The sequence below is a fragment of the Pseudomonas tremae genome (genome assembly GCF_023278125.1).
Classification (GTDB): domain Bacteria; phylum Pseudomonadota; class Gammaproteobacteria; order Pseudomonadales; family Pseudomonadaceae; genus Aquipseudomonas; species Aquipseudomonas tremae.
The window spans coordinates 4,403,535-4,461,205 of record NZ_CP066270.1; the positions used below are offsets into that span (position 1 = coordinate 4,403,535).

A 57,671-nucleotide genomic window follows, 5' to 3' on the forward strand; every position below is an offset into this window, starting at 1 on the left:
CAAGGTCTAGCCGAAGCGCGCCCGTAGCAGGATCTCTGATCCTGAACCCAAGCATTACGACAACTGCCCGATTTCAATCACCAGCACCCCGGTCTGCTCGTCCCAATAGCGATCGTAGTTGGCAGTCTCTTCACGGCGCATGCCGTTTCCTCCGCTGTTGCGTTCCATCAAACCCGTCTGGAAGTCAATTTTCAGGACCGGTTTTCCGTTCGGCGCCAGCGCTTTGGACGTAATGGTCATGCCCAGCACCAGCTCCTGGATAAAGGCTTTGTTGATCACCGCATCGTTGATGAAGACCTGATTGCCTTGGGTCACCAGCAGCGGCTTCACCGCCCCGCTAACGTTCGGGTCGAAAATGGCCACCCGACTTGCGGCCAGCAGGATCTGCGACGTAACAACGCCTTTGTCGTTCTCCACTCCTACGCCCAGCGAAGCCAGGTAGGTGTAGCCGTCGACCGAGACCTGGGTCTTGATCGAGCTCATCGCCGACAGACCACCATCAATTTTGGCTTGCGCGCGGCTGATCGTAGACACTGCGGCACTCGTCTCGCCCAACTGCACCTGCGTGCTATCCACCCGCTGACCCAATGCGCTGTCCGCAGTGGCGCGAGCTGTCTGCTCGGACACCAGAGCGGCGTTCGTCTGGCCGACCTGCGCAAGCGTCGTATCTATGCGTTGGGACAAGGCCGAGTCCGCTGTAGCGCGTGCGATCTGCTCGGTCAGCAGCGAAGCATTGGTATTGCCAATACTGGCAACGACCAGATCCGTGCGCTGCGCCTGTGCGAGATTCGCCTCGGCCGACACCGACTGGATCGTCACGGTGCCGGCATAGACCGTTTCCTCGCCGATGTTCCAGGCGTCGTCACCTGTGAGGTCAGGATTGATCTGCACCGTGACGCCGTCCACTTTCTGAGCGGTTGCCGAAAGGTCAGTGCCGATCTGCTGGACCGCACTCTTCAGCGAGCTAAGGCCTTTCGCGTTTGCAGTCAGGCCCGTGTCAGGGTCGGTGATCTTGGTGTTGACGGCATTGATCCGTTCGGCCTGAGCGGTAATGTCCTTGCCGGTCTGAACGATGTCGGTGCGGTTCCTCTCGACCTGCGATGCCAGTGCATTGGCCGTCTGCAGCAGGGTGCCAATATCTTGCCAGTAGGTAGCGTTGGGGGGTGCGCTCGCGCCGGACGCATCCGTAGGCACATCCTTGCGCGCCTGATACAGGCTCTGGCCTTGCCGAACGATCTGACCCGTTTTGTAGCCACCTACCTTGTCCTTGTCGTACACCAGCGCGTCGGTTACGTCGGCGATCAGGCTTTCCATTTCCGTCTTCACGTCATTGATCCGGTCGTTCACCGAGCCCTTACCATTGCTGGTGATCAGCTCGATCTTGTCACGCACAAGATCGCTCAACTCGGTTTCACCGATCTGGCCACCGATGACATCCATGATCTCGCCCACATTGCTGGACGTTGACGCCACGACGAACAGGAAGTCGCTTTTGCCATAAGCATTCGAAGCGCGCACGTAGTAGAAATAGTTGGTCGCGAATGCCAGCCCCGTGTGAGTGAACGACAGCCCTTGGCCCAAATACGTGGCGTTGGCTGCCGACGTGTCGCGCTTGGTGCTGTAGAAATACTCATAGGTGCCACCGTTGAGGTGGTACAGCACGTTGCCGGGTACCAATGTGATGCTGTTGAACGACGAATAGATCACGCATGTTTCCGGTACCGGCGGACCGTCGACATTGATGTTGATGGATGCCTCGCCAGACCTGGCCAATGGGCCGCGCGCCGACACGCTCAAACTGTACATGCCCGACGGCAAGCCATTGATGCTTTGCTGCACGCCAGGTGCTGGAACGGTGTGTGCCTGAATGACACGGTTGCCTTGGCGCACCACCACGCTGCATTCGGTGACGATACCCGCTGGCATGGTCCAGGACAGCGTGCCTTGCACCACCTCGGCGCTGCTATCGGACATCCACATCAGGCCTGTCGGCGTGCCCAGCCCGCCAGTGGGTAAGCTGATAAAGCCCAGCGGGTTGTAAGGCTCGCCCACGGCGTCGTCGAATATTTGCTGGTCGTATTGGGAGACAGAAACCGAGCACGCTTCTTTGGCCCCCATGGCCCAATCCGTGACGATGAACTCTCCCAGTATGTTCAACGTAGGGAGGTTGACCCGCACTACGCGGCCTGGGCGGCAGTTGTAGCCAGCGAAGTTCATGGGAATCGTCAGCGAACCGCCCGCCCGGCGCCTACGTAGCTCGATGTTGGCCAGACGCTGTGGCTGGTAAGGATCATTGACGTATGAGAAAGACAGCGTTTCTGCGGCTTCGCCGCCATCTTCGGCCACCCACTCCTCTACACTAACTTCGGGATAATCGGTTTCAGTCCACGATTGGCTTGGATCAATGAACGTACCGCGCACGGTGTTGATTGCTGCGTCGTTGCCCGGTTCAGTCGTGCCGCTGATAGTACCGACCACCATGTCTTCAGTGATCTCGAAGTCATAGGGGCCGTAGTAGGCGCCTACCTGCAGCATCCACCGACCGCCTACACGAATCAGTTTTCCTCCGCAGGCAGCCTCTAATTTCTGTTGCACCTGAGTACGTGGCTCATCGGCGCCGATCACGCACCCGGTGCGGTACCGAATACCGCCTGTGCCATCGGCGTTGATCACGGCCTCGTCGCAGACGTTTGCACCGCTGGCAAATGACTGCATGATGATCTCGTCATCGGGCACACCGCAGCGGTTGCGCAGGTACCACAACAAATGAAGCGCCGTGTTCTCCGTAAATGCATTCTTGCCGGTGCGCGGGTCGTACACGTCCACATCGCCCCGTACTTGAAAGCGCACGTCAGGGATGCCGGAGGGAAACTTCTCGGCGCTGTAGCGCAGCGAGAGGCGAACATAGGAAAGCCCTCTGCCAATTTGGCTGTCCTTCCAATCCGGGCAGTTGGCCTTCAGGAAGGTGTTCACCTGAGTAGGGTCGACCACCAGTTCATAGCTGACAGAGTCGCCAAAGTCTGTGATCGGTTGCTCGCCCAGGAATACGGCGTCAATGCCCGCGATCCGGCCTTCCGCCAGCACATACACCATGTGAATCCATTCGCCCTCACCCTGGGCACCGGCCTGTTCTTGAGCCCAAACCAACACACCACCGGTGCTCGCTTTGCCGAGAATGAACCGCACAGGTGCCTTGGATGAGCGCACAGTCTGCGCGGCGGGCTCGCTGTTGCGCACCGAGGAACCGGTGCTGAGCTTTTCTTGCTGCTGCGAGGCATAGAACGCCAACGCTGCGCCAGCGACAGCGCCCCACGGACCGCCCTGCGCAAAGCCAACGGCGGCCCCAACTACCACCTGGGCGACTTTCTTGACCGCTCCTGCCATTACTCAATTCTCCAGGCCACCAGCGGCGCGCACTCAATGCGGCAAACGCCATCCTCTGCCACCGACCAGTAGTCGTTGGCCCAGTAAACCGCCACGCTGCGCCCCAGCGGTGAGTCGTACAGCACCACGTCGCCACGCTGGACGAACATCAGCTCGATACGTTTGAAGCAGGCATCCCATGCGCCCTCGAGGCTGCCGCTCACGCGCTTGAGTTGCCGCTTGGCGCCCGCTTCGGTTTTGTACTTGCCGCGATACGGCTTGGCCGGGTCGAGTCCGCACACCGCCACCGCGCAGTCGGCGGCAAACAAGCAGCAGTCGAATTCTCCCCACGAAAAAGGCCGCCCTTGGGCAGCCTTGATTGCATCGTTCAAACGTGTGGTCCAGTCGCGGTACCGCATCGCTAATCCCCGTATGTGAAGGCCGGTGCGTCCTTGGTGGCGCCCCAGTAGATGGGCCACTCGGACATCTGTGCAATGGCGTAGAAAAACCGGTCGCCTTCATGACGCGCACGATGGTTCTCGTCGGTCCAGCGCTCGGTACCCGTTCGGCTCCACTCGGCCATGCGATCGATGATCGGCACGGTGATGCTGTTGCCCTCCTGGCCGTTACCTGCAAAAGCAAACCGGGCCGCATCCATACGACCGGAAAATAGAATGTCAGCGGCGTAGTTGCCGGCCTGATCAAATACCACGAACAGCAATCGCGCCCGGCGCCCCCGGCTGCCACGCACGTTGGTTTCTGCCAGAATCGATGAGTCCAGACCGTTCAATTTCACTTCCACCGACATGGGCGAGCCTGAGTTATTCGTTTCCTGAGACTGCCCCACCTCGCCGAACTGCCCGACGCCGTCATAGGTGATGCCATCGATCACCAGTTGCCCGGTGCCGGTGTGGGCAAACACGCTGCCGCTGGCAAAGTCCAGCTGGCATGCGTACACCACCATGAAGTTGCCTTGCGCGATGATGTCGATGACTCGTTGGCTGAATGGAAATACCGTCGCCATCAGAAGGCCTCCCGGAACTGCAGGGTGCTGTTTGAAACTACCGGTTGGATGACCACCTGATGGGTGTCTACGACGCGACGCATTTCCGAGTAGGGGTTGCGATACTCCACTGGAGTGCCCGCTGTGAGCGCGCGCCGGATGCGCTTGTTGAGCGACACCTGCACCCTGCCCTGCGCAGTTGAACTTGCATCCTGCACCACCTCGAACATCTCTCCGCCGACGGTGATGTAGTCACCTGTCGAAAAGACCTTGGTGCTGGGTGTCACGCCACCAATGATCATCAGCGTGGCTTGCGCGGCGCTGGACACCACCACCGCAGCACCAATATCGTCCTGTCGAGTGCGGGTAAAGGCTGGAATCCTCACCGTCCCGAACATGCCCTGAAGCCGGCCGATCAATGAGGTGAGCTGTCGCTCATCCTCGTCAAACAGCACTCCAAAGGTCATCGTGCACATCCAGTAAGCGCCAGGGTAGCCAACGACCTGCTGGGCGTTGGACAGTGTCGAGGTGAAAGCCTGGTTGTTGTACGTGACGCCCCATGCCGTTTCCGTAGGCTCAAGTGATTCAGGCCAGTCGAGCGCCATGGTGACTCCTTACGATAGTTGTCAGCGGTTGATCAGTTGACGGGCTGCCCCGTTATTTTTGAAGTCATTCAGCACCATCTGGTACGCCGCTTGTGCACCTTCCTGCGCTGCACGCCTGACCTCGGCCCTTGATACAGCGTCAGCGTTGCCCTGAAAGGTGAAATGCTGGACGACGCTGCCAACTGCCGTAGTAGCGGTCGACGCAGGTGTGATCCCCGCGTCGCTGCCCACCATGCGAACGCCCAATGAGCCGTCGGCCGCACGCGTTAGGGGCATGATCGCCTCAGGCCCTGCCTCACCCGCCATGCCTGTTTTGCCGCCAGCCATACCGAACAACGTCGGTGTGTTGACGATAGAATTGGTGAAGGCGGCGCCCTTGGCGAACTTCTGCACACCTCGATCCCAAACGCCGCCGTCAGCCTGAAATACCGAGGCGATACTCGATCCCCAGCCACTGCTGGCAACAGCCGACACGCCGCCGACCAGCGCCTTGCGCACCTGGATTCGGATCAAGTCATCAACGATGGAGTCAGCCAGGCTTTTGAACGACAGCTTTCCGGTTTTGACGAACCCGGTCAGAACGTCCTCGGCGCCGTCGAACGCGTCAGAAATCAGCGACTGGGTCTGTCCGGCGATATTGGCAACGTCGTCTCGATAGTTCTGCCACGCAGCACTCGCACCCTTTGACCAGTCGCTTTGCGCCTGATCCACCTTTTGCCAGCCGTCCTGCATGACCTGCACTTGCCTGGCACCATATTTCTCCGTGAGCGCAATCTGCGTTTCCAGTGTCTGGCGTTGCGTGTCCGTGGTGGCGGTAGCCAGCTCGGTGCGCAAGGCCAGCACCTTGTTGTTGGTGTCCTGCTCCAGCGACAGGCGAGCCTGCGCCCGCTCGGCCTCTTTGCTGCCCATACCGACCGCCGAGGCCGCCTGTCCATATGATGCGCTGGCGAGCGAGAGCTGACGCTGCAGGTCGGCCTCGTACTTCATGGCTTCAGCCATCCCGTTGGCGGACGCTACGGTCTGGTCATATTGCTGTTTCAGCCACTGCAGGCCTTGGCCGTACTCTTCAGTTGAAATCTTCCCGGACTTGTAAAGCAGCCGCAGTTCGTCTGTTTTTTTCGTCTGCTCGTCCGCCGCAGCGCTGACCGGATCGAAGCTTTCCTTGAGCTTGGCGTAAGCGTCAGCCGCAGTTTTGAGCTGCTGCTCAAGCTTGTTCTGGGCCTCTTTATGTTTTTGCGCTGACTCTGTCGCAGACTTGTCCGCGTCCTTCTGGGCGTCGTAGGCCTTGGCGGTATCGCGAATCTGCTTTGCGAGCGCGCCCTGCGGATCAATCTTGTTCTCGGTAATGAAGCGGTCGGCTTCCTCGAGCTTGGTCTTGTCCTTGAGCGCATGAATCTGCTTGTCGAGGGTCTGTTGATAATTCTTGCCGGCGTTCTCGGCGGCAATATCGACGTCGGTCTTGTCCTTCGTGCTCTTGGTACTGCCATCGAGCTGCTTGGTGTACAACGCCTGACGAGCCGCCAGGAGGTTGGTATTGACGTCCAAGGTGCTGACGGCTTCGGACTGTTTGACCCAACCGTCCAGCTGTTTCTGCGGAATGCCAAGCTGTTGGCCAATCTTGAGAATCGTGTCGGACAGCGGCTGCCCGGCCTTTCTGGCCTCGTCCATGCTGCTCGCCAATGTCGCGAACTGTTTGCCGCCGGCTTCGCTGGAGCGCGGGCCGATGAGCGCCCGCTGCATCGATGTGCGCAGCCCCTCGAACGCATCCGCCGCTTCCTTGGCCGAGTCGCGTTGCTGCTCGGAGATCCGCACCAGTGCGCCCTGCTGCTGGTCGCGGGTCAGCTGAGCAAACTCCTTGCGCACTTCCTCTACCGACCGCTTCAGGTCGTTCACGTCGGTGCGCGCGGTCTGGGCGTTGGACCCCATGGCCAGGAAGGCCACGCCGACACCAATCGCCAGCGCCGCAATACCAGCCGGACCGCCCAGCAGTGCCAACAGAGAAGAACTCGCCCGCGCCAGCACGTTCTTGGCAGCAGCGGCCTGAGCCTGCGCTGCAGCGTTCGCTGTTGTTGCCGCCGTGTCGCGCGCCATAGCGGTCGAAGATGCAGCGGTTGCAATTGTCAGCCGCTGGGTAGCGGCCGCCGCAGCTGTTTTGGCAGCGGCCAGCTCAACGTCAACGGCTGCCAGCGCAGAGGTATACCGCACCTCTTCAGCAGTGCCGACGGCCAGACGCGCCTGATAAGCAAGCGCTTGACGAGAGGCCTGCAGCTGAGCAAGCCGGGCGATTGTTTCCGCTTCTACCGCCTGAGCAGCGGAGTACGCCGCAACTGATTCGCGCAGCTTGGCCGCAGCGGACGCTGCCGATGCCGCCGTTTCCTCGGCTTTGGCAATAGCCGAAGTCTTGGTGGCGGCGATATTGGTCAGCGTCGCCTTGGTAGCCGCTGCAGATGACGTCACCGCATCAATGGCGAACTTGGCGAAGGCCGCCGCCATCTTGCCGCCCAGCGCCGCGACCAGCACATCCACATTCTCGGCCAGAAAGCTGATGATCTCCCCGAGTCGTTGGGCGCCACCGTTGTCGCGCAGCTCTTGCAGACCCTTGGTGACGCTTTCGATACCTGGCAGCAGTCCAATGGTGATCTGGTTGGCCGCTCCGGCAAAGGAAGCCTTCAGCCCGGAAATGGCCTGCCCCGCAGAAACCAAGCGGTCGATGTTGAATCCGGAAATGACATTGCCAGTACGGTCGGCCTGATCACCCCACTCCTTGAACCCTTTGCCATTGTTACGCAGCAGTGGAATCAAGGCCGTGGTTTCGTCAGCCATCGCCTCCATGTAGGTCGTCATCTGCTGCTGATTCAGCCCGGCCTTTTCCAGCGAGGTGTAGTAAAGCTGTAAGGCTTGTGGCCCGGACAGGTTGGCGAACTGGCCAGCGGTGACCCCGATCTTCGGGGCGATCTCCTTGAAGAAATCAGACATCTCGCCGCCGCCGCGCTGCAGAAACTCGCCGACGCGGTCGTTGGTGTCTTTCAGGATGTCGCCCAGTTTGTCCTGCTCAACGCCGACAGTTTTTGCGCCATAAGCCATGCGCTGGAAGTCTTCGACCGTGGTGTTCGATAGCGCGGAAAGGTTCTTGACCTCTTTGGCGTAATCGATCGTGCTGGTCGTCAGCGCCACCAAACCAGCGATCGAGCCCGCTGCGGCCAGGTTACCGGCGCCAATCTGATCGAACACCGAGGTCACTGCACGCCCCACAGTCTGGGCACTCGCGTTCACTCGGTCGAAAGCGTTGTCGATCCTTCCCAGGCTTTGATCGATGTTATGAGCAGTGCTCGACACCGAACCTTCCGAGCGAGTCAGTTCCTGCCGCAGCTGCGCCGTGGTGGCTTCGATGCGGACAAGCATGCCTTGGACGTCGGTATCGGCCACGTGTAGGACTCCGGAAAAAAGTTATGCGCCGCCCTTGCCGGTGAGCGCCATGCGCAGCTTCTGTGCGACGCTCGTCGGTTTGGGTTTGGATTGGGGGCTGAATTGCGTGCTGCTGGGGAAAGGGCTGGTCATTCGCGCCCACTCGATCTTCGCGTCCATGGCGAGGAACAGTTCGGGCAGCGAGGTATGCCACGCCACTTGCGGTGACCAGCCGAGCCAGCCGGTGGCCACCGCATAAAGCCGATCGACGTAGCTCCCCGCTTCTACGGCGCTGACCCCGTCGGCTGCTGCTTTCCCGGTTCGCCACCGCGCGGGTTGTACAGGGCTGCCAGGTAATCGTTCAGCTGCGGAGTCATGGCAGCTACGCCCTCCTGCCATACCGCTTCGGCCAAACCTTCAGTCTGTTTTTCCGTCAGGTTGGCGCCAGCAGCGATGATCAGCGCCGCGCCGTCCACGCTGACCTGATGCAGCGCGCTGGCTGCACCTCGGAGTCCGCCGAAACGGGCCTCGATAGCACGGACGGCAGCCAGGGTCGGCCGCAGTTGGTAGGTGGCCCCGCCAATGACAAGATCGATGTTGCCGTGCAAAGTCTTACTCATGGTTCACCCGATCAGGCGGCAGGGCCGGCAGCGATTTCGATGACATCGGAGTTGATGCCCATGGTGATGTTACGGCGCACAACGTTGTCAGCTGCGCCAGGCGCAACGGTGTTGTTCATCACCTTCACGCGGAAGTAGAACGTCGTTGGCAGCACGACCGGAGTGGCCGTGGCGTCACCGTCGTTTAGCGTGACCTTGATGTTGTAGTCGCCCTTGGAGCGGTCCTTGTGGGCAACCTTGACGGCTTTTTGTCCCGCGTCGCCATTGTCCAGGCCGACGGTCAGCGTCATGTCGCCGGCGTCAGCAGTGCCCTTGTACTTGCGCACGCGGCCATCCTTCAGAGACGTGAAGGTCACCGAACTGAAGGTGTCGCCGAACTCGCCGAGGTCTTCGATTTCGCCCACGTCGACATATACGTCCTTTTTATAATCGGCTTCGGTATCGGCGCCGGTTTTGGTGCCGAGGCCAAGTCGGCAGCCCGCAGCGGTGTTCAGATTGTCGGCCATGGAAAATCCTCCAAAAGGCACATTGGATAAAGCCGCGAGGCGGCAGATGGTGTATCAGTGAGTGGTGATGACGCGGACCGTGATAGCGCCCATGTACGTAACGCCGTCGGCATCACGCTGTGAATCCGCCCGTTCGACGCGGACAGACACTGCCCTGCCAACTTCCAGCGGCAAGGGGCGCTCATCAAGCGCGGCGGTCACCTCAGCATTGATGCGCTTGACCTCGGCCTGGCCGTGAGCGTCTGACCAGACCGTTAGGTAGAGCAGTCGTTGCTGACGCTTTCGCCCAGCGATCGGACTGGTGTTGGTCGATATTTCACGGTCGATTGAGACATACGGCATGGGCGTGTCCAGCGGCGCACCATCGTAGATCGGGCATGAGACCTCGGCCTGTAGCCGCTCGAAAATCGCGACCTGCAAGGCAACGGACGGATCAGCCATCGTTAGCCCCTTGACCGGCCTTCTTCAGCGTTCGATTCACAGCGGCACGAATGTCTGCCAGCACCACCTCCCGGTTCACGTCCAGCGAGGGACGTAACCACGGATGAGCCGGCAGCGCAGGTATGCTCGGGTACTTGCCAAAGAAATTGGCACCGTCTGATTTATTCTCGACCGAGCGGCTACGGTTGCCTGAGCGCTTTGTCCCGTCGTAACCCTTGGTGCCATATTCCAGAAACCGCAGATAAAAGAACCGGCGGTTGTCCTTTTTGCCACGGATGCCGATCTGCGCATCCAGGCCACTTTTGGAGACAAAGGCCTTCAAGGCGCCAGCCGCTTCGCCAGTGTCGCGAGGAATGGTCGCCTTCATGGTGGCTAAGACCTTGTTGGCAGCCTCCTGCATGGCCGGGCGCAGCTCGTTATCCATGTTCAGATGAATGTTGCGCAGCGTCCGGCGTAGCTTGAAGTCACCGGACATACGGGACCGGCGTGCCATGGTTCACTCCTTGGCTTTATCGGCCTTGTCGCCCTTCGGCGCCGGAGCATCCTTGACCTCTTCGGCCAGGCCTCGATCAAATAGGGACTTGGCCGTAGCAGCGTCGACGCTGAATTCATCGCCTTCAGTCTGGTCGCCTACGGCGCCGGACAAGCTGGCAAGTGCTCGAATTTTCATAGGTACATCCTCATGGATTGGGAACGTTGGTGCAGAGCAGCCGGAGCATTGAAAGCTCGTTGTCTGGCAGTGCAGCCACGATCAGATAGGTGACGCCTTTGTTTACCAGTCGGCAGCCTGCGACCAAATCCGCGCGAGGCCTGACCCGGACTTCTACGGTAACCACCGCAGCAAGCTTTTCAGCAATGGCTTCGATGCGTCCAGTTGGCAAGGTGAACTCCGCCCAGAGCTTGCCGGACTCGATCCAGGTGTCGTCAAAACCACCGGTTCGATTCTTGACCCGCTCAGGCTTGTAGAGCGTAGGACGGTGCCGCATTGGGCCTGCTCTCATTAGAATCGCTTCCTGTACCAAAGCAGGCGGTCGACGGCCAATGGAACCTCAGCGGTGATGGTGCCGATCACGACAGCTTCACGGTTTGCGTACCAATGGCCCACCAGCAGTAACACCGCCTGCTGAACATCCTTGGTCAGCGTCATTTGCTCAGGCAGCACCGGGCTGTCTTCGACAAGTACCCGATCACAGTGCTGCTCGACGTGGGACAACGCTGCTGCAATGTATCCTTCGATCAGAGCATCTTCTTCAGCGCCATCCACGCGCAAATGCGTTTTGACCAAGTCCAGGGCAATCATCACGATGCCTCTTTGGCAGCCTTTTCAGCGGCTTCCTTTTCGGCGGCTGCTTTTTCCGCAGCTGCCTTTTTTTCCGCCGCGCTTACTTGCTTGTTTTCCTTTGGAGCACTTCCGCCCACTTCGACGGCTAAGCCCTTGCCGATCAGGACGTGGGCATATTCGTCGTCGGCCTCAGCGAACACTACGCCTGCGCGTACACGATCGCTCTCTGCGCCCAACTTGGCCGCATTGCCTTCAAACCCCCACAGGGTGCGAATTTTCATAACGTACCTCGAAAAAAAAGGGGCCTTATGGCCCCGAGCGGATGGGTTCGATCACTTGACTGCAAAGCGGCCCTTCACGAACGCGTAAGGGCGGCGAACGGCCAAGCCAAGACGCTCTTCTACCAGCACGACACGCTGGTTCTTAACGAAGTCGTCATTGATCCAACCTACCTTCACGGTGTACGCCATGCGGTCGTACAGGCGCGCGCCTTGGGCAAAGGAGCCGACGAGGAATTCACCACCGGAAGCGGCAGTACCGTCGGCAGCCGGGGTGCCCTCGTCCATGCTGTCAGACACCACTACTGGGCGGCCCCACAGGATTGGAGTGACAAGGCCCTGCAGGTTGGCGAACAGGTAGCGGTTGTCGGCATCCTTCAACAGCTCGATATTCATCCAGTCAAGGTCAGTCATGACCACGGCATCAGCCGCACGCTGAGACTGCTTGCGCACCTGATAGATAGAACGGCGCACGGTGTCGATCGCAGTGTCACCGGTTTGGCTGAGCTGCGCATTGAAGGCGCTGGCCTGGGTCATGATGCCGTTCAGGTTATTGCCAGCGCCGTCACCCTTGAGAATCTGCCCCTCTTCCTTGAGCTTCAAGTCGTAGCGCAGCAGCTCCTGGATGTAGCTGTACAGCTGCGGAATATCATCCAGGGCTTCGTCGGTCACCGGCATCCACACAGCAATCTTGCGGACGTTGTCGGTCTTCTGTTCGAAAGTGACATCGCTGGAAGGCTTGGCCGCGCCTTCCGCCACCATGCCAGCGCCACGGGTGTGCAGCTTCTCAAGGAAATAGCTGTAGCTCTGACCTGTCACGGGCGTGGTCGGGATCAGGTCGCGAATCACCAGTTCCTGGCGCGGGCGATCTTGAATAACCGGGTCCCACTGGGTCGGCACCAGGCCCGCGCTGGTCAGCTTGGTCTCGGACATGGAAGCCATGTCGGATTTGGTGACCTCGATTTCAGCCTGATTCTGGTTCTTCTGCTGCAGCGATTTGTAGGCGTCGTTGCCCTTGACGAGGTCGATGAAGCTTTTCTTCTCACCGCCCTGGGTGCGCAGGTGAATTCCCTTTTCCTCGAGCTTCTGCACTTGCTCGATGACGCGCTCCAGTTCGCCTTTCTGGTTTTCGATCTTGGACTTCATTTCCAGCGTGACGGTGTTGCCTTTCTGCAACTCTTCAGTGACGTGGTCGTACTTTTGCTGCAGGCCCTGGAAGCCGTCTTTAAGTTGCTTGTCCAGGGAATCGCGCAGCTCTTTCACTTCGCTCATTGCGAATCTCCAAAATGATGGGTGAACAGTGTTGAAAGTTGTTTCAGCTCATCCACGATCACCGTGGCCGCTGTGTCACCATCACGGTGCACGGCGGAGTAGCCGAGCGAAGCGACGGCTGCCGCTTCCTTTTGCGAAAGGCCCATGCGATCGCGCAGGCCCTTCTCAAAAAGTCTGATGTCCGATTTGACGTCGGTAACTTTTGCTTCTGGGTTCATGCCGAATGGCACCAGCGAGGCTTCCCAGAGTTCTGCCTGCTTGATAATGCGGATGCTCCGACCCTCACGCTCTTCATAAGCGGCCAGGATCGTGTTGAAGCCGATGGACATGCTGTCGAGCGTGCCCTCTTTCATCAGCTCGTAAGCGTCACGCGCGTAGCTCACAGCCAGGTTGATCTTTCCTTTGATGTAGAGACCATTGCTGTCCTGGGTGAAATCTGCAGACCCGACAAGGCGCGTCAGATCGTGGAACAGGGCCAACTTCAGTCGACCGCCCCGAGTGGTTTTCACCTTGATGAATGCGCCCGGGAGAATGACGTCGTCGCCCAGGTCGACGTTGTTGAACACGGCGGCATATCCCTCGAAGTTTCCCGCTTCATCCGCTGCCTTGAGTTCGAAAGGGACTTCAAGTTTTGACATTGGTCTGCATCTCCCACCGGGTGATCCGGTTGTATTCGTCTCCCGCCAGTGGCGGCAGGTTTTCCTTTTCACGGACTTCGTTAATGGTCATCCAGCCCGAGCCTCCGGATCCGCCCAGGGCGCCTCCGAAGTACGTCGCACGGGCTGCGCTATCCGCGCGCAGCAGCCCCTCGACGACAAACTCGACGAATCGATCTGTATCGCCGTAAAGCTTGTCGTTGAACTCGTCTTCGATGGCATCCAAGTAGGGCTTCAAGCCAAACGTCACGAACCCACTGGTTTGCTGTTCCAGGTTGGAGCCCATGATCGAGGTCTTGCTAGCACGGTTGGCCAGGTAAAGCGGAACGCCCCAGATGCCCGCCAAGGCTTCTTCCTGGAACTGCTGGGATTCGATGAACTGGCTGTCTTTCTGAGTCAGGCCAGCAGGCACGATTTTCGGGCCGCCCTGCAGGATGGCCATCTTGCCCAGATCCTCGGTGTCGGCCTTGCGAACGTCGGGAAACTTATTCATCACCTGAGCCTGCTGCTCAGCAGTCAGGAACCCGTCGTAGATGACGTAACCACCCGTGAATCCACCCTTGCGCATAAAGCGGGCGGACCAGTCGTGCGCGGCCTTTGCCAGGCCAATGGTTTCGGCCTGATGCTCGACCGGCGACATTCCGTTGATCCCGTCACTGCTGAACAACTTAAAGTGCAGCATGTTCTCGGGTGAAACCGGGGCGCGCTTGCCATCGAGCGACACGTAATAAATTAAGCGAGAGTCGAGCGTGTCGACCGTCACATTATCCGGAGATACCAGCGTGAAACCGATAGGATCGCCACCGCTGGATCGCTCGATGATGGCAAAAGCGTTGCCGCGCAAAGCCATGTTCACCACAACCGCCTTCAAGAAGTTGAGGCGAGTCATGAAAGGGTTCGGCTTACGCATGATGCGACTGGCTCGGTCCTTGTGCGCCACCAGTTGCCGCTTGCCATCCTTGTCGTCGTAGAGCTTGAGCGGCAGCCCTGAAACGGTTTCACTCAGGATTTTCACGCAAGCCCAAACGATGCTGATGTTCATGGCTTTGGTAGGCGTGATCTTGACCCCGGCTTTCGTTGCCTTTCCACCGACCGTCATGTCCATTTCGACATAGTCGCCGGTTTTCGGATCCTCATAGCCGAACATCCGCCAGGACAGCGGGTTGTACCAATGAGACGCCATAGTCAGCCTACAAGTCCGAAGAAACCGTTGTTTAAGTAGTCATCCATCCCGCCTTTGCTTTCGGGGTTGAGTGACATAAGGGATACCGCGTTGAAGGTGGCCATCAGCGGGTCGATCTTGGCCGAGCCTGAAGCCTGCTTGGTGATGAGGATCGAGTTACCACGCGGCTCGACTCTGGCATTGCCGCAGCACCAGGCCATCATGGGTTGGCCGCCGTGGATCAAGCCGCCTTCGGCCAGCTTGCGCTCGGTGGTCTTGATCGCGCCGCCCAGCTTCCAGCCCTGCGAGATACCAATGATCTTGTCCTGCGGCACGCCAGCCGCAACCAGCGCATCGAGCACACCACCAATACCGGCCGGGTCGACGCCGACTTGATCCAGCAGGCCGGCCTTCTCGACGCGGGCTGCGAGGTCCGCGACTTCCTCAAGGTCATCGCCGATGACTTGAACCATGGTTAGATGGCACTCTTTGGCGAAGTCATGAAGCCGTGGCGCCTCGCCCTTGCGGCGCTCGAGCACCGACGGGTGAGCCCAGGCGTGCGTCCACAACAGCCACTGGCGCGTGTGCTTGTCACGCCCAATTGCCGCAAACCCAAGCAGGTCGTCCAGGCCTCCGCCGTCGATGCCGATATCGATCACTTCGCAGCGCTCGATCAGATCGTCCAGCGTCAGGCCGGGCAGCTTGGCCTGCACCTCCCAAAACTCGGCACCGGCCCACCGATCAGAGCGCAGCGCCAGGCCAATCTCGACATTCAAATGCTTGGCCAGAAAACCACGGAACGACTCTTCGCCGTCGATCTGCGCTTGCATGAAGCCGCGCTCAATGAACGGCTCGTCTACCGACAGCCCCAGGTTCGGGTTGGTGATGTACGCGTGCTTAACATCGCGGTGTTTGCCCGCGTCGATCATGTGTTTCGGAAATTCGTAGAGCACCGGCAAGAAAGACTTGTCGACAATCCCGCCGTCGCGAACCTGACGGGCATAGAGCAGCTTCTGCCGGAAGACGCCTGCAGGCGGCTCATCGGACTGGGTCGTTGCCCAGATAATGAAACCCTCTGGCCTCGATGCCAGACCGCCGGTGGCCTCGCGCAGCATTGCCTCGGCATTGGCTCGCTTGCCGAATACCCACAGCTCGTCGATAAACACGCCGATGGCTTTCTTGCCCGAGACAGTTTCGCTATCGGCCGCCACCACCTTCAGCGTGGCACCTGTCTCGTAATGAGTGACCGTGCGCAGGTGATCCTGCACCTTGAACAAGGCCTTGAGCTCATCGTCGGCTTTGATCATGTCTCGGATCGGGATGTAGGAGTTGTCGGCAATTTCCTTTGTCGGCGCTAAGATGATGAACTCGCCCGAGGTGCGCCAGTTCACTATCACTGCCGTGAGCATGATGCCGGCGGCAATGGTGGACTTACCGTTCTTCTTGCTGATCAGCAGCATGAACTCGCTGATCATCCGGCGGCCGCTGTATGGGTCATAGGCGCCGAAGATGGCGGCGACGAATTCATTAACCCAGGACCGCACGGTCTCGCTCATCAGCGGGCTACCGGTGGCATCCACCATGCGCAGGCCGCCGAAGACCTCTAAAGCTTCAGCCGCTTGATCAGGAAATAAGGGTTCGAACGGGATCAGGCTCTGGCGGGCGACAATGCGTTGCTCCCAGTCTGTACAGGCGGTTGACCACTCCATTATTTCACCACCGCCAGCGGGCCTTTACGCACGCCGAACCTGCCTTGGGCGGCACCTGCAGCCTTGTCCTTGGCCGCCTCTTTCTTGCCACTTTCCCCCTTTCGCGGGTGAACAAACGGCATCAGCGCCTTCGCGGCATCGACACGCAGTTTCGGTTCGGTTTCAAAGTCGTTCATGACCGCCAACAGAAAGTCTTTGGGGTCCGAGTGACGCATGGCCTTCGCCAGATCAAAGCCAGCTTCTTGCGGCTCATCCGACGCCCCGTCAGAAATTGGAGCCGGGGCTGGGCCTTTAACTTTTTTGTTAACGCGCATCGTGCCTAGTGCGGCCATCACGTTCGGATGTTTCGCAAGCCTTGAACCAGCTGCCGATGCGCTGGCAGCCGCGTAGCCTGCGGCTATCGCTGCATCTTTGTTGGACGCACCTCCCCTAACAGCATCGACAAATGCGCGCTGTTTGGGTGTTAAAGCCATTAACAAAAAATCCTGAAGGGAAAAAAATCTGTACGTGCGGTCGAGGGCGGTCTAGTGATCAGAAAACCCCATATTTTTGCCCCCCCCTCCAAACCGTCGGATTTCGCACCAAAACGATGCAAATTCGGTCGAAATCGGTCAGAAGGCACCACTTGCCGTCTCCTTAAACCACGCTGGCTGACCGAGCACTACTCGGCGGTCCCGATCTGCCCTTCCTTGGGGAGAACACATCGTCAAGCTTCCAGCCAGCGCCTAACCGATACTCCAAAGCGTTACGGGACAGGTTCAAGTGGCGTGCCCACTCAATGAGGCACATCGTCTTGCCGTGAGCCGTGTACCGCCGGTTGGACTTCAGCCGATGAGTCAGCGCCATCTTGCCGACACCGCGCTTCTGATTGCAGGTAGCGCAGCTTGCTACGAGATTGCTCGGAGCATTGTCATCTTTCACATCGTTGAGGTGGTCGACGTGCAAGTCATCCCAACCCACAATGGTTGAGCACCAATGGCAGTTGAATGGACCATCGCCATGCTGAGCGTGATAAACCCTGCGATGCTCATACACTCGACAGCTGGAATCCCGGCGCAACGGATGCTCCGGCGCATAGGTCAGGGTGTAGCCGTGCGAATGGCTGAGCAGTCCAGGCTTGACTACCACGGCCTTGTCAGTAGATCCATGCCGCCGATGCCTGGTGTAATGCTTCTCACAAAGCACAGCGCCTTTCCTGTTGGCCACAGCAATGCATCCAGCTACATGGCAATGAGCCGGCTGGGGTTTATCGGCTTGCATAGGATCACCTGAATTGGTGTGAGCTTTCTTCGCGTTGCTTCACAGAAGAATGGCAGTGGGTGCACAGAGAAACCCAAAGGCTTCTGTCCCAGAAAATATCCTGATCACCGCGATGAGGTACTGAGTGGTCGACCACTGAGGCCGCGACGACCAAGCCAGCCCGATCGCAGTACACGCATAGAGGTTGCGCAGCCAGATGGACCAACCGTGCTTGCTGCCATGCGTAGTTGTAACCTCGCTGGTTTGCCGTGGTCTTGCCCGCTCGCCATGTAGCTGGCGGCGCGGTGCTTACACGGTCGTCTTGAGTTGCGACTCGGTTGCCGAGCGTCTTGAGCCGCGCCATATCTTTCCTCTGCTTAACGAATTTATGAGTCTTTGTAAGAGCAATCACTAGCGACCGGATTCAGCGTACGATCAGGTGGTGGCTGATCAGGTTTTCTTGAGAGCTAGGAATGATCGTGGCCACACTCAAAAATCAGCTCTTTCTCATCGGCAGCTCTACACGCTCAGGTCGTCCGCAATATCTCGACGAAGCATCGCTGCTGCCGACATTCTTGTACGGAATTGGGTTTTTCCAGAAGACAACGTGGCGGGAATAACATGAGTGATTTAGAAACGATTTTAAAAAACTACAAGTTGCTGGCTGAAACAATTTTGAAGATTGAGGGCACCAGCTTGGCTGATGACCCTTTCATAATAGAGCAGCTTGAAGCGCTTAGAGCAGCCCTAGTTGCCCACGGCAAACAATTGGATATAGTCAGCGCAATGACGTCACCGCCAATCACAGCCGCCAAAAAGACCTTCCCTGGCCTAAGGCTGGTCAAGCGCTAACGTAAAATGCCGAGAGGTTTTATAATGCTGAGGTCAGTTGAAGCTGCATCGCTGAGGACAACGGCAGCTATGGCGTCTGCCGCTCTACCGCCTCATTGACCTTGTCGGCGGCCTTGCTGGCTGCTTCTGCCGCTTCCGTGGCCTTCCCCGCCGCATCCTCAACCTTTCCAGCTGCTTCGGTAGCGGACCTGGCCAGCTTGTTCAGGCGCATATCACGTTGAATGGTGGCCTCGTCATAACCCCGGCGCACTTCAGCGACTTGGCCGCTGTACCAACTGGCGAGATACCACTGCGATGCACCGAAGCCCAGTGCGAACGATCCAATTACCAAGAGTGAGGCGATGACCCAAACTTCCACGCTGCGCCACCAGCGGCGAGCAATGAAATCAATTGCGCATCTTTCCATCAGTTGATACCTCCGAGGCGCGAACGCAGCCGAGCGATCTCGTCACTCTGCGTGGTCACCTTGTCCGTGAGCTGAGCTACCTGGCTGGTAAGGGCTTCGATCTTCCCTTCCATCCGACCAACAGCTGCAGCCAGCTCGTTGCGCTCTTTGGCGAACTGGTCGGCTCTGGCCTCGGCGTCCTTGCGGGCCTGACGCTCAGAGTCGAGCAATTCGTTGAGTCGGCGGACTGTGCCGATATCGGCGTTGTCCATGGCGCGGTCGGTCGCATCCCGGGAGAGGAATTTCCTCAACCACAGGAAGCCACCCAGCAGGATTGTGCCCGTACCGCCCAGCCAGGTGGCGGTGCCTGGGCCGAGGTCGGTCGGGTCCATCGTTACTCCAGAAATGCAAAAGGCCCGCCGATATGGCGAGCCTTGAAATGGGTGTGATGTCTTTCCATCTGTCCGCCAGCACTGCCCCGTGTGATGGAGTGAGGACGTACTGGCTGCCGGTGTTCTTTCGTAACGCATGACAACCGGCTATACCGCGTTCAGGCTCCGCCCGAAGGTCCAACCTGACTACGGCGATACAAAAATGGCGGGATGCAGCGGAGTCTGGCCACAGCACTGTGGAACCGGGAGGGCAATTCGGACACTCAGATGTCGCTTTTAGGACAGCTGGACAGATTTTAAGCCAAAAACCGTAACGGGGAAAATTCGAGGTATGCATGAAGATAAGTATGGCAACACCAGCGCTAGCAACTGTGCATCATCAAGACAACCATGCGCCACAAACATCAAGCGCGCCTCAAGCTGAGCATTCGGAAGCGAGCCGAGAAATGCCTTTAGACTTAGCTCTAAAGCCAAGAAGCCGAGGGATACATCCGTTTTTAGCCGTAATATTGGGTGACAAAGGGTGCGCATCTTCTTCAAGCGTAAGTCAGGGAAGTGACTCAACTAGGGATGTAGACTTAGATGATTTTGCGGTGGCGTCAAGAGATGTCAATAGGAACAATATCTGCGCTGGTCTTTCCACTGAGTGGCTTCTGATGAGCAACTCCGGCAACGCACAATCACGAATGGACCACCTAGACCATCATGGAGCGGGGCAAAGTAACGGAGCACACAGGCATCAGGTCTATAGAAATGCATTGGCCTCGGCCCTATCAGATGGTGACGGAGCCCCGCTCATCACTGCCAGCACCGCCGTTCTCGAAAATGCTGGTCTTTCATTACGCAGAGAACCTAAAGCTGCCATGGCATCAGGTGGTAGTGCGCGATTGGCCCAGACAGTAGCAAGCGATGTGGCTCAGGCAGGCAGAAAGCACTTGCTGAGCTTACGCTTTGCAAGCGTTCAAGGTCATGCAATCGCTTGTTCTTGTGAAGGGGGTCAGTTCAAGTTGTTCGACCCCAATCTTGGAGAGTTCCATTCATCCCGCAGTGCAGCACCTCAGATGCTTAAGGCTTTGATAGATCACTACAATGACTTGAATTACAACTTGTACGGAATAAACGAGTTTAGAGTTTCGTAACGTTGAAACGAAAGACCCCAGCGCTTGGCTGGGGTCTAATTGTCATCGTGTCGCGCTGGTACAGCTGAACACCGTGCTATAAAAACAGGTGTTTATCAGGCCTGAAAGAACTTTTTACGCTGCCTCGGAGAAATCTCCCAAAGCACCGTCGATCCAGGCCACTCCCTGTCGGATGATTTCGCGCGCGGATCGCTCCGACATCTTGTGAGTCTCAGCAATCCGGACCATCGTCCACTTCGAACCGAAATGTAGTGGTCTAATGAAACCGGACACCCATTTAGGCGAGAATATCGCCAGAACGAGGTGTCAGATGACCAAACAACGCCGTACCTTTTCCCCTGAATTCAAACGCGAGGCTGCCGACCTCGTTCTTAAGCAGGATTACAGCTTCATTGAGGCCAGCCGCTCGCTTGGTGTCGGCGAGTCGGCTTTGCGCCGATGGGTCGACCAGGTGCAGCAAGAACGCACGGGCGTCACCCCGCAGAGCAAAGCGCTGACCCCGGAGCAGCAGAAAATCCAAGAGCTGGAAGCCCGAATTGCTCGCCTTGAGCGGGAAAAATCAATCTTAAAAAAGGCTACCGCGCTCTTGATGTCGGAAGATCTCGAGCGTTCGCGCTGATTGACCAGTTGAGCATCCACGAGCCGGTTGATTGGCTGTGCAAGGTGTTTGAAGTGACCCGCTCGTGCTACTACGCTCGGCGTCTCAGGCGCCGCACACCGGATGTAGAGCGCCTTCGATTGCGCAGTCGGGTGAACGAGTTGTTCACCCAAGGCCGCAGTGCTCCCGGTAGCCGTAGCATCATGGCCATGATGCAGGACGACGGTGAGCAGATCGGGCGATTCAAGGTACGCAGCCTGATGCGCGAGCTGGAGTTGGTCAGCAAACAACCGGGATCGCATGCTTACAAAAAGGCGACGGTCGAGCGGCCCGACATCCCTAATGTTTTGAACCGGGAGTTTGATGTGTCCGCTCCTGACCACGTCTGGTGTGGCGATATCACTTACATCTGGGCTCAAGGGAAATGGCAGTATCTGGCAGTTGTGCTAGATCTTTTTGCCCGCCGTGTTGTGGGCTGGGCGTTGTCGGGAAAGCCGGATGCCGACTTGGTCATCAAGGCCTTGGACATGGCTTACGAGCAGCGAGGGAAGCCTCAAGGTCTGCTGTTCCACTCCGACCAGGGCTCGCAATATGGAAGCCGGAGTTTTCGCCAGCGCCTTTGGCGATATCGCATGCGTCAGAGCATGAGCCGGCGAGGAAATTGTTGGGATAATGCGCCGATGGAGCGGGTGTTCAGGAGCCTGAAAACCGAGTGGATACCGACCATGGGCTACACGACGGTCCAACAAGCTCAGCGGGATATCAGCCATTTTTTGATGCACAGGTACAACTGGATTCGACCGCACCAATTTAATGGTGGGCTGCCACCGGCTCAGGCCGAGAAAAAACTTAACGTCGTGTCCGGGATCAGTTGACCACTACAGAATGTCCTCCGGGTCTAGACCAAAGGCCGGCCGCAGCATGAACTGTTCAAGTCGACTATTTTCGGTACGTGCGCGGCACTACTGAGCCTATCACCCTTGCTATCGAACAAGTTGAAAAAGCGAAACGTATGGGATGTGGTGACAAGCTAGCCGAAATATTATCGTTTTTTATCCCAGAGAGAGCCCCCCTTCAAACATCCCCCTCCCGCCGCACCATCGAATACCGATCAATATCTTCCCGCAACACCCAACCCTGCCCCGACCAGTACCGCCCAGCAGCCTCATTCGTCTTCATCACATCCAGATGGCACTTATAAATCCCGATGTTCTCCAGGCAACCAAGACACCGCTCAACCAACTCTTGGGCGATTCCCTGCCGCCGGTAATCAGGCAGCACAATCAAATGCTGCAGATACCCTCGGCGACCGTCGTGGCCACACATGACGCAGCCGCACAGAACGCCATCGGCTTCAGCGACGAAGCTCATGCCAGGGTTGCGCTCCAGATAGCGTGCGGTCGATTCGCGAGAGTCGGCGTCGCGGATCGAGATGCCGGGTGTGGTGCGCATGAGCTCGATGACTGCGTCGTAGTCGTTCATCGTCATGGGGCGGATTGTGATCATTGGTGAATCCATTCTGCTGTCCGAACGGCCTCACAGGCTAGCAGATGGACTGGGCATTTCGATGACACCGCGCTATAGATCCGCCAGCACGACCCGTCTCTAAATCTCCCTATCACCCCCCAACGTTCTTTCTATTAGAAATATCCGCCAAGGAGGCTAATCTACAAGGCGTCGGTGGAGGCCGCACGGTTTTACCCTGATGAGGAGATAAGAATGAGCTCAGGTTTACTGCGCACGTTGTGGGCTCGCCTCGCGGCAATCTGATTATCGCCACGCGACGTATTTACAGAGTTGGCCTGATCGTTGATCGAACGGCCGATATGAACCCTGTGCTATGAGTTCTTTCAGTGTTGTTCAGGTCCCGAAGGACTGGATGACCGAATGAAAATGACCAAAGGTGTATCAAGCATGTCAACTGAATCGAAGTGCCCTTTCAACCATGCTGCCGGCGGCGGTACAACGAACCGTGACTGGTGGCCGAAGCAGCTGAATCTTAAGATTCTGCACCAGCACTCCCCGCTCTCTGACCCGATGGGTGAGAGCTTTGACTATGCGAAAGAATTCAAGAGTCTGGACTTTGAAGCGGTCAAACAGGACCTGCGCGATGTCATGACTCAGTCCCAGGACTGGTGGCCAGCTGACTTCGGCCACTACGGTCCGTTGTTCATTCGTATGGCCTGGCACAGCGCTGGTACTTACCGTACCGGTGACGGCCGTGGCGGTGCAGGTGCCGGTCAGCAGCGGTTTGCGCCGCTTAACAGCTGGCCTGACAACGTCAGCCTGGATAAAGCCCGTCGTCTGATCTGGCCGGTCAAACAGAAGTACGGCCGCAAGATTTCTTGGGCCGACCTGATCGTGCTCACCGGTAACGTGGCGCTGGAGTCGATGGGCTTCAAGACCTTCGGTTTCTCTGGTGGTCGCCCGGATGTCTGGGAGCCGGAAGAAGACGTTTACTGGGGTTCCGAAACCACTTGGCTGGGCGGCGAAGAGCGTTACGGCGCGCAGAAGAAAATGCAGCAGCCGGGCGACGGCACGCTGGTGGCCGAGCCGGAGAATCACCCTAACGAAGAAAGCCGTAACGCCAGCGGCGAACGGAATCTGGAAAACCCGCTGGCCGCAGTGCAGATGGGCTTGATCTACGTGAACCCGGAAGGCCCTGAAGGCGTTCCTGATCCGGTTGCTTCAGCGCGGGATATTCGTGAAACCTTCGGCCGCATGGCCATGAATGATGAAGAGACCGTGGCGCTGATTGCCGGTGGTCACGCGTTCGGCAAGACTCACGGTGCCGGCCCTGCCGACAACGTCGGTCCGGAGCCGGAAGCCGCAGGTCTTGAACAGCAAGGCTTTGGCTGGAGCAACAAGTTCGGTACGGGTAAAGGTGGTGACACCATCACCAGCGGCCTGGAAGTGACCTGGACCTCGACGCCCACCAAGTGGAGCAACGAGTACCTCGAAAACCTCTTCGGCTTCGAGTGGGAGCTAACCAAGAGCCCGGCGGGCGCTCATCAGTGGACGCCGAAGAACGGCGCTGGCGCTGGCAAGATTCCGGATGCCCATGATCCGAGCAAACGTCATGCACCCAGCATGCTGACTTCTGACCTGGCGCTGCGTTTCGATCCGGCTTACGAGCAGATCTCCCGCCGCTTCCTGGCCAACCCGGAGCAACTGGCCGATGCATTTGCACGCGCCTGGTTCAAGCTGACTCACCGCGACATGGGCCCACTCGCCCGCTACCTCGGTCCGGAAACACCGGCCGAAGAGCTGTTGTGGCAGGATCCGATTCCGGACGTTGATCATCCGTTGGTGGACGATCAGGATGTTGCCGCGCTCAAGAGCAAGATTCTTGCTTCGGGGCTGTCGGTGTCGCAGCTGGTTTCAACCGCATGGGCGGCAGCTTCCACCTTCCGCGGCTCTGACAAGCGCGGTGGTGCCAACGGCGGGCGTCTGCGTCTGGCGCCGCAGAAGGACTGGGCTGTGAATCAGCCTGCGCATTTGGCGAACGTGCTGAAGACCCTCGAAGGTATTCAGAGCGAGTTCAACGGCGCTCAGTCGGGCGGCAAGAAGATTTCCATCGCTGACCTGATCGTTCTGGCCGGTAGTGCAGGCGTCGAACAGGCCGCTAAAAACGCTGGTCAGCACGTTTCGGTTCCGTTCACACCGGGCCGTGCCGATGCTTCTCAGGAGCAGACCGACGTCGAGTCGTTCAGCTTCCTGGAACCTGTTGCCGACGGTTTCCGCAACTATCAGAAGGGTCATTACAAGGTGTCGGCTGAGTCGCTGCTGGTCGACAAGGCACAACTGCTGACCCTGACTGCACCGGAAATGTCCGTGCTGTTGGGTGGCCTGCGGGTCTTGAATGCCAATGTCGGGCAAAGCAAACATGGCGTGTTCACTCACACTCCAGAAAGCCTGACCAACGACTTCTTCAAGAACCTGCTGGACATGGGCGTCGAGTGGAAAGCGACTTCGGGTGCCAACGACACCTTTGAAGCACGTGACCGCAAGACTGGCGAAGTGAAGTGGACCGGCACACGTGTCGATCTGGTCTTCGGCTCTCATGCTCAACTGCGTGCGATCTCCGAGGTGTATGGCAGCTCGGACGCGAACGAGAAGTTCGTCAAAGACTTCGTGGCCGCCTGGACCAAGGTGATGAACCTTGACCGTTTCGACCTCGCTTAATGCTTGGGTGATATACCGAGTGTAAAAAGCGCCTCCCTTGTGGAGGCGTTTTTCTAGGCTTGCGCTTGCAACAGGGCCCTTATTGCTAATGCACCTTGGACCGTAAATGCCGAGAAAGAGGATTAATTTCCGAGTTTCTTTTGTGCATCCTGCTCTTGGTCAATACAGCCTGAAAGTATCTGATAGCTGCCACCGATTGACTGGGCAACCTGATCGCAATATTTCAGTATTTTTGGCGTTGCGTTTTTGCCCGGTATAGCAGCTTTCGCATCGTTTTCCTGCTCACGACATCCGAGTTCGATTTGAGCGCTCCCACCTACAGAGTCGGCTACTTTTTTGCAGTACGTCTTTACGTTGTATTCCGCTGCGTACGTGAAAAAAGGCAAAGCACACAACAGTAAAGCCATCGGAATCTTTGAAGTCATAGCTGAATCCCTTCTTTAATAAAGACGTAAAATTGCCATCCTTAGATGGGTTATTGCAACAGGACGAGGTTTGTGATCACTCTGCGGTTCCGTTTTTTCAGTAGCGCGCAGATCGGGCGTGATAGCCAGCGTGTGTGATTCAAGGCCTTTCACACCGGATAATTGACCGCTTTGACCAGCAAGGCCTGTTTGCCCCAGCTGTATCGACGCTCAACCCATAAACATTAATAAACAGGATCCTGTGACGGTCCCATTTTCCGGGTAACTCAGGGGTTGTGTGTAACGCGTGTGAACGAGAGTCTGCATAGTTTCAGACCCGCTTTCCAAGCTCATCGAGACTTTTGCGTAAAGATGAGTGCTTGTTGCGTAACGCAGCGATTCACCCCCGCGCCCCAAACCTGCGCAACACCATCACCCCCAGCAATGCCGACAACACCGACCCGATCAGCACGCCCACCTTGACCTCATCCACCAGATCCGGAGCGCCAGGGAAGGCCAGTGCGCCGATGAACAGGCTCATGGTGAAACCGATACCGCACAGTGCCGAGACGCCGTATAGCTGGCCCCAGTTGCTACCGTCTGGCAGCCGGGCCAAACCGGCGAGGATGGCGAGAGCCGCCATTGCAAAGATGCCGACCTGTTTGCCGACCAGCAGCCCCAGTGCGACGCCAAGCGGCACCGGGTCTACCAGTTTGTCGGCGGTGATGCCTGACAGTGACACGCCAGCGTTGGCAAAGCCGAAGATCGGTACAACGGCGAACGCGACCCAGGGGTGCAGTTTTTCTTCAAGGTGCAGCAGCGGCGAAGTAGCTTCTTCATCGGGTTTGCCGAGCGGAATGCACAGTGCCAGCGCGACACCTGCGAGGGTGGCGTGAATACCGGACTGGAGCATGAAGAACCACAGCAGCGCGCCGATGATCAGGTAAGGCAGCAGCTTTTTCACACCCAGTCGATTAAGTGCAACCAGCGCGGCAATGCTGGCAAAAGCTGCCAGGAGCATGGGGATCGACAGGTCACTGGTATAGAACAGCGCGATGATCAGGACAGCACCAAGGTCATCGAGAATCGCCAGTGCCGACAGGAATATCTTGAGCGACAGGGGCACGCGCTTGCCAAGTAAGGACAACACGCCCAGCGCAAACGCGATGTCGGTCGCTGCCGGAATAGCCCAACCGCCGATGGTGTCTGGATGGCCCCAGTTGAATGCCACGTAGATCAATGCCGGAACCACCATGCCGCCCAGCGCGGCGAAACCTGGCAATGCTCGCTGGCCCCACGATGCGAGCTGGCCCGCAAGCACTTCACGTTTGATTTCCAGCCCGACCAGCATGAAGAAAATCGCCATCAACCCGTCGTTGATCCAGTGCGCAACCGACAGCCCGGCGAATACCGCGTGCAGCGCCGCAAAGTAGCTGTCGGCCAGTGGCGAGTTGGCAACGATCAGGGCAGCCAGAGCAGCTCCCATCAGGACCAGCCCGCCAGCGGACTCAGCGGCGAAAAACCGCGTGATGAACGCAAGCGCGTTAGGGGATTCGTTATGAGGCGTGGGGGTGTGCATGAAGGCTCCGCGGGGTGTAGCGTAAAAAGGCAGCGACTTTACCACCCGCCGCCCTCGCCAATGCCCAGGTAAACCTGAGGATACAAATTAGCCGCTGGATGCACAGTGCTCCTGCCGCCAGCCAGGTGCGACAGCCGACAGGGCTCTCGGCCAAAACCTATCACTTCCTATAGTTACAAGATTTTCCCGCCCGCGCTATGGTGCCAGTAATTATCCAGCAGGGACCGGTGATATGGCATATATGCCGATAGAGGAAGGCTACGCGTCCTTTGGAGAATACAGGACCTGGTATCGCGTCACTGGTAATCGCCATACCGGTAGCACGCCGCTGGTCATCCTCCACGGCGGCCCTGGCTGTACACATGATTACGTCGATTCGTTCAAAGACATTGCCAGTACGGGCCGGACTGTCATCCATTACGATCAGTTGGGCAACGGACTCTCGACCCACCTACCCCACAAAGGCACAGCGTTCTGGACAGTCGATCTGTTTCTGAAAGAACTCGATAACCTGCTGGCGCACTTGAAGATCACTGACAATTACGTGCTGCTCGGCCAGTCCTGGGGCGGCATGCTGGCTTCGGAGCACGCTGTGCTCCAACCGCCAGGCCTGAAAGCACTGATCATCGCCAACTCACCGGCGGATATGCATACCTGGGCCAGCGAATCCAACCGGCTGCGCAAGGAATTGCCTGAGGCCGTGCAGACGGCGTTATCGCTTCATGAACAGGCTGGCACGCTGGACCACCCGGACTATCTGGCAGCCTCCGGGCTTTTCCACAAGCGCCATGTGTGTCGCGTGAAGCGCTGGCCGGATGAGGTGAAACGCACTTTCGAGCAGATCGACAAAGACCCGACCGTATATCACTCGATGAACGGGCCTACGGAGTTCCATGTCACCGGCACGTTGAAAGACTGGTCCATTGTCGACCGCCTGCCGCTCGTCAATGTCCCTGCCCTGTTGATTTCCGGTCGCCATGACGAAGCCACCTCGACGGTGGTCAGGCCTTACGTCAAAAAAATCCGCGGTATCGTCTGCAAAGTATTCGAGGATTCAAGCCACATGCCGCATGTGGAAGAACGTATCGCCTGCATGGGCTGTGTAGCGAACTTTCTGGATAACGTCGCCGACGCCAACCGGCGATCTGTCGCTCACGTGCAGACGGAAGAAGGGTTCATCGACAATAAAAAGCTGCCCCATAAAGAGCAAGGCAGTAAAAATAGAGTTAATACTTAAATCGAGAAGTGCAATCATCAGCATCTGAAACTATCAGCGCTGCTGACCTCACAGTTACTCGTTACATCCAGCAACTTAACGCGAGCATGAAATAACTTTCATGGCGTTTTGATTAAAGCTCTATCAACTTCGGCAGAAAAACAGGCATAGGAAGGGGCTTTTCACCCCTCCGTCTGTTTTTAGCCGCTGGAGGCTGATATGAATCTCAGGTCGTTGAATATCTCGCGCAGAGCATCCTTATGCTTTGGCATCATCACCATGATCCTGATAGGCCTGGGCGTGTTTTCGTACATTCAGATCGGACACCTGCGTGCGGCAGAGCAGAACATCGAGGAGAACTCACTGCCCAGCGTTCAGGTCGTCGACGACATCCAGATCGCCCTGCTTCATGCTCGCCTGGAAAGCATCCGCATGCTGGCCAGCACCGACCCTACCGTACGAAGCACGGCGGCGAGCAGCGCCCGGGAAGCCATTGACACGCTGCAGGGGCGCAGTGAGTTCTACCGAAAGAATTTGATCTCCGACGAGCAGGACCGGGTGCAGTTCGAGGAGGCCCACAACAAGATGGACAATTACGTGGCCGGCGTGAAGCAGATAATCACGACCGACGCGACAGACCACGAAAAAGCCCTGTCTTTCGCCAACAACGAACAGGTTCAGCGAGCCAATGCCTATCAGGCCGACCTCAACACGCTGCGCGGTCGTAACGCAAAAGACGCCCAACGCTCAGGCGAGGACGCAACAGCGGTCTATAACCACAGCGTCAATGTGTTGGTGGCTGTCGTCATTGTTGCGTCGATCCTCACCGTATTCCTCGCCATTGCACTGACGCGCAGCATTGTTCGCCCGATCAGCGCCTCTCTGGAACTCGCAGAAGACATTGCTGCGGGAGATCTGACCCGGCAACTGGAAGTCTCCGGCAAGGATGAGGCGGCCCGGCTGATGACCTCGCTGAACACCATGTCGAGCAACCTGCGCGATACCATCCGGCAAATTTCCGGCGCGTCCGCTCAACTGAGCACTGCCGCCGTCGAGATGACCTCGATTACCGAAAGCGCCGACCGCACATTGCAGCAACAGAACAGCGAAATTGAACAGGCCGCAACTGCGGTAAATGAAATGAGCGCCGCCGTAGAAGAGGTCGCTCGCAACGCCACGTCAACGTCTGCGGCTGCTCAGCAGTCCAGTGTTTCCGCCGATCTGGGCAACCAGCGTGTCGCCGAAACCCTGACCGCCATGCAGAACCTGACAGGGCTGGTAGAGGGCTCTTCCGCACAGGTCTCGGCCCTCGCAGGCCAGGCGCAGGACATCAGCAAAGTGCTGGGCGTGATTCGCGGGATTGCCGAGCAGACCAACCTGCTGGCACTCAACGCCGCCATTGAAGCCGCGCGTGCAGGCGAACAGGGCCGCGGGTTTGCCGTGGTGGCGGATGAAGTGCGCGCACTGGCGCATCGCACACAGACTTCCACTCAGGAAGTGGAACAGATGATTTCGGCGATACAGGCTGGCTCGTCCGCCACGGTCGAATCCATGCAAAAGAGCACTCTTGAGGTACACAACACGCGCAAAACGGCTGAAGACGCCGGGCAGTCGTTGCGGCAGATCACCGATTCGGTATTGGAGATCAACAACCGCAACCTGCAAATCGCCACGGCGTCCGAACAACAGGCGCAGGTGGCAAGAGATGTGGACAGAAGCCTGATCAGTATCCGTAACCTGGCCGTGCAAAGCAGCGAGGGCACACGCCAGACACTGGAAGCCAGTAACGAGCTTTCGGAACTGGCGGTAAATCTGAACGATTTAGTATTGCGATTCAAAACCTGATGCGCTTGTTTTGACAGTGGCGACAACGGCACCCGACAAGTAAGGCCTTGTTTGGGTGGTCGCGCTGAGAACGTACTGAAAGTTGATAACCGATCGTGACGTACGTGGACCAAGATAGTTATGTAAGCCTTGATCAGATATGGCACGATCACACCCTGCACAAGATCGGCATGCGCCAGGCGTACTGCCAAGGTTGCGTGAGTGCTTTTATGACCAGGGTGACGCATTTTGAACAACAACCTGACTTCGGCAGAGCTGGCAGTCATCAGTGAAATCGAAGCCACTTCCAGCCTTCTGCGGCTGGTAACCCGGCTGACCGGGCTGAGATTCGCGGCTATTGCAAAAGTGACCGACAGCAGCTGGACCGCGTGTGCGGTGTATGACGAGATCCAGTTTGGACTGGAACCCGGCCATCAGCTCAAACTGGAAACAACGCTCTGCAACGAGTTGCGTCAGCACAGAAAGCCTATCGTGATCAACGAACTGGCCACTGATGCGGTTTACTCCGAGCACCCGGTGCCGAAACTCTACGGGTTTCAGAGCTACTTTTCGTTGCCGATCATTTTTCCCAACGGAGACTTCTTCGGCACGCTGTGCGGCCTGGACACGCTGCCCGCGCAGCTCGACGATCACGATACGCTCGACACCCTGAAAGTGTTCTGCACGTTGATCGGCAGCACGCTGTATGCCCACTACCAGCTACAGGAAATCCAGGAACTGACCACCTGACCCTTCGTTGCCTCAGCTGTGCAGGTGCCGCTCCATGATCAAGGTGCGTTCTTCGTCCTCAATGTGCTCGCGCACAACCTTGAAGCCCAGAGCGGCGTAGAACCCCTGCGCGGTCACTGACGACGGCACCACCAGCCGCTCTTCGCCCGCGCCACGGGCCACGCGCTCAATCTGCTCCATCAACAACCGGCCCACCCCGCGCCGATGCCAGTCGGGGTCCACGAATACCGAGCGAACGGCATGGCCGTCCAGGCTCGCCGTTCCGACAATCATGGCTCCAGCCACTGCCACAAACATCTGGCGTTGCCTCATCAGTGCACAAAGCGCAGAAGCACTGAAGCTCTGCGCGACACGCTCGATTACGTCGGCCGAGTAATCCCTGGCATTGCTGGTGTGCAAGGCTGCCAATACCACTCGACTGATGGCCTCGGCATCTGCCTCGCAGGCGGGCCGGATCCGGACATTCATCTGAAGCGCTCCATGACTGACGATCACTGAGCTTATTTCGGACTGCAAAAGCCTGCAAATCCCAAAGACAGCGCCCGGTGCAATACACGAGATTCGAAGGTTCTCCTGACAAGCCGACGAATGGCATCACGCGCAAAACCCCGAGAAATATGAAGCTGCATCCTTTATCTATCTGCCCCATAGAGCGATTACGCTAAAAAATAAGTGGCCGCTGCCGATTAACTGGCATCTCGCGCCCGTGGTCGAAATCTTTTCTCCTGCTAAAGTGCGTTTCGTGATGTCAAATAGACATCACCGCACACCCTTGAGAATCTTATGAACGCCAGCGCCCCTATCCCGTTTAATGAATCGCAACGTCTGTTGCGCATACGGGAGCTGTGCGTGCTCGACGATACGTCAGACGACGTACTCGATGAGATCGTGGCGATGACTGCCGAGTTTTTTCAGGCACCTATCTCGCTGGTCTCCATCGTCGACGAGAATCGCCAGTGGTTTCGCGCCAGGGTTGGCCTGAAACCACGGGAAACGCCGCGTAATGTGTCGTTCTGCGCCTATACGATCCTTTCCGACGTACCGTTTGAAGTTCCTGACGCAACCATTGACGAGCGTTTCGTGAACAATGGCCTGGTCACCGGCCACCCGGATATCCGCTACTACGCTGGCGCGCCGCTGATCACCGACGACGGCCTTGCGCTGGGCAGTCTGTGCGTGATCGACACCAAACCGCGCGAGCCGATGAGCGAGCATCAAATGCTGATGCTCAAGCGCTTCGCCTCGCTGGTCATGAAACGCATCGTCAGCCTGCGACTCAGCTGCTTCATCGATCAGCCTACCGGCCTGTACAACCGCTCGCGCCTGCAGGAAGACATCCATCAGGCGCTAGCCTCGACTCTCGATTATCAGCTGATTGCGGTGGACATGATCACCTCCGCGTTCCTGAATGACATCGTCAAGGCATTGGGCTACAGCTTCTCCCAAGACTTGGTGACAGCGATCAAGGGCCGCCTGGAGGCTTTGCTGCCGCCGACCTGTCCGCTGTACAAAGTCAGCCCTACCCGCTTCGGTTTTCTGCTGCCTGGCGATCAGGTGCCTGATTACCTGCTGCGCATCATTATTGAAGATTTCCAGACCCCCGTTGAATGCCGAGGCATTCCCGTGCAGATGCAGGTGGGCCTGGGCGTCGTGACGCTGAGTCGCGACGCGGCCGAAGAGCAGGACTGGATGCGCATGGTCATCAGCGCCGCCGATGATGCGCGTGATCGCAACCTCGGCTGGGCAATGTACGAGCCGCATTTTGATGCCGCGCAACAACGCGCCTTCAAATTGCTTAGCTCATTGACCACTGCTGTGCATGCCGACAATCAATTACGTCTGGTCTACCAGCCGCGCATTGATCTGGCGTCCGGTCTCTGCACATCGGTAGAAGCCTTGCTGCGCTGGAATCATCCGACACTCGGCCCCATCGGCCCGGCCGAGTTCGTGCCGCTGGCCGAAAAGACCGCCCTGATGCGCCCGCTGAGCCTGTGGGTGCTCAAGACCGCAATCGAGCAGGCCGCACAATGGCAGCAGAAGGGGTTCGACTTCCGCATTGCGATCAACGTCAGCCCGGCAGACCTCTCCGGCCCTGCGTTTACCGACCGGATGATTCGCCTGCTGAGCCAGCACAAGATCGACCCCACGCGCTTTGAGCTGGAGTTTACCGAAGGGGCGCTGATGCAGAACCCGGCGGAAGTGCGCCACCAATTGGAACGCATGCGTCAGATGGGCATGGACGTGGCAATCGATGACTTCGGCACTGGCTATAGTAACTGGAGCTACCTGCGCCAGTTGCCCGCGACCACGGTCAAGCTCGACCAGTCGCTGATTCGTAACCTGGCGTCCGACAAGACCGATCAACGCTTGGTCAAAGCCTTGATCGGTCTCGCCAAGAAGCTGGGTTATTGCGTAGTCGCCGAAGGCATCGAGACAGATGATATCCGGCGCCTGGTCAAACAGTGGGGTTGCGACGAAGGCCAGGGCTACCTGATTGCCAAACCGATGGAAGCCGACGCACTGCTGAAATGGATTGGCCCTACTCGGCGTCTGCAAAGCGTTGCCGAAGCCGCTGAGGCCGCTGTCATCCGTGACAATCGGTTATAACCTTAGACCACATCTTCATAACCGTTTCAGGCATAAGCCGTTATGCTGCCCGCCACTTTTTACCTGATGCGTTTGCTTGACAGGGTTGGATATGGAAGCGGGTGGTCTGGGGTTTGTAGTTGCAGGGCTGGTAGTCGGTTTTATCGTGGGCATGACCGGAGTCGGCGGCGGCTCGCTGATGACGCCGATTCTGTTGTGGTTTGGCATCAACCCGGCCACAGCGGTAGGCACGGATCTGCTGTACGCGGCGATTACCAAATCCGGCGGGGTGCTGGTCCATCGCAAAAATGACAACATCGACTGGAAGGTCACAGGTCTGCTGACAATGGGCAGTGTGCCTGCGGTGCTGTTGACGCTGTGGTTCCTGAGCACCTTGCATGCTGCACCCGAAGCCCTGAATGCAATCATCAAGCAGGCGTTGGGCTATGTGCTGCTCCTCACTGCCCTTGCCGTCCTCTTCAAGAAAAAACTGTTGGCGTTCGCTCATGGTCGCGGCGACGGCCACTCGTTTTTCAGCGGCACCAGCCTGACGGTCCTGACTGTCATCACCGGCCTGATCCTCGGCACCATGGTGGCACTGACCTCCATCGGTGCGGGCGCGCTGGGCACTGTCGCCTTGTTCATCCTCTATCCGCTGCTGCCTACCCGGCGTCTGGTGGGCACTGAAATCGCCCACGCGGTTCCGCTCACGCTGGTTGCAGGCCTGGGCCACGCCAGCATGGGCAACATGAACTGGGAATTGCTGGGCTGGCTGCTGATGGGCTCGTTACCCGGCATTTATCTGGGCAGCCATATGGCAGGCCGGATTTCCGACGATATCTTGCGGCCCTTCCTGGCAATCATGCTGGGCATGATCGGCTTCAAACTGGCGTTCTGACCCTCCCCCATCAGCCTGTCACATTTTTGCGTCAGGCTGCGCGCATGCAAACAACGTCAGGGTCTGTTGCGCGTGGCTTACATTCATCGGGAAGTGTAATTTTTTGTAGCCCCGCACAGGTTTTCGGCGCAGGATTTTGTCGGTCTGCTTTCACGCCGATGACCCGGCACAGATTTACCCTCGCTAACAGGAGATGCCAGCAATGCTTATCCGAATTGAAGAAGGTGTATACGGGGCTGATTGGGTTGTAAAACTTGATGATTACCCGGTCAAGTGCAGGAGTTGGCAGGAAGCCAGAGAATTTGCAGATCGCATGAAATCCAGAATCGATGCGCCTCACTCGTTGCCCCACATGGCACATCAGGTGATGCCTGCTGAAAGAACCGCAAGAGCGATGGCCCGCTAAGTCCCCGCGTCTCGTCCAGGCGACAGCCAGGACCCGCCACCAAACAGCGTTATCACACAGCTGACAACGCTGTTTTATCCAGATGGCATCTTTTTTTCAAACTGAAAGACTTCTCATTTCCATGACATCCGTTTCACATCCCCTTCACGTCTGGATGGGTAAATTGACCCCACTCCTTTGATGAATCCCATTTGGCCCCCCCTGTTGTGGGCCATTTTTTTGCCTGCAGAAAAGTAAGGCCATCTAGCGGCTTGTGCGTGATTTATTCGCCCTGCACAGTCGCGGAGCGGGTGGCGCTCACCGTCGTGCTGCTGAGTACACCAACGCTCAACTCGGCCAGACGATCGCTGCCGGTGCCACTGGCAACACCGCTGTTCCAGCTTGCCGTCACTGTCGCCATCCAGCCCAGCACAATCAGTGCAACCGCCTGCAACGCCCACTTGGTAATGATAGACATGCGCTCTCTCCTTTTCGGGTCTGAATGGCGAGCATATGAACACCTCACCATGTCAGAAGAATTGCAGAGATTTGAATTTTTGCCAGCTGGCGACTCATCTTTATGATGACAGCTGCCCGGCGGGAGAGAATCAGGGGCGTATAAACAACAATGCCCCGCAGCAAGGCGGGGCATTTCTGGAAGACGGGGTTAATACTTTGTACTTTGCTGCTCAGGTCGCGCAGGGGTGTCGACAAGGCGCGGTCCCGCAATGACGAGTGCCAGCACGCCCAGGACAGGCACAGCGATGACAACGATGATCCACATCAGCTTGTTGCTGGATTCAGTCTTGCTTTTGCGAATGCGCATGACCGCCCAAATGTCTGAAATCACGACCAACGCAGTCAGCGCCGCAAACAGCCATAAATGATTTTCCGATATCCAACCCATTTGAAATCTCCTGCACCTTCAACGAAGGCAGCCAGACCGGCCGCCCTTACTGTAGAAGAGGCCTGAAAGTGCCTTAAAGTTCAGAGAATCTTTTGGATCGGACCTTTACGCAGGATTGGACGGACGCCGCCCCGCTAGAGTGAGAGCGACGTCCGTAGCGTTCTGCGCAACAGACTGTCAGGTAATAGGCGCAGGGTTGAACAGGGTGATGTCGTTGTGCAGCCGGTAGTGCTCGGTCCAGGTCTTCTTCTTGCCGCTGGCCACGTCCAGGTAGAAGTGAAACAGCTCCCAGCCCAAGTCCTCGATGCTTGCGCGCCCGGTGGCGATACGGCCAGCGTCGATATCGATCAGGTCAGGCCAGCGCTGAGCCAGTTCGGTGCGGGTCGAGACCTTCACCACGGGCGCCATCGCCAGGCCGTAAGGCGTGCCGCGCCCTGTCGTGAACACATGCAGGTTCATCCCGGCAGCCAGTTGCAGCGTGCCGCAAACGAAGTCGCTGGCGGGTGTGGCACAGAAGATCAAGCCTTTGCCACTGACCCGTTCGCCCGGCCCCAGCACGCCGTTGATGGCGCTGCTGCCGGATTTGACGATGGACCCGAGAGACTTCTCGACAATGTTCGACAATCCGCCCTTCTTGTTGCCCGGCGTGGTGTTGGCGCTGCGATCGGCTTCGCCCTTGGCCAGGTAACGGTCGTACCAATCCATTTCGCGAACCAGTGCTTGCGCGACTTCTTGATCCTGCGCGCGGGATGTCAGCAGATAGATAGCATCGCGCACCTCGGTCACTTCGGAAAACATCACCGTCGCCCCTGCGCGCAGCAGCAGGTCCGAGGCATAACCCAGAGCCGGGTTGGCAGTGATGCCGGAAAACGCATCGCTGCCGCCGCACTGCATGCCCAGGATCAGCTCCGAAGCCGGAACAGTCTCGCGCCGGCGCAGGTCCAGTTTCTTCAAGCGTGTCTCGGCCAGTTCCATGATCTGCTCGATCATCTCGTTGAAGCCGTGGCTGGAGTCCTGAAGCCGGTACAGCCAGGGTTCGCTCAGGTCCACCGAGCTGTCGCCTTCATGCATGACCTGCCCGGCCTGCAGCTTCTCGCAGCCCAGGCTGATCACCAGCGCCTCGCCACCCAGGTTCGGGTTGCGTGCCAGATTGCGCACGGTCCGGATCGGGATGTAAGCATCAGTGGCTGTGATAGCAACGCCGCAACCGTAGCTGTGGGTCAGGGCCACCACGTCATCGACATTCGGATACTTGGGCAACAGTTCGTCACGGATGCGCTTGACCGCATGATCCAGCACGCCGGTCACACATTGCACCGTGGTGGTGATCCCTAGAATGTTGCGGGTGCCCACCGTGCCGTCGGCATTTCGGTAGCCCTCGAAGGTGTAACCCTCCAGCGGCGCCTGTTTTTCCGGCACTGCATCAGACATTGGCAGGCTGTCGAGCGCGGGCGCGGATGGCATGCGTAACTGGTCTTCCCTGACCCAGCTGCCACGCGGTATCGGTTGCAGCGCGTAACCGATGGTATGGCCGTAACGAATGATCGCCTCGCCTGTTGCCAGGTCAACGGTGCTGACCTTGTGGCTCTGCGGCACGTTGTCGACCGTCACCAGCCCGTTATCGAACTCGGTGCCGGCTGGCACGCCCTGATCGTTGACCACGACCACGACGTTATCCAGCGGATGTAGCCGGATGTAACGCGGAGAATCGGCATGTTGAATCAGGTTCATCACGGTTTCCTCAGGATTTTGCTTCGGAAAGGTCGCTGACCGAGTCGTTCAGCGATGGCCCCTTGGCAGGCGGCTCTTTCAATTCCACACGCTTTATTTCGCCCACGATGAAAATGTAACTGATCACCGCAACCAGCGCGTTGGCGCCCACGAACACCAGTGCCCATTTGAACGAGCCGGTGCTGCTGATGATGTAACCAATCACGATCGGGGTGGTGATCGATGCAACGTTACCAAAGGTGTTGAACAGGCCACCGCTCAAACCGGCAATCTGCTTGGGAGAAACATCGGACATGACCGCCCAGCCCAGCGCACCGACACCTTTACCGAAGAAGGCCAGCGCCATGAAGCCCACGACCACCCATTCGACATCGACATAGTTGCAGGTCACGATCGAGGTGGACAGCAACAGGCCGCCGATGATCGGCGCTTTGCGGGCGAAGGTCAGCGAGTGGCCCTTGCGCAGCAGGTAGTCGGAAATGATCCCGCCCAATACCCCGCCAATGAAGCCGCAAATGGCCGGCAAGGAGGCAATCATGCCAGCCTTGAGAATGGTCATGCCGCGCTCCTGAACCAGGTACACCGGGAACCAAGTCAGGAAGAAGTAGGTGATGCCGTTGATGCAGTACTGGCTCAGGTAGATGCCGAGCATCATACGGTTGGTCAGCAACTGGCGAATGTAGTCCCATTTGGGGCCACTGCTGGCTGTTTTCTGTGTGCTCTTGCCTTTGTCCTGATCAAGATCGACCAGCGCACCGTTGTTCGATATGTGCTCGAACTCGGCCTCGTTGATCATCGGGTGGTTACGCGGGCCGTAGATGACCTTCATCCAGACCATCGAGAACACGATACCGAATGCGCCCATGACCACAAATACGTGCTGCCAGCCGTAGGTGTAAACGATCCAGCCCATCAGCGGTGCGAATAGCACAGTCGCGAAGTACTGCGCCGAGTTGAAGATCGCCGAGGCCGTGCCGCGTTCGGCGGTCGGGAACCAGGCTGCCACAATGCGTGCGTTGCCCGGAAAGGAAGGTGCTTCAGCCAGACCGACGAGAAAGCGCAACATGAACAGCGCGACGATTGCCGTGGAGACGCCGAACTCGCCCACGTAGCCTTGCAGCAGGGTGAACAGCGACCACGTGAAAATGCTCATGGCGTAGACTTTTTTCGACCCGAACCGGTCGAGCAGCCAGCCACCGGGGATCTGACCGGCCACGTAGGCCCAGCCAAATGCGGAGAAGATATAGCCCAGAGTGACAGCACTGATGCCGAGGTCTTTCTGGATGCTGGAACCAGCGATAGCGATGGTGGCGCGGTCGGCGTAGTTGATCGTGGTGACCAGAAACAGCATCAACAGGATCAAATAGCGGACGTGCGTCGGCTTGGACTTTTGCATCGTAGAGCTCCCACTGATTATTTTTTTACGCGGGTAAAGCTGTTTTGGGGTGTAGCGTTACAGGCCCCTTGGCAGTGTCACGGCGACGACATCTACCACCTGTAAGGGTCATGCGCGGCAACGAAAAAACCGCTGATCGCTCAGCGGCTCTGTCGTCACAGGTGTTATTGCTTGCCTTGCTTGTCCATCAGGGCAGCGAGCATGTCGCACTCGTCTGGCGTCAGGTCGGTCAATGGCGCACGAACCGGACCTGCGTCGTAACCGGCGATTTTGGCACCGGCCTTGACGATGCTGACTGCGTAGCCCGCTTTGCGATTGCGGATTTCCAGATAAGGCAGGAAGAAGTCGTCGATGTACTTGCCGACTGCTTCATGATCGTCTCGGGCAATGGCGTGGTAGAAGTCCATCGCCAGTTTCGGCACGAAGTTGAACACCGCCGACGAGTAGACCGGTACGCCCAGCGCCTTGTAGGCAGCGGCGTACACTTCGGCGGTAGGCAAACCGCCCAGATACGAGAAGCGATCACCCAGACGGCGACGGATCGAAACCATCAGTTCGATATCGCCCAGGCCATCCTTGTAACCGATCAGGTTCGGGCAACGTTCGGCCAGTTGCTCCAGCAGCGTCGGTGTCAGACGGCAGACGTTGCGGTTGTAGACAACCACACCGATCTTGACCGATTTGCAGACAGCCTCAACGTGCGCGGCAACACCGTCCTGGCTGGCTTCGGTCAGATAATGCGGCAGCAGCAGCAAACCTTTGGCGCCCAGACGCTCGGCTTCCTGAGCATATTCGATGGCCTGACGAGTTGCCCCGCCTACACCGGCCAGGATTGGCACACTGGTAGCGCAGGTGTCGACTGCAGTCTTGATGATTTCGGAGTATTCGCTGGCTGCCAGGGAAAAGAACTCGCCTGTACCGCCTGCAGCAAACAAGGCACTGGCACCGTACGGGGCCAGCCACTCGAGGCGCTTGATGTAGCCAGCGCGATGGAAATCACCTTGGGCGTTGAAATCGGTAACCGGGAAAGACAGCAGACCGGAAGAGAGGATGGACTTCAGTTCTTGTGGATTCATTATTCGAACACCCTGGGGGACATAATTGTTAGAAGATCACCGGGTCGTTGCCGATGTCGTAAGTCATCGTACAACTGATAATAAAATCACTCAACAGGGATTTCGGGTTTTTTCAGCGGGAGAGGATGGAGTCCGATTTTGACGCTGCGGTGCGAAACGGCACCAAAACAAGCCACCTCGGCTGTATCTGTATGCGAGTGACCGGGCGGCGATCCGCATTGCTCACGACGAGGCCATTACAACCTCTGGAGATAACTGACCTGTCAGACCGCCTTCGGACAAGTCCGCGGGTGGTCTTCGCCATACGTTGTGGGAGCGAGCTTGCTCGCGAATGGGCCAGTACATCCGATGCATTTTCTGTGTCTGAACCATCGCCTTCGCGGACAATTCCGCTCCTACATCCCCCCGCACAAGGAGCCTAATCTGATGCGAGGCCATTGCAGCCTCTCAAGATCGCCGACCTGCCAATTCGTCTTCGCGGCCCGCTACATCCGATCCTCAAGCCCGCTGCGACTCTGCTTCTTCATGCGCGTGGCGCAGGCGTTCGCGGCTGTTGGTCAGATGCAGGCGCATGGCAGCGCGAGCGGCATCGGAGTCCTGACGGGCGATGGCGTCGAAGATCTCTTCGTGCTCACGGCTTAGCCGGTCCATGTAGTGCTGCTGATCATCATGGGCCAGACGCGCCGAGTTCAGGCGCGTGCGCGGAATGATGCTGGTCCCCAGGTGAGTCATGATGTCAGTGAAATAGCGGTTGCCGGTCGACAGGGCAATCTGCAGGTGAAACTGGAAATCCGACGCTACTGCATCGGTGGCATGTGCGGCACTTTCATTGAGTGCGTCCAGTGCCGAACGCATGGCCGCCAGTTGCTCATCGCTTCTGCGCTGAGCTGCCAGCCCTGCCGACTCGACTTCGAGGCTGATGCGCAATTCGAGAATCGCCAGTACATCACGCAGGGTCACGATGGTCGCCGGATCAATCCGGAAGCCGCTGGGGCTGGGAGTGTCGAGAACGAAGGTGCCGATCCCGTGACGGGTTTCGACCAGCCCGGACGCCTGCAGGCGCGAAATGGCCTCGCGCACCACCGTGCGGCTGACGCCCTGCTCTTCCATGATCGCGGATTCAGTAGGCAGTTTATCGCCACGCTTGAGCTGTCCGCTGCGAATACGCTCGGACAGCTCGGTGACCAGCTCCTGCGCGAGGCTGCGGTGTTTTCTACGGGCGCGGGGCGGAGCGCTTTGATTTTCCATCCAACATCGATCTCTGGACTGCTAAACAAGGGCTAATGATAGCTCAGCGGTTATATGATCACACCCTCAAAAAATACCGCCTGTAGGACACAAGCCTTGTCAGACAGACCCCGTTGCCCGCTGTTCGACCAATTGACCGCCCTCGACACGCACATGCCGATCGTGAAAACGTTGCAGGCTGCTGCGATGGCCGACGCTGACCAGCGTCAGGCCGGGCAAGCCGTCGATGATCGCGCGATGCATGGCGGTTTCGTCATCCTCGTCCATGGCTGAAGTGGCCTCGTCTACCAACAACCAGCGCGGTGCAATCAGCAAGGCGCGCGCAAACGCTACCCGCTGCTGCTCGCCCGGCGACAGAAAACGCTGCCAGTGATTGCTTTCATCCAGTCGTGGAATCAGGTGTTCCAGACGGCATTGATTCAACACGTCGGCAAAGCGCTCTGCAGCATAGTGATCTGCAGGCTGTGGATAACTCATTGCCTCGCGCAGCGTCCCGATCGGTAGATAAGGCCGTTGCGGCAGAAACAGCGCTGGCCCTGCGGGAAGACGGATCTGCCCTGAACCGTTTGGCCATAGCCCGCCCAGCGCCCTCAGCAGCGAGCTTTTCCCGCTGCCGGAACGACCGCTCAACATGACCCGCTCGCCTGCACCAATACGCAGGTTGGCATCGGTGAGCAATTGACGACCACCGGCAATTTCCAGCCCCAGATTACGCAGTTCCAACGCGTCTTCGGAGCGTGTCCTTTCGATGGCAGGTTGCTGCGCCTCGTGATCGCTCATGGCCTGTCGGAAGCTCAGCAGACGGTCAGACGTGGCACGCCAGGAAGCCAGCGTCCCATACGCACTGATAAACCAGCTGAAGTTCTCCTGCACGTTACCGAACGCCGAGTTGATCTGCATCAGATCACCCAGTTCGATCTTGCCCGCGAAATACCGTGGAGCTGCCACGATGAAGGGGAAGATCAAGGCGATCTGCGAATAGCCCGAGGTGAAGAAGGTCAGTCGCTTCTGCACTTTCATCGACGTTCGAAAGTTATTCCAGATCATCTGGAAGCGTCCGCTGAGGCGCTGGTTTTCATTACGCTCGCCCTCGGACAAGGCGATGCTCTCGGCGTTTTCGCGCACCCTGACCAGCGCGAAACGCAGGTCTGCCTCAAAGCGCTCCTGCCGGTTGTTCAACGGGATCAGCCGTTTACCGATCCAGTGCGTCAACAGGCTGCCCACCAGCGCATAGAGCATGGCCGCCCAGAACATGTAACCTGGAATGGTGATGCCGAACAGCTCGATGCTGCCTGAAACGCCCCAGAGAATCACCGAAAACGAAACAAGGCTGACAACCGAACTCATCAGACCGAGCCCCAGACTGAGGGTGCTGGTGGTGAATTCGTTCAGGTCTTCTGAAAGCCGTTGGTCAGGGTTATCGGTGTAACCGCCCTGCTCCAGGTGATAGTAATTTTTATCCGCCAGCCAGCGGGCGAAGTGCTGCTCTGTCAGCCAGCGGCGCCAGCGGATGGTCAGCAGCTGGGTCAGGTACAGGCGATAGACTGCAGCCAGAATGGCGATGGCTGCGATGCCGCTGAAGTACAGGATGAGGTGGGTGAACGCCGCCAGATCCTTGTTCTGCAGGGCGTTGTAAAAATCCCGGTACCAGCTGTTGAAGAAGACCGACACCTGCACGCTGAACAGCGACAGGGCGATCACTGAAATCAGCAACAGCCAGGCTGTGGCCTTTTCTTCGCTGCGCCAGTACGGCGTTATCAGCTTCCAGACGCGGCGTAGAAACGCCCCTTTGACAGTATCGTTGACGGCAGAATATTCAGCATTGCGATTCATGTAGTTCAGGCTCGCTCTCTTTGAAAGTACGGCCTGAGCACAATGAAGCAAAAGAACGCTTACACGATCACTATGAAAAAACCTTCATCAACGCCGCACCGGGCGCTTCTGCAACTTGCGCTGCAAGGTCCGGCGATGCATGCCCAATGCACGGGCAGTTGCTGAAATATTGCCCTCGTGTTCAGTCAGCACACGCTGGATATGCTCCCACTGCAGACGATCCACCGACATAGGGTTCTCGGGGACCAGCGTGTCGAGATTGGCGTGTTCGGACAGCAGCGCCGCCAATACGTCGTCCGCATCAGCCGGCTTGCACAGGTAGTTGCATGCACCACGCTTGATGGCTTCGACTGCGGTGGCAATGCTCGAATAACCGGTGAGGATCACCACGCGCATGTCCGGGTCCAGTTCCAGCAGCTTGGGCAGCAGAACCAGACCGGAATCGCCGTCCATTTTAAGATCCAGCGCGGCATATTCGGGAATGTCCTGCTGCGCCAGCGCCAGGCCCTCTTCTGCCGAGCCTGCCGTGCTCACACGAAAGCCACGGCGGCTCATGGCCCTGGCCATCACACGGGTGAACGTCGCGTCGTCATCGACCAGCAACAGGTGCGGCAGCTCTTCGCCTTCGACCTGAATGTCATCCTCACTCATGCTTCTTCTCCTCGCGTGTTTCGGGGCAGGCGCAACTCGGTGAGCGTACCGCCTTCTTCATGACTGTAGAGCTTTACCGAGCCACCCGCACGGGTGACGCTGGCCTTGCTCAGGAACAGACCCAGGCCGAAACCTTTGCCCTTGGTAGTAAAGAACGGTTTGCCGATCTGCTCGGCAATGGCCAGAGGCACACCGGCGCCGTGGTCACGAATACTGATGCAGATTTCCGCGTTGTCCCAATCCAGGTTCACTTCCAGCCCGTCGGGACAGGCATCGGCAGCGTTATTAAGCAGATTGAGCAACGCCTGAGTCAGGTCGGGCGGCGGCGCCAGTGTAGGCACTTCGCCCTTGCCCAACTGATAGAAGCGGTAACTCACTTCAGGGCGCATCAAGTGCCAGCGATTGAGCGATTCGTCCAGCCAGCGCGTGGCAGTCTGATGCTCGACGGCCATGCGCCGGTTGGCCTCGGCAGCCCGCACCAGTTGCTGGAGGGTCTGCTTGCACTGCTTGACCTGCTCCTGCAACACCGACAGGTCTTCTTGCAGCGCCGGGTCGCTGTGGTCCTGACGCATTTCCTTGAGCAGCACGCTCATGGTCGCCAGCGGTGTACCCAGCTCATGGGCGGCGCCTGCTGCCTGGGTGGCGACGGCGAGCAACTGCTGGTCGCGCAGGCCCTCCTCACGACGCTCGGCACGCAGTTGCTCCTGACTACGTAATTCTTCCGCCATCTTTGCCGCGAAGAACGTGATGACTGCCGCTGCCAGCGCAAAGCTCAGCCACATGCCGTAGACCTGCATGCTCTCACGGGCAATCGAGTCCGTTTCCAGCGGGTAGGAACGCACCATCAACAGGGTGTACATGGTCAGCGCGAAACCGGACAGAATCAGCGAGTAACGCCACGGCAAGGTTGCGGCGGCGATGGTCAGCGGCACCAGATAGTAGGAAACGAACGGGTTGGCCGAGCCGCCCGAGTAGTACAGCAAGGCGCTGTGGATAAGCAGGTCCAGCGCCAGTTGCAGCGCATACTCGAACTCGGTCAGCGGCAGGGACGTGCGCAAGCGCATCACAGTCAGCCCGCACAGCACCAGCGAGCAACCCAGTGTTATAGACAGTTGCAGCCACGGCAGCGGCAGAAAGTCGAACAGCCACGCCATTCCCACCGAGCCCGCTTGCGCGGCCAGCACCAGAATACGGATGAATGTCAGGCGCCACAGGTTTTGCCGTGTGGCTGAAAGCATTTGAACGGGGGCGAGCATGAGCTCTCCTGATGAGTGCTCCAGGTGGATCGTTGCGAGTATAACCAAGCGGGAGCCAAAACTGGAAAAGTGCGTCAACGCACCGCACACCGAAGCAGCCTGTCATCGCAGGAACCGGGCCAAACCGCTACAGTCAGAGAACTTTTCGCCATTCGACAATTGTCGGCGGCCGTTTGATAACAAGGAGCTTTCATGTTCAATCTCCGTCCTGCTGCCGCGCTCGTCGCGCTGGCCGCTGCCCTGTCCAGCCTGCCAGCGCTGGCTGAAGAAGCCCGCTATAACCAGATATCCTTGCGCGCCGAGGTCAATCAGGAGGTTCAGCGCGACCTGATGCTCGTCACGCTGTACACAGAAGCCCAGGACAGTGACCCGGCCAAACTGGCGGCACAGATCACTGAGACACTGAACAAGGCGCTGGGTCAGGCACGGCAGGTCAAGGATGTGAAGATTCGCCAGGGCAGCCGCAACAGCTACCCGGTCTACGACGACAAAGGCCAGAAGATCACCGGCTGGCGTGAACGCGCCGAACTGCGCCTCGAAAGCGCAGACTTCGCGGTGCTGTCGAAGCTGACCGGCGAGCTGCTGACGGACCTGAAAATGGGCGGCATGGACTTCTCGATATCGCCTGCGACCCGCAAGACCAGCGAAGACGCGTTGCTCAAGGACGCCGTGAACGCATTCAAGGCCCGCGCGCAACTGGTCACCGAGGCGCTGGGCGGCACAGGCTACAAGCTGGTCAACCTGAACCTCAATACGTCAGGCTACCCGCAACCCTACCTGCGTGCGCCCGTCATGATGATGGCCAAATCGTTACGTGAAGATTCTGCACCGACCCCGGATGTCGAAGCCGGCACCAGCCAGGTCAGCGTTGCAGCTGATGGCATCATCGAAGTCGCTATTCCCTGAATCATGGGGCGGTAGTTTCGGCTACCGCCTTTTCCCACACTCGCCCTTCTCTTGCCCCCCTCCTCCTCGGCAATCGCCTACGCCTGCTGATACGTCGCCTGATTGTCGGCAAACCCGGTGCGCGCGAAAATTGCCACCTCCCGTTCAAACACGGTCACGCCGGCCGAATGACCCGGCTCGCCGTCTTATCATCAAGGAATCAAGGATGAGTCCCCAGCACCCGGCTGTTGCCATCGATCAGATCATGGATAGCAACGGCGAAGAGCTTCCAGTGCCACTGCGATTTGAAGCAGGCAAAGGCGACGAAGACAAACACACGCATGCTGCGATCGAGACTGTTCTCGAATCTGCCGGTTTCACGCCGGAACAAATCCGCGCGATCTATTTCGGCAACTGGCTGCGCGACTATTCGCAACTGCTCGACCCGAAGATCGTCAGGGCGACGAGCATGCCGAAAAGCTTCCCTGACCTGCTTTCCCGCGATGCACTGACCCGCATCGTGGATGTTCTGGCAGTGAAGGAGTTCACCGACCTGATGCACGTGGACCGTTCACGCTTTGTAGTAACTGCGCAATGGCTCGGCGTCTATCGCCCTGGCGAGCACATCGACAACCCCAAGGCTACGAACCCCAACCCGGCCAACCCAAAAGAGCGCGACGGCGACTTTGACGAATGGGTACTACCTGACGATCAGGCCTTGCAGGTCGACCATGACACCTCGATGAAGCGCTACCTTCAGCGCTCGGCAGACATCATGACCGCAGGCCTGAAGTCGGCCGTAGAGGCCGGTGCCCACTCCACGGACGGGCTGCGGGACATGGGTGCTGCACTGCATGTTCTCGAAGACTTCTTTGCCCATTCCAATTTCGCTGAACTGAGCCTGATCAAGCAGGGCTATACCGACGTGTTGCCGTGGACGTCGAATGCAGACTGCAGGCACTCACTGCCCCTCGTCACAGGTACGTTCGGCGGCAGCGACATCATCGCCAGCCTTGCAGAACCCCTTGGCAAGATTCTGTTCTCGCCAGACGACAAACCGTTCGAAGCGTTCAAGGCCGGAGAACGCTACGAGCGCGACCAGATCATCCAGATCATCCTTGGCGAGCACCCTGACCAGCGCCTGCTTGCAGGCTACGAGGCTTTCCTCGAAGCGCGTGACCAATGGGCCAGCCAGCCGTTCTCCGAACAGGTCGAACAGTTCTATGCCTTCATCGTTACACCAGGACGATTGCTGGGAAATGCTTTCGGGATCGTCCTGCAAAGCCTGACCGTCTGGCTGGGCAACAGCGTTGACGACGTGCAGACCATGCTCGACGAGGACCCGAACACCAGCGGCTCGACCGACCCGTCGCATTCGCAACTGGCCAAGGATCATGCGCAACATCCGCTGCATGTCCTCGCCGCAGAGCTTGCCAGAACAGCGGTGCTTGAAACGGGCCGGGCCGTTCTGAACCATTGGCACGCAAAGGAAGGTGTCGAACATCCGGCCCACGTTGCAGCAAGTTTTTTCACCCACCCGATGGACTGTGACTGGCAGGACCGCATCGTCAGTGAATGGGCCGAGGCAAACCCCGAACAGCTCAGGCGTGCTGCACTCAAGAGCGAGCTGGACCAGACCCGTGTTCAATTGCAGAGCAACGCGAAGAAAGACCTGCAGCGTTTCAGCCAGGACGGCAGCCATTTTCTGAACGTATTCTTCGAAAGTGCCTCGCTGTCGGACTTGTGGGCGAGGATTACCGGCAAGTAAGCGTATTGTCCCACCCGGACCAAGTACGGCACTATCCGTGTCTATCTTATTGCCGACTTAAAGCACGGTGACTGCCGTACCACGCGAGGGATCCATGGGACACACACTTTTCAAACCGCTGCTCCTGAGCACCACACTGCTGGCCTGCGCCCCGCTAGCCCACGCAGCCAGCACCCTGGTGTACTGCTCTGAAGCCAGCCCGGCAGGCTTTGACCCCAGCCAGTACACCAGCGGCACCGACTTCGATGCGTCGGCCGAAACCGTCTTCAATCGCCTGACCCAGTTCAAGCGTGGCGGGACCGAAGTAGAGCCCGGGCTGGCGTCCAGCTGGGACGTATCACCCGACGGGCTGACCTACACGTTTCATCTGCGCGAAGGCGTGAAATTCCACACCACGGACTATTTCAAGCCAACCCGCGCGTTCAACGCCGACGACGTTTTGTTCACGTTCAACCGCCTGCTCGACGCCAATCATCCTTTTCGCAAAGCCTACCCGTCGGAGTCGCCCTACTTCACTGACATGGGCCTGAACACGACAATCAAGAGCGTCGAAAAAATCGACCCGCAAACCGTCCGTTTCACCCTGACCACTATCGATGCAGCGTTCGTGCAGAATCTGGCCATGAGCTTTGCCTCTATTCAGTCCGCCGAATACGCTGATCAGTTGCTCAAGGAAGGCAAGGCCGAAGAACTCAACCAGAAACCCATCGGCACCGGGCCGTTCGTATTCAAGCGCTACCAGAAAGACTCGCAGATCCGTTACGTCGGCAACACCGAGTACTGGAAGCCCGAGGACGTGAAGATCGACAACCTGATCTTCTCGATCAGCAGCGATGCCGCGGTGCGCATGCAGAAGCTCAAGGCCGGCGAGTGCCAGGTCAGCGGCTATCCGCGTCCGCAGGACATTGAAGAAATGAAAAAGGACCCTGACCTCAAGGTCCTCAGCCAGCCTGGCTTCAACCTGGGTTTCCTGGCCTACAACGTTACCCACAAGCCACTTGACCAGCTCAAGGTCCGTCAGGCGCTGGACATGGCCATCGACAAGCCGGCCATTATCAAGGCGGTCTACCAGAGCGCAGGTCAACTGGCCGAGAATGCCCTGCCGCCAGACCAGTGGAGCTTCGACCCGACGATCAAGGATGCGCCACACGACCTGACCAAGGCCAGACAACTGCTCAAGGAAGCTGGCGTCGCGCCGGGGACCAAAATCGACCTGTGGGCCATGACGGTCCAGCGCGCTTCCAACCCCAATGCGCGCATGTCGGCGCAGATGATTCAGTCGGACTGGGAAAAGATAGGCATCAAGGCCAACATCGTCAGCTATGAATGGGGCGAATACATCAAGCGCGCCAAGGCAGGCGAGCACGACGCGATGATCTACGGCTGGACCGGCGACAATGGCGACCCTGACAACTGGCTGGGTGTGCTTTATAGCTGCGCAGCTGTCAAAGGCAGCAACTACGCCAAATGGTGCGACCCGGCTTACGACAAACTGGTGCAACAGGCCAAGATCACGACCAACCGGGACGAACGCATCAAGCTCTACCAGCAGGCTCAGCACATCCTCAAGCAACAAGTGCCGATCACGCCCATCGCCAACTCCAAAGTGTTTCAGCCAATGCGCAAGGAAGTGCAGGACTTCAAGATCAGTCCGTTCGGCCTCACCCCCTTCTATGGTGTCGGCCTGACTACAGCGAAGTAACAATATGGCCCTAACCGGGTGCATTTTTCACACCCGGTTGCGCCTTAACGGTGCGCGAACCCCTGCGAAATACCCCGCGCAAACGTTCAACTCTCCAAAAAATTACACTTTCGCGACATTCCTGTACGATCGTGCCACTCTTTGTAGCTTCTTTGACGTCATTGTCTTGCTTTGGGTATGGCCCCTGCATAAGTATCGGATGGATCGGCTCATGAGGTCGTTCCCTCTAATCAAAAAATGACAACAACTGAGGCAACCATGCTCAAAAACGCGGTCATTCCGTTTCTGCTCGGCGCCAGCTTGCTAGCCAGCGCACCTTTCGCCCACGCAGCCTCGAACCTGGTGTTCTGCTCCGAGGGCAGTCCTGCCGGATTCGATCCGGGTCAATACACCACAGGCACTGACTTCGACGCCTCGGCAGAGACCATTTTCAACCGCTTGAGCCAGTTTGAACGTGGCGGCACCGCCGTTGTGCCAGGCCTGGCCACAAAATGGGACATATCTGAAGACGGCCTGACGTACACCTTCCACCTGCGCGAAGGCGTCAAGTTCCACACCACGCCGTACTTCAAGCCGACGCGTGAATTCAATGCCGATGACGTGTTGTTCACGTTCAATCGCATGATCGACAAGGACATGCCTTACCGCAAAGCGTATCCGACCGAATTCCCTTACTTCACCGACATGGCGATGGACACCAACATCACCAAGATCGAGAAAGTCGACGATCACACCGTCAAATTCGTTCTTGGCAAGGTCGACGCTGCGTTCATCCAGAACATGGCCATGAGCTTTGCGTCGATCCAGTCCGCAGAATATGCCGCCAAGCTGCTCAAGGAAGGCAAGCCCGAGCTGATCAACCAGCAGCCGATCGGCACTGGCCCGTTCGTGTTCAAGAGCTACCAGAAAGACTCCAACATCCGTTACACCGGTAACAAGGACTACTGGAAGCCTGAGGACGTCAAGGTCGACAACCTGATCTTCGCCATCACCACCGACGCCTCGGTGCGCATGCAGAAGCTCAAGAAAAACGAATGCCAGATCACCGCTTACCCACGCCCTGCCGACCTCGAACCACTCAAGGCCGACAAGAACCTGAAGATGCCTGATCAGGCTGGCTTCAACCTGGGTTACATCGCCTACAACGTGATGGACCAGATCAAGGGTGAAGACCATCCGAACCCGCTGGCCCAGTTGAAAGTGCGTCAGGCACTGGACATGGCGGTCAACAAACAGCAGATCATTGACTCGGTGTATCAGGGCGCAGGTCAATTGGCAGTCAATGCCATGCCACCGACACAGTGGTCTTATGACACCACCATCAAAGATGCCAAGTACGACCCCGAGAAAGCTCGCGCGCTGCTCAAGGAAGCAGGCATAAAGGAAGGCACCGAAATTACCCTTTGGGCAATGCCGGTTCAGCGTCCTTACAACCCCAACGCCAAACTGATGGCCGAAATGCTTCAGTCTGACTGGAAGAAGATCGGTATCAACGCCAAGATCGTCAGCTATGAATGGGGCGAATACATCAAGCGCGCCAAGAATGGTGAAAACGGCGCGATGCTGATTGGCTGGAGCGGCGACAATGGTGACCCGGACAACTGGCTTGGCACCCTGTTCGGCTGCGACGCACTCAATGGCAACAACTTTGCCAAATGGTGCGACAAGCCGTTCGACACGCTGATCCATCAGGCGAAACAAACGCCTGATCAAGCCAAGCGCACCGAACTTTACAAACAGGCGCAACACCTCTTGAAAGACGCAGTGCCGATGACGCCTATCGCGCACTCGACGGTCTATCAACCCATGCGCACCAGCGTACAGGACTTCAAGATCAGCCCGTTTGGCTTGAACTCCTTCTACGGTGTGAGCGTGACCGGCAAGTAATGGCGCCGGTCTGCTGCGCTGCTCACGCGGCGCAGCACAGCTGCTACACCTGAACATGAGCCTATGCGACCAGTGAAAGAGTGTCGTCACCGACACTCTTTCACTGTCATCGCGATTTTCCCTACGAGCTTTACAGCATTCGAGCCTATTTACCGCGTGCCTTTACCGACTTACCGTCCAAAGGTCGCGACAACAGGCAGGAAGCTGTCGCGTGGGGGCTATGGCAAATCGTGAAGCATGGGGCGTGCTCTTTCGGTTATCGCCTGTGGGCCTGTTAGACATTCGAGCCGCGGCTCGTCCTTTGAGGGATAGGGATTATCATGCGTAAAACTCTTGCGATGACGTCGTGCCTGGGGCTGTTTGCCCTGGCTCCGCTGGCCCATGCAAATAATCTGGTGTTCTGTTCGGAAGCAAGTCCTGCAGGCTTTGACGGGGCGCAATACACCTCATCAACCGATAACGACGCTTCAGAGCCGATCTATAACCGCCTGACCGAATTCAAGCAGGGCGATACCACGGTGGTGCCGGCTTTGGCGACCTCGTGGGATGTTTCAGAAGATGGGCTGGTCTACACGTTTCATCTGCGCGAAGGCGTGAAGTTCCACAGTAACAAGAACTTCAAACCCAGCCGTGATTTCAATGCCGACGATGTAGTCTTCACGTTCAATCGCATGCTTAACCCCGAACATCCATTTCGTAAAGCCTACCCGACCGAGTTCCCTTACTTCACCGGTATGGGCCTGAACAAGAAGATCAAGTCCATCGAGAAGACCGGCCCGCTGACGGTGGTATTCACCCTCAATACGGTCGACGCTGCGTTCATTCAGAACATCGCGATGAACTTCGCCAGCATCCTGTCTGCCGAGTACGCCGAACAACTGATGGCCAAGGGGGACGTGCGCGACATTAACCAGCAGCCGATCGGCACTGGCCCGTTCGTGTTCCAGCGTTATCAGAAAGACTCGCAAATTCGCTACAAGGGCAACAAGGAGTTCTGGGACCCGAGCCGGGTGAAGATCGACCAGTTGATCTTCGCCATAGTCACCGACGCTTCGGCGCGCATGCAAAAGCTCACGGCCAACGAGTGCCAGGTTTCGGTCAACCCGCGCCCTGCAGACCTCGCCAAGCTCAAGGAAGACAAAAGCCTACAGATCATCGAGAAACCGGGCTTCAACCTCGGTTACATCTCCTACAACGTGCGTCATGAGCCATTAGGCAAGCTGGAAGTGCGTCAGGCGCTGGACATGGCCGTCAACAAGAAAGCCATCATCAACGCGGTTTACCAGGGCGCCGGGCAACTGGCAGTCAACGCCATGCCGCCAACCCAGTGGTCCTACGACGACAGCATCAAGGACGCACCCTACAACCCGGAAAAAGCCAAAGAGCTTTTGCGTGCAGCCGGGGTCAAGGAAGGCACCGAACTGACCCTTTGGGCCATGCCGGTACAGCGCCCTTACAACCCCAATGCGAAGTTGATGGCCGAGATGCTTCAGGCCGACTGGAGCAAGGTGGGCATCAAGGTCAAGATCGTCAGTTACGAATGGGGCGAATACCTCAAGCGCACCAAGAATGGCGAGCACGATATCTCGCTGATCGGCTGGACAGGCGACAACGGTGACCCGGACAACTGGCTCGGCACCCTGTACAGCTGCGCGGCAATTGGCGGTAACAACTACTCGATGTGGTGCGATGAGAAATACGACCAGCTGGTCAAGGCCGCCGTCGCCGTCACTGACCGCGAGCAACGCACCGACCTGTACAAACAGGCACAGCGTTACCTCAAGGAACAAGTGCCAATCACCCCGATTGCCCACTCGACGGTCAATCAGCCGTTGCGCGCCGAGGTCAGGGACTTCCACGTCAGCCCATTTGGCCGCAACAACTTTTCCGGCGTAAGCATCGCCGACTGATCGGAAATCAAGCTTGCCTGCGCTGCCTTGAAGGGTGGCCGGCGCCAGCACTTGCGCATTGATAACAACGCAGGGCCACCAACCCTGCACCACCAAAAGCCAGACCTTAAAGAACTGGCATTTATAAAAGTGATAAAGGGAGCAGTACATAGTGAAAACCACAAGCACCGCATTATTGGCCTTGTCTCTGTCCTCGTTTGGCGCGTTGGTTCAGGCAGAGCCAGCCAGCCAGACATTCGTGCCGACCCAGCTGAGCTCCAAGAATGCCCAGGCCGACGCCAACGGCTTTTTCGAAGATCAACACCTGACCGGCACGACCCGTAACTGGTATGCCAATGAACTCAAGCGTCGCGACGAGGTGTTCCGCTACAACGACAACGGCGTCGCTGAGCAGACCTCGCGCCGTATCAACTGGCAGCAGGGCACCATCGTCAACTACACCTCGGGTTACACCCAGGGTGTTGTTGGTTTCTCCACAGAACTGGCCCTGTACAACGCCATCGCACTGGACCGCGACACTGATGACTTCGCAGGCAATTCCAACCGTACCCTGGCCCACAGTGACGGCGATGCAGTTGGCCAGTGGAGCAAAATGGGTCTGGGCAACGTCAAGGCCCGTGTCTCCAATACAGTTCTGACCATGGGCCGCCAGTCGGTGAACACGCCGGTCATCGCCTTCATCGGCAACCGTGCCCTGCCGTCCAGCTTCCAGGGTTTTGCCGTACAGAGCGACGAATTCAACAACCTGTCCCTGCAGGCCGGCAGCTTCGACCGCGTGTCGCCACGTATGGAGCAAAGCCTGGACAAGTTCCGCTCCGAATACGGTGATCGCAGCAAGACTGCTGATCGTCTGGACATGTTCGGCGGCGACTACAAGCCTACCGACAGCCTGACCGCCAGCTTCTACGCCTCAAACCTGGAAGACTTCTGGCATCAGTACTACTTCGGTTTCACCCACGAACTGGGTGACAGCAAGGCCTTGGCCCTCAGCACCAACCTGAACTACTACAAGACCAAGGATGCTGGCCAGAGCAAGCTGGGCGCGATCGACAACGACACCTACAGCCTGTCCTTCACCGGTACACACAACGCCCACAGCGTGAGCGTTGCGTATCAGGAAGTGAACGGTAACGAGTACTTCGACTACGCCCACGACACCAACGCGATCTTCCTCGCCAACTCCCTGCTCTCGGACTTCAACGGCCCGAATGAGAAATCCCTGCAGATCGCTTATGTGCTGAACATGGCCGAATACGGCGTGCCAGGCCTGAAGTTCAACATCTACCAGGCTCGCGGCTGGGACATCGACGGTACGCATTACAAAGGCACCGGCTACACCGACGTGCTGGCAATGGACGGCGAAACCCACTACGAGTACGGCATCGGTTCGTCTTACTCCGTGCAGTCCGGTCCGCTCAAGGCTACTGCTATACGCGCGACCTACACCACCCACCGCGCCAGCGAGAATCAGGCTGATGGCAACATCAACGAATTCCGTCTGGTGACCACTGTCCCGTTCAACATTCTCTGATTCGCTGAAAAACGCCCTGACGCAATGCAACAGCCTTGCGTCAGGGCATCACCATCGGCGTCAACTCTATGGAGGGTTCACAAATGAAACTGTTATCGCTACGCAACTCGATCGCCCTGGCCCTGCTCAGCGTCGCCGTCAGTGTTTCGGCTAAACCCCTGGTGGTCTGCACCGAAGCCAGCCCTGAAGGCTTTGACATGGTGCAGTACACCACTGCCGTCACGGCCGATGCCGTGGCTGAAACCGTGTTCAACCGTCTGGCAGATTTCAAGCCCGGTTCGACTGAAGTCATCCCCGCACTGGCTGAATCCTGGGAGATCAGCGAAGACGGTCTGACCTACACCTTCCACCTGCGCAAAGGCGTCAAGTTTCACACCACCGATTATTTCAAACCGACCCGCGACATGAACGCCGACGATGTGCTTTGGAGTTTTCAGCGCCAGCTGGACCCGAAACACCCGTGGCATGACAAGTCGAGCGTGGGTTTCCCCTACTTTGAAAGCATGGGCTTCAAAGAGCTGCTGAAAAGCGTCGAAAAAACCGACGACTACACCGTCAAGTTCACCCTGACACGCCGAGAAGCGCCATTTCTGGCTGACATCGCCATGGCTTTCGCTTCGATCTACCCGGCCGAGTACGCCGACCAGTTGCTGAAAGCCAACAAGACCGGTGACCTGAACAGCAAGCCGATCGGCACCGGCCCGTTCATCTTCCAGCGTTACGCAAAAGATGCACAGGTGCGTTTCAAGGCCAACCCGGATTACTTCCGTGGCAAGCCACCTGCCGAAGCACTGATTCTGGCCATCGCCACCGACAACAACGTGCGCCTGCAGAAGCTCAAGGCCAACGAATGCCAGATCGCGCTGTACCCCAAGCCGGACGACATTCCGAGCATCAAGAAAGACCCTAATCTGAAGGTCGAAGAACTGGAGGCCATGACGACTTCCTATATTGCGATCAATACGACGCACAAGTACCTGAGCGACGTGCGAGTGCGCAAAGCGATCGACATGGCCTTCGACAAGGCAGCCTATGTCAATGCACTGTTCGGCAAGGGCAATGCGCTGGTTGCGGTCAACCCGTATCCGCCGACCCTGCTGGGTTACAACAACAGCCTGAAGAATCCGCCGATTGATCTCGACAAGGCACGGGCCTTACTCAAGGAAGCCGGTGTGCCGGAAGGCACCACGTTCACCCTGTTCACTCGCAATGGTGGTGGCCCGACCAACCCCAACCCGATGCTCGGGGCACAAATGATGCAGTCCGATCTGGCCAAGATCGGCATAAAGATCGACATTCGCGTCATGGAATGGGGTGAAATGCTCAAACGTGCCAAAAATGGCGAACATGACATGGTGTCTGCCGGCTGGGCAGGCGACAATGGCGACCCTGATAACTTCCTGACCCCGATGCTCAGTTGTGAAGCGGCGAAAAACGGCGAGAACTATGCGCGCTGGTGCAACGCCGATTTCCAGAAACTGATCGATCAGGCTCGCGAAACAGTGAACCCCCAGGAGCGCGCCACGCTCTATGAACAGGCCCAGGCAATCTTCAACAAGGACCAGCCCTGGATCAGCATGGCTCACACCAGAATGTTCACCGCCATGCGCAACAACGTAGAGGGCTATGTAATCAGCCCGCTCACCACCAATAACTTCGCCACTACCCAGGTGAAGTAGAAAAATAATCCGGCGAGCTCGTCACCCGATACTCGCCGGAGCACGCCTAACCGGCTGATGAGGTACACACCAAGATGTTTAGTTTTATCGCCCGCCGAGTGGGGTTGCTAATACCCACTTTCTTCGGCATCACCTTGTTGACGTTCGCACTGATTCGTCTGATCCCGGGCGACCCGGTTGAAGTCATGATGGGTGAGCGCCGGGTCGATCCGGAAATGCACGCTCAGGCCATGGAACGTCTTGGCCTGAACAAACCGCTGTATGCCCAGTACATCGATTACATCGGCAAGCTCGCCCAAGGCGATCTCGGTGAGTCGTTGCGTACGCGCACCAGTGTCTGGAGCGAGTTCACCTCGCTGTTCCCGGCCACCCTGGAGTTGTCGCTGGCAGCCCTGATTTTCGCGGGTATCCTTGGCCTGCTGGCGGGCGTGATCGCCGCACTCAAGCGAGGGTCCCTGTTCGACCATGGGGTCATGGGTATATCCCTGGCCGGCTATTCCATGCCGATCTTCTGGTGGGGCCTGATCCTCATCATGTTCTTCTCGGTCACCCTGGGCTGGACCCCGGTGTCCGGGCGGATCGACTTGCTGTACGACATTCCGCCGGTCACCGGCTTCATGCTGATCGACACGCTGCTCAGTGACGAGCAAGGCGCGTTTCTGGATGCCCTGCATCACCTGATCCTTCCAGCCATCGTGCTGGGTACCATCCCGCTGGCGGTGATCGCCCGGATGACTCGCTCGTCGATGCTTGAAGTACTGCGTGAAGACTACGTGCGCACGGCTCGCGCCAAAGGCCTGTCGCCTGCCCGCGTGGTGTTCGTTCACGGCTTGCGTAACGCGCTGATCCCGGTACTGACCGTATTCGGTCTGCAGATCGGTACCTTGCTGGCCGGTGCGGTTCTGACAGAAACGATCTTCTCCTGGCCCGGCATCGGCAAATGGATGATCGAAGCCATTGGCGCACGGGACTACCCGGTCGTGCAAAACGGCATTCTGCTGATCGCCTGTCTGGTGATCCTGGTCAACTTCGTGGTGGACATCCTCTACGGCTTTGCCAACCCACGCATTCGTCACCAGCGCTGAGATTATCGATATGAGCACCCCTACTCCTGCGGTAGCAGTCGATCAAAGCCTGCTTTACCCGTCCCCGTACAAAGAATTCTGGCAAGCGTTCTCCAAGAACAAAGGCGCAGTTGCCGGCCTGATGTTCATGATCCTGATCGTGTTCTGCGCCCTGTTCGCCCCATGGGTTGCCCCCCATGACCCGAGCGAGCAGTACCGCGACTTTCTGCTGACCCCTCCGGTCTGGCTAGAAGGCGGCCAATGGCAATTCATCCTCGGCACCGACGAACTGGGCCGTGACCTGCTGTCGCGCCTGATCCAGGGTTCGCGCCTGTCTCTGCTGATCGGCCTGGCCTCGGTAGTCATGTCGCTGATCCCTGGCATCCTGCTGGGCCTGCTGGCGGGCTTCTTCC

At 58.0% G+C, this 57,671-nt stretch carries 54 protein-coding genes and 1 pseudogene (1 of these 55 only partly in view); 20 read left to right on the forward strand and 35 right to left on the reverse strand.

The genetic code is table 11. The features are described from left to right. Positions 1-54 precede the first annotated feature (54 nt). The 20 genes from I9H09_RS19950 to I9H09_RS20050 all read right to left on the reverse strand — a co-directional run bounded on the left by I9H09_RS19950 (position 55) and on the right by I9H09_RS20050 (position 17,905). Positions 55-3,384: a phage tail tip fiber protein gene (locus tag I9H09_RS19950; RefSeq protein ID WP_236502328.1), complete on the reverse strand. Its 3,330-nt coding sequence runs from the start codon at positions 3,382-3,384 to the stop codon at positions 55-57. Then, on the reverse strand, positions 3,384-3,782 hold the full coding sequence (locus tag I9H09_RS19955; RefSeq protein WP_122346328.1) for a DUF6950 family protein: 399 nt from the start codon (positions 3,780-3,782) through the stop codon (positions 3,384-3,386). The genes I9H09_RS19950 and I9H09_RS19955 overlap by 1 nt, the downstream gene beginning before the upstream one ends. 2 nt (positions 3,783-3,784) lie before the next feature. Further along, a complete protein-coding gene (locus I9H09_RS19960) occupies positions 3,785-4,387 on the reverse strand; it encodes a hypothetical protein (RefSeq protein ID WP_122291635.1) in 603 nt (200 codons plus the stop codon). Beyond that, positions 4,387-4,971, reverse strand: a complete 585-nt coding sequence (locus I9H09_RS19965) for a hypothetical protein (RefSeq protein WP_122346329.1) — start codon at positions 4,969-4,971, stop codon at positions 4,387-4,389. Before I9H09_RS19965 ends, I9H09_RS19960 begins: the two co-directional genes overlap by 1 nt. Positions 4,972-4,992: 21 nt before the next feature. After that, complete coding sequence (locus I9H09_RS19970; RefSeq protein ID WP_236502329.1) at positions 4,993-8,397, reverse strand: phage tail tape measure protein; 3,405 nt, start codon at positions 8,395-8,397, stop codon at positions 4,993-4,995. Positions 8,398-8,418: 21 nt separating this feature from the next. After that, the gene (locus tag I9H09_RS19975; RefSeq protein ID WP_236502330.1) at positions 8,419-8,628 is read right to left on the reverse strand and encodes a hypothetical protein; all 210 of its coding nucleotides are present in this window, start codon (positions 8,626-8,628) and stop codon (positions 8,419-8,421) included. Positions 8,629-8,660: 32 nt separating this feature from the next. Continuing rightward, entirely contained in the window at positions 8,661-8,996 is a 336-nt protein-coding gene (locus I9H09_RS19980; RefSeq protein ID WP_024691449.1) for a hypothetical protein, read from the reverse strand. Positions 8,997-9,007: 11 nt separating this feature from the next. Next, the gene (locus I9H09_RS19985; protein WP_122346332.1) at positions 9,008-9,502 is read right to left on the reverse strand and encodes a hypothetical protein; all 495 of its coding nucleotides are present in this window, start codon (positions 9,500-9,502) and stop codon (positions 9,008-9,010) included. Positions 9,503-9,556: 54 nt separating this feature from the next. After that, on the reverse strand, positions 9,557-9,943 hold the full coding sequence (locus I9H09_RS19990; RefSeq protein ID WP_058399391.1) for a DUF3168 domain-containing protein: 387 nt from the start codon (positions 9,941-9,943) through the stop codon (positions 9,557-9,559). Then, entirely contained in the window at positions 9,936-10,436 is a 501-nt protein-coding gene (locus I9H09_RS19995; RefSeq protein WP_122346333.1) for an HK97-gp10 family putative phage morphogenesis protein, read from the reverse strand. The genes I9H09_RS19990 and I9H09_RS19995 overlap by 8 nt, the downstream gene beginning before the upstream one ends. A 3-nt stretch (positions 10,437-10,439) precedes the next feature. Next, positions 10,440-10,613: a hypothetical protein gene (locus I9H09_RS20000; protein WP_183142377.1), complete on the reverse strand. Its 174-nt coding sequence runs from the start codon at positions 10,611-10,613 to the stop codon at positions 10,440-10,442. A gap of 10 nt (positions 10,614-10,623) precedes the next feature. After that, positions 10,624-10,944, reverse strand: coding sequence for a head-tail adaptor protein (locus tag I9H09_RS20005; protein WP_122346334.1), 321 nt, complete (start codon positions 10,942-10,944; stop codon positions 10,624-10,626). After that, positions 10,944-11,243, reverse strand: coding sequence for a head-tail connector protein (locus I9H09_RS20010; RefSeq protein WP_005745630.1), 300 nt, complete (start codon positions 11,241-11,243; stop codon positions 10,944-10,946). Before I9H09_RS20010 ends, I9H09_RS20005 begins: the two co-directional genes overlap by 1 nt. After that, a complete protein-coding gene (locus I9H09_RS20015; protein WP_122346335.1) occupies positions 11,243-11,506 on the reverse strand; it encodes a hypothetical protein in 264 nt (87 codons plus the stop codon). The genes I9H09_RS20010 and I9H09_RS20015 overlap by 1 nt, the downstream gene beginning before the upstream one ends. 51 nt (positions 11,507-11,557) lie before the next feature. Further along, the gene (locus I9H09_RS20020) at positions 11,558-12,775 is read right to left on the reverse strand and encodes a phage major capsid protein (RefSeq protein ID WP_122346336.1); all 1,218 of its coding nucleotides are present in this window, start codon (positions 12,773-12,775) and stop codon (positions 11,558-11,560) included. Next, positions 12,772-13,413 carry an HK97 family phage prohead protease gene (locus tag I9H09_RS20025; protein WP_122346337.1) on the reverse strand — a complete coding sequence of 214 codons (642 nt, stop codon included), beginning with the start codon at positions 13,411-13,413 and terminating at the stop codon, positions 12,772-12,774. Before I9H09_RS20025 ends, I9H09_RS20020 begins: the two co-directional genes overlap by 4 nt. Beyond that, positions 13,400-14,614 (reverse strand): phage portal protein, encoded by a 1,215-nt coding sequence (locus I9H09_RS20030; protein WP_122346338.1) that lies wholly within the window; start codon positions 14,612-14,614, stop codon positions 13,400-13,402. Before I9H09_RS20030 ends, I9H09_RS20025 begins: the two co-directional genes overlap by 14 nt. Before the next feature lie 2 nt (positions 14,615-14,616). Continuing rightward, a complete protein-coding gene (locus tag I9H09_RS20035) occupies positions 14,617-16,302 on the reverse strand; it encodes a terminase large subunit (protein WP_236502331.1) in 1,686 nt (561 codons plus the stop codon). Further along, positions 16,302-16,775, reverse strand: a complete 474-nt coding sequence (locus tag I9H09_RS20040; protein ID WP_024670820.1) for a terminase small subunit — start codon at positions 16,773-16,775, stop codon at positions 16,302-16,304. The genes I9H09_RS20035 and I9H09_RS20040 overlap by 1 nt, the downstream gene beginning before the upstream one ends. 791 nt (positions 16,776-17,566) lie before the next feature. Further along, the gene (locus tag I9H09_RS20050; RefSeq protein ID WP_080268225.1) at positions 17,567-17,905 is read right to left on the reverse strand and encodes an HNH endonuclease; all 339 of its coding nucleotides are present in this window, start codon (positions 17,903-17,905) and stop codon (positions 17,567-17,569) included. A 257-nt stretch (positions 17,906-18,162) separates the two neighbouring features. Here I9H09_RS20050 and I9H09_RS20055 point away from each other — a divergent pair, with 257 nt between their 5' ends. Then, positions 18,163-18,393, forward strand: coding sequence for a hypothetical protein (locus I9H09_RS20055; RefSeq protein ID WP_024670818.1), 231 nt, complete (start codon positions 18,163-18,165; stop codon positions 18,391-18,393). Between the two features lie 67 nt (positions 18,394-18,460). Here the strand turns inward: I9H09_RS20055 and I9H09_RS20060 are convergent, their stop codons facing one another. Together I9H09_RS20060 and I9H09_RS20065 are read right to left on the reverse strand one after the other, a co-directional pair. Beyond that, entirely contained in the window at positions 18,461-18,799 is a 339-nt protein-coding gene (locus I9H09_RS20060) for a hypothetical protein (RefSeq protein WP_024670817.1), read from the reverse strand. Then, complete coding sequence (locus tag I9H09_RS20065; RefSeq protein WP_004418152.1) at positions 18,799-19,170, reverse strand: DUF3450 domain-containing protein; 372 nt, start codon at positions 19,168-19,170, stop codon at positions 18,799-18,801. Before I9H09_RS20065 ends, I9H09_RS20060 begins: the two co-directional genes overlap by 1 nt. 446 nt (positions 19,171-19,616) lie before the next feature. Between I9H09_RS20065 and I9H09_RS27245 the strand changes: the two genes are divergently transcribed. Together I9H09_RS27245 and I9H09_RS20070 are read left to right on the forward strand one after the other, a co-directional pair. After that, on the forward strand, positions 19,617-20,309 hold the full coding sequence (locus I9H09_RS27245; protein ID WP_223810527.1) for a YopT-type cysteine protease domain-containing protein: 693 nt from the start codon (positions 19,617-19,619) through the stop codon (positions 20,307-20,309). Between the two features lie 310 nt (positions 20,310-20,619). Next, a protein-coding gene (locus I9H09_RS20070; RefSeq protein ID WP_122268885.1) for an IS3 family transposase occupies positions 20,620-21,782 on the forward strand; the annotation gives its coding sequence in 2 pieces (ribosomal slippage) (positions 20,620-20,872 and positions 20,872-21,782; 1,164 coding nt in all). Between the two features lie 199 nt (positions 21,783-21,981). On the opposite strand, the gene I9H09_RS20075 is transcribed toward I9H09_RS20070, so the two are convergent. Then, positions 21,982-22,413, reverse strand: a complete 432-nt coding sequence (locus I9H09_RS20075) for a GNAT family N-acetyltransferase (protein WP_024690146.1) — start codon at positions 22,411-22,413, stop codon at positions 21,982-21,984. Between the two features lie 408 nt (positions 22,414-22,821). On the opposite strand from I9H09_RS20075, the gene katG reads away from it, so the two are divergent. Beyond that, a complete protein-coding gene (katG, locus tag I9H09_RS20080) occupies positions 22,822-25,092 on the forward strand; it encodes a catalase/peroxidase HPI (RefSeq protein ID WP_236502401.1) in 2,271 nt (756 codons plus the stop codon). A gap of 122 nt (positions 25,093-25,214) precedes the next feature. Here the strand turns inward: katG and I9H09_RS20085 are convergent, their stop codons facing one another. Both I9H09_RS20085 and nhaA read right to left on the reverse strand, forming a co-directional pair. Next, positions 25,215-25,517 (reverse strand): hypothetical protein, encoded by a 303-nt coding sequence (locus I9H09_RS20085; RefSeq protein WP_005888920.1) that lies wholly within the window; start codon positions 25,515-25,517, stop codon positions 25,215-25,217. A 379-nt stretch (positions 25,518-25,896) separates the two neighbouring features. Next, entirely contained in the window at positions 25,897-27,075 is a 1,179-nt protein-coding gene (nhaA, locus tag I9H09_RS20090; RefSeq protein ID WP_122323917.1) for a Na+/H+ antiporter NhaA, read from the reverse strand. Between the two features lie 232 nt (positions 27,076-27,307). Here nhaA and I9H09_RS20095 point away from each other — a divergent pair, with 232 nt between their 5' ends. The 4 genes and pseudogenes from I9H09_RS20095 (at position 27,308) to I9H09_RS20105 (ending at position 30,865) form a co-directional block, all read left to right on the forward strand. Further along, positions 27,308-28,312: a proline iminopeptidase-family hydrolase gene (locus tag I9H09_RS20095; protein ID WP_122347754.1), complete on the forward strand. Its 1,005-nt coding sequence runs from the start codon at positions 27,308-27,310 to the stop codon at positions 28,310-28,312. A gap of 198 nt (positions 28,313-28,510) precedes the next feature. Next, positions 28,511-29,281: pseudogene (locus tag I9H09_RS27250) on the forward strand (MCP four helix bundle domain-containing protein); the annotation flags it as partial. 66 nt (positions 29,282-29,347) lie between these two features. Next, complete coding sequence (locus I9H09_RS27255) at positions 29,348-30,136, forward strand: methyl-accepting chemotaxis protein (protein ID WP_413469778.1); 789 nt, start codon at positions 29,348-29,350, stop codon at positions 30,134-30,136. Between the two features lie 228 nt (positions 30,137-30,364). Beyond that, positions 30,365-30,865: a GAF domain-containing protein gene (locus tag I9H09_RS20105; protein ID WP_005892831.1), complete on the forward strand. Its 501-nt coding sequence runs from the start codon at positions 30,365-30,367 to the stop codon at positions 30,863-30,865. 12 nt (positions 30,866-30,877) lie between these two features. On the opposite strand, the gene I9H09_RS20110 is transcribed toward I9H09_RS20105, so the two are convergent. After that, entirely contained in the window at positions 30,878-31,333 is a 456-nt protein-coding gene (locus I9H09_RS20110) for a GNAT family N-acetyltransferase (RefSeq protein ID WP_122347752.1), read from the reverse strand. 315 nt (positions 31,334-31,648) lie between these two features. Between I9H09_RS20110 and I9H09_RS20115 the strand changes: the two genes are divergently transcribed. The 3 genes from I9H09_RS20115 to I9H09_RS20125 all read left to right on the forward strand — a co-directional run bounded on the left by I9H09_RS20115 (position 31,649) and on the right by I9H09_RS20125 (position 34,755). Then, on the forward strand, positions 31,649-33,472 hold the full coding sequence (locus I9H09_RS20115) for a sensor domain-containing phosphodiesterase (RefSeq protein WP_122323913.1): 1,824 nt from the start codon (positions 31,649-31,651) through the stop codon (positions 33,470-33,472). Between the two features lie 91 nt (positions 33,473-33,563). Further along, the gene (locus I9H09_RS20120; RefSeq protein ID WP_024690153.1) at positions 33,564-34,349 is read left to right on the forward strand and encodes a sulfite exporter TauE/SafE family protein; all 786 of its coding nucleotides are present in this window, start codon (positions 33,564-33,566) and stop codon (positions 34,347-34,349) included. Positions 34,350-34,551: 202 nt separating this feature from the next. Beyond that, the gene (locus I9H09_RS20125) at positions 34,552-34,755 is read left to right on the forward strand and encodes a hypothetical protein (RefSeq protein ID WP_122347751.1); all 204 of its coding nucleotides are present in this window, start codon (positions 34,552-34,554) and stop codon (positions 34,753-34,755) included. A 262-nt stretch (positions 34,756-35,017) separates the two neighbouring features. Here I9H09_RS20125 and I9H09_RS20130 read toward each other — a convergent pair whose 3' ends face one another. From I9H09_RS20130 to I9H09_RS20170, 9 genes are all read right to left on the reverse strand, one after another. Then, positions 35,018-35,212 carry a hypothetical protein gene (locus I9H09_RS20130; protein ID WP_005888907.1) on the reverse strand — a complete coding sequence of 65 codons (195 nt, stop codon included), beginning with the start codon at positions 35,210-35,212 and terminating at the stop codon, positions 35,018-35,020. Between the two features lie 189 nt (positions 35,213-35,401). Next, the gene (locus I9H09_RS20135) at positions 35,402-35,641 is read right to left on the reverse strand and encodes a PLD nuclease N-terminal domain-containing protein (protein ID WP_005888906.1); all 240 of its coding nucleotides are present in this window, start codon (positions 35,639-35,641) and stop codon (positions 35,402-35,404) included. Between the two features lie 177 nt (positions 35,642-35,818). Then, positions 35,819-37,372: a galactarate dehydratase gene (garD, locus tag I9H09_RS20140; RefSeq protein WP_024670917.1), complete on the reverse strand. Its 1,554-nt coding sequence runs from the start codon at positions 37,370-37,372 to the stop codon at positions 35,819-35,821. 10 nt (positions 37,373-37,382) lie between these two features. Beyond that, positions 37,383-38,768 (reverse strand): MFS transporter, encoded by a 1,386-nt coding sequence (locus I9H09_RS20145; RefSeq protein ID WP_005888903.1) that lies wholly within the window; start codon positions 38,766-38,768, stop codon positions 37,383-37,385. A gap of 164 nt (positions 38,769-38,932) precedes the next feature. Next, a complete protein-coding gene (gene kdgD, locus I9H09_RS20150) occupies positions 38,933-39,844 on the reverse strand; it encodes a 5-dehydro-4-deoxyglucarate dehydratase (protein WP_005620479.1) in 912 nt (303 codons plus the stop codon). 498 nt (positions 39,845-40,342) lie between these two features. Beyond that, entirely contained in the window at positions 40,343-41,092 is a 750-nt protein-coding gene (locus tag I9H09_RS20155) for a FadR/GntR family transcriptional regulator (RefSeq protein WP_002555183.1), read from the reverse strand. A 99-nt stretch (positions 41,093-41,191) separates the two neighbouring features. Beyond that, the gene (locus tag I9H09_RS20160) at positions 41,192-42,925 is read right to left on the reverse strand and encodes an ABC transporter ATP-binding protein/permease (protein ID WP_122347749.1); all 1,734 of its coding nucleotides are present in this window, start codon (positions 42,923-42,925) and stop codon (positions 41,192-41,194) included. 87 nt (positions 42,926-43,012) lie between these two features. Beyond that, positions 43,013-43,576 (reverse strand): response regulator transcription factor, encoded by a 564-nt coding sequence (locus I9H09_RS20165; RefSeq protein ID WP_005888899.1) that lies wholly within the window; start codon positions 43,574-43,576, stop codon positions 43,013-43,015. Beyond that, a complete protein-coding gene (locus I9H09_RS20170; RefSeq protein ID WP_054990282.1) occupies positions 43,573-44,832 on the reverse strand; it encodes an ATP-binding protein in 1,260 nt (419 codons plus the stop codon). Before I9H09_RS20170 ends, I9H09_RS20165 begins: the two co-directional genes overlap by 4 nt. A 192-nt stretch (positions 44,833-45,024) precedes the next feature. Here I9H09_RS20170 and I9H09_RS20175 point away from each other — a divergent pair, with 192 nt between their 5' ends. The 9 genes from I9H09_RS20175 to I9H09_RS20215 form a co-directional block, all read left to right on the forward strand. Beyond that, on the forward strand, positions 45,025-45,738 hold the full coding sequence (locus tag I9H09_RS20175) for an SIMPL domain-containing protein (RefSeq protein WP_005887034.1): 714 nt from the start codon (positions 45,025-45,027) through the stop codon (positions 45,736-45,738). Positions 45,739-45,943: 205 nt separating this feature from the next. Then, positions 45,944-47,485, forward strand: coding sequence for an HET-C-related protein (locus I9H09_RS20180; protein ID WP_122347747.1), 1,542 nt, complete (start codon positions 45,944-45,946; stop codon positions 47,483-47,485). 94 nt (positions 47,486-47,579) lie between these two features. Continuing rightward, entirely contained in the window at positions 47,580-49,187 is a 1,608-nt protein-coding gene (locus I9H09_RS20185; RefSeq protein WP_122347746.1) for an ABC transporter substrate-binding protein, read from the forward strand. A gap of 258 nt (positions 49,188-49,445) precedes the next feature. Then, a complete protein-coding gene (locus tag I9H09_RS20190; protein ID WP_005887028.1) occupies positions 49,446-51,074 on the forward strand; it encodes an ABC transporter substrate-binding protein in 1,629 nt (542 codons plus the stop codon). Between the two features lie 320 nt (positions 51,075-51,394). Then, on the forward strand, positions 51,395-52,984 hold the full coding sequence (locus tag I9H09_RS20195; RefSeq protein ID WP_122347745.1) for an ABC transporter substrate-binding protein: 1,590 nt from the start codon (positions 51,395-51,397) through the stop codon (positions 52,982-52,984). 151 nt (positions 52,985-53,135) lie between these two features. Continuing rightward, positions 53,136-54,515 carry an OprD family porin gene (locus I9H09_RS20200; protein WP_005887025.1) on the forward strand — a complete coding sequence of 460 codons (1,380 nt, stop codon included), beginning with the start codon at positions 53,136-53,138 and terminating at the stop codon, positions 54,513-54,515. Between the two features lie 83 nt (positions 54,516-54,598). Continuing rightward, a complete protein-coding gene (locus I9H09_RS20205; protein ID WP_005887024.1) occupies positions 54,599-56,194 on the forward strand; it encodes an ABC transporter substrate-binding protein in 1,596 nt (531 codons plus the stop codon). A 74-nt stretch (positions 56,195-56,268) separates the two neighbouring features. After that, on the forward strand, positions 56,269-57,279 hold the full coding sequence (locus I9H09_RS20210) for an ABC transporter permease subunit (protein ID WP_122347744.1): 1,011 nt from the start codon (positions 56,269-56,271) through the stop codon (positions 57,277-57,279). Between the two features lie 10 nt (positions 57,280-57,289). Then, a protein-coding gene (locus I9H09_RS20215; RefSeq protein WP_005887019.1) for an ABC transporter permease subunit crosses the window boundary here: on the forward strand, positions 57,290-57,671 show its start. 530 nt of this gene lie beyond the right edge of the window; 382 of the gene's 912 nt are visible here — the first part of the coding sequence; the start codon lies at positions 57,290-57,292; the stop codon falls past the right edge of the window.

Coding starts and splice junctions, on each gene's coding strand:
- I9H09_RS19950 (WP_236502328.1), bottom strand. CDS start 3,384: ATGGCAGGAGCGGTCAAGAAAGTCGCCCAGGTGGTAGTTGGGGCCGCC.
- I9H09_RS19955 (WP_122346328.1), bottom strand. CDS start 3,782: ATGCGGTACCGCGACTGGACCACACGTTTGAACGATGCAATCAAGGCT.
- I9H09_RS19960 (WP_122291635.1), bottom strand. CDS start 4,387: ATGGCGACGGTATTTCCATTCAGCCAACGAGTCATCGACATCATCGCG.
- I9H09_RS19965 (WP_122346329.1), bottom strand. CDS start 4,971: ATGGCGCTCGACTGGCCTGAATCACTTGAGCCTACGGAAACGGCATGG.
- I9H09_RS19980 (WP_024691449.1), bottom strand. CDS start 8,996: ATGAGTAAGACTTTGCACGGCAACATCGATCTTGTCATTGGCGGGGCC.
- I9H09_RS19985 (WP_122346332.1), bottom strand. CDS start 9,502: ATGGCCGACAATCTGAACACCGCTGCGGGCTGCCGACTTGGCCTCGGC.
- I9H09_RS19990 (WP_058399391.1), bottom strand. CDS start 9,943: ATGGCTGATCCGTCCGTTGCCTTGCAGGTCGCGATTTTCGAGCGGCTA.
- I9H09_RS19995 (WP_122346333.1), bottom strand. CDS start 10,436: ATGGCACGCCGGTCCCGTATGTCCGGTGACTTCAAGCTACGCCGGACG.
- I9H09_RS20000 (WP_183142377.1), bottom strand. CDS start 10,613: ATGAAAATTCGAGCACTTGCCAGCTTGTCCGGCGCCGTAGGCGACCAG.
- I9H09_RS20005 (WP_122346334.1), bottom strand. CDS start 10,944: ATGAGAGCAGGCCCAATGCGGCACCGTCCTACGCTCTACAAGCCTGAG.
- I9H09_RS20010 (WP_005745630.1), bottom strand. CDS start 11,243: ATGATTGCCCTGGACTTGGTCAAAACGCATTTGCGCGTGGATGGCGCT.
- I9H09_RS20015 (WP_122346335.1), bottom strand. CDS start 11,506: ATGAAAATTCGCACCCTGTGGGGGTTTGAAGGCAATGCGGCCAAGTTG.
- I9H09_RS20020 (WP_122346336.1), bottom strand. CDS start 12,775: ATGAGCGAAGTGAAAGAGCTGCGCGATTCCCTGGACAAGCAACTTAAA.
- I9H09_RS20025 (WP_122346337.1), bottom strand. CDS start 13,413: ATGTCAAAACTTGAAGTCCCTTTCGAACTCAAGGCAGCGGATGAAGCG.
- I9H09_RS20030 (WP_122346338.1), bottom strand. CDS start 14,614: ATGGCGTCTCATTGGTACAACCCGCTGTCCTGGCGGATGTTCGGCTAT.
- I9H09_RS20035 (WP_236502331.1), bottom strand. CDS start 16,302: ATGGAGTGGTCAACCGCCTGTACAGACTGGGAGCAACGCATTGTCGCC.
- I9H09_RS20040 (WP_024670820.1), bottom strand. CDS start 16,775: ATGGCTTTAACACCCAAACAGCGCGCATTTGTCGATGCTGTTAGGGGA.
- I9H09_RS20050 (WP_080268225.1), bottom strand. CDS start 17,905: ATGGCGCGGCTCAAGACGCTCGGCAACCGAGTCGCAACTCAAGACGAC.
- I9H09_RS20055 (WP_024670818.1), top strand. CDS start 18,163: ATGAGTGATTTAGAAACGATTTTAAAAAACTACAAGTTGCTGGCTGAA.
- I9H09_RS20060 (WP_024670817.1), bottom strand. CDS start 18,799: ATGGAAAGATGCGCAATTGATTTCATTGCTCGCCGCTGGTGGCGCAGC.
- I9H09_RS20065 (WP_004418152.1), bottom strand. CDS start 19,170: ATGGACCCGACCGACCTCGGCCCAGGCACCGCCACCTGGCTGGGCGGT.
- I9H09_RS27245 (WP_223810527.1), top strand. CDS start 19,617: ATGCCTTTAGACTTAGCTCTAAAGCCAAGAAGCCGAGGGATACATCCG.
- I9H09_RS20075 (WP_024690146.1), bottom strand. CDS start 22,413: ATGATCACAATCCGCCCCATGACGATGAACGACTACGACGCAGTCATC.
- katG (WP_236502401.1), top strand. CDS start 22,822: ATGTCAACTGAATCGAAGTGCCCTTTCAACCATGCTGCCGGCGGCGGT.
- I9H09_RS20085 (WP_005888920.1), bottom strand. CDS start 25,517: ATGACTTCAAAGATTCCGATGGCTTTACTGTTGTGTGCTTTGCCTTTT.
- nhaA (WP_122323917.1), bottom strand. CDS start 27,075: ATGCACACCCCCACGCCTCATAACGAATCCCCTAACGCGCTTGCGTTC.
- I9H09_RS20095 (WP_122347754.1), top strand. CDS start 27,308: ATGGCATATATGCCGATAGAGGAAGGCTACGCGTCCTTTGGAGAATAC.
- I9H09_RS27255 (WP_413469778.1), top strand. CDS start 29,348: ATGACCTCGATTACCGAAAGCGCCGACCGCACATTGCAGCAACAGAAC.
- I9H09_RS20110 (WP_122347752.1), bottom strand. CDS start 31,333: ATGAATGTCCGGATCCGGCCCGCCTGCGAGGCAGATGCCGAGGCCATC.
- I9H09_RS20115 (WP_122323913.1), top strand. CDS start 31,649: ATGAACGCCAGCGCCCCTATCCCGTTTAATGAATCGCAACGTCTGTTG.
- I9H09_RS20120 (WP_024690153.1), top strand. CDS start 33,564: ATGGAAGCGGGTGGTCTGGGGTTTGTAGTTGCAGGGCTGGTAGTCGGT.
- I9H09_RS20125 (WP_122347751.1), top strand. CDS start 34,552: ATGCTTATCCGAATTGAAGAAGGTGTATACGGGGCTGATTGGGTTGTA.
- I9H09_RS20130 (WP_005888907.1), bottom strand. CDS start 35,212: ATGTCTATCATTACCAAGTGGGCGTTGCAGGCGGTTGCACTGATTGTG.
- I9H09_RS20135 (WP_005888906.1), bottom strand. CDS start 35,641: ATGGGTTGGATATCGGAAAATCATTTATGGCTGTTTGCGGCGCTGACT.
- garD (WP_024670917.1), bottom strand. CDS start 37,372: ATGAACCTGATTCAACATGCCGATTCTCCGCGTTACATCCGGCTACAT.
- I9H09_RS20145 (WP_005888903.1), bottom strand. CDS start 38,768: ATGCAAAAGTCCAAGCCGACGCACGTCCGCTATTTGATCCTGTTGATG.
- kdgD (WP_005620479.1), bottom strand. CDS start 39,844: ATGAATCCACAAGAACTGAAGTCCATCCTCTCTTCCGGTCTGCTGTCT.
- I9H09_RS20155 (WP_002555183.1), bottom strand. CDS start 41,092: ATGGAAAATCAAAGCGCTCCGCCCCGCGCCCGTAGAAAACACCGCAGC.
- I9H09_RS20160 (WP_122347749.1), bottom strand. CDS start 42,925: ATGAATCGCAATGCTGAATATTCTGCCGTCAACGATACTGTCAAAGGG.
- I9H09_RS20165 (WP_005888899.1), bottom strand. CDS start 43,576: ATGAGTGAGGATGACATTCAGGTCGAAGGCGAAGAGCTGCCGCACCTG.
- I9H09_RS20170 (WP_054990282.1), bottom strand. CDS start 44,832: ATGCTCGCCCCCGTTCAAATGCTTTCAGCCACACGGCAAAACCTGTGG.
- I9H09_RS20175 (WP_005887034.1), top strand. CDS start 45,025: ATGTTCAATCTCCGTCCTGCTGCCGCGCTCGTCGCGCTGGCCGCTGCC.
- I9H09_RS20180 (WP_122347747.1), top strand. CDS start 45,944: ATGAGTCCCCAGCACCCGGCTGTTGCCATCGATCAGATCATGGATAGC.
- I9H09_RS20185 (WP_122347746.1), top strand. CDS start 47,580: ATGGGACACACACTTTTCAAACCGCTGCTCCTGAGCACCACACTGCTG.
- I9H09_RS20190 (WP_005887028.1), top strand. CDS start 49,446: ATGCTCAAAAACGCGGTCATTCCGTTTCTGCTCGGCGCCAGCTTGCTA.
- I9H09_RS20195 (WP_122347745.1), top strand. CDS start 51,395: ATGCGTAAAACTCTTGCGATGACGTCGTGCCTGGGGCTGTTTGCCCTG.
- I9H09_RS20205 (WP_005887024.1), top strand. CDS start 54,599: ATGAAACTGTTATCGCTACGCAACTCGATCGCCCTGGCCCTGCTCAGC.
- I9H09_RS20210 (WP_122347744.1), top strand. CDS start 56,269: ATGTTTAGTTTTATCGCCCGCCGAGTGGGGTTGCTAATACCCACTTTC.